This window comes from Pseudoalteromonas sp. MMG005 (assembly GCF_018101015.1).
GTDB lineage: Bacteria > Pseudomonadota > Gammaproteobacteria > Enterobacterales > Alteromonadaceae > Pseudoalteromonas > Pseudoalteromonas aurantia.
In genome coordinates this window covers 1-57,671 of sequence record NZ_JAGJEK010000006.1, presented here as the reverse complement: position 1 = coordinate 57,671, position 57,671 = coordinate 1, and the positions used below count along the sequence as shown (strand labels likewise).

Below are 57,671 nucleotides of genomic sequence, written 5' to 3'. Positions count from 1 at the left end.
CTAACGCAAATCCAACACCATGGAGCGTTTTTATAACAGGTTTATCAAATGGCCTATCTAGTACTTTGCGTAATTGATAAACATGCGATCGCAACGCATCTGAATCAGTACGTTCATCCCCCCAAATTTTATCGCATAACTCACTGCGACTCACTGCCCGAGGGTGTGCTTCTAACAAAATTGTCAAAATTTGTAGTGGTATCGGTTGCAACATAATAGCTTGCCCATCACGGACAACCTGTTGAGTTTGCTTATTTAAAGAAACTGGGCCAACTTGTAATGTATGTGTACAATTTAATAAATGACGTTGTGATAGTGCGTTACAACGCGCCCATAACTCTTCTAACGCAAAAGGTTTTGTTAAATAATCATCAGCGCCCATATTAAAGCCAATCAACTTATCTTCGAGCGTGTCTCTGGCCGTCAGCATAATGATCGGTATATGTCGTGTCGCGTTTGCCCTTATAGCAGAGCAGACCTCTAACCCATTACTTTTTGGCAGCATAATATCTAACACGATACAGTCATAATATTCACCAAGTGCCAGCTCAATTGCTTGTTCACCATTAATGGCAAAGTCAGTCACTGCACCATGCAACTGAAAATAATCGGCAATGTTATGACTAATATCGCTATGGTCTTCAACTATCAAGATTTTTAATGAATTGGCCAATGTAATGTGTCCTTGTACATTAATGCTAAGTGCTGGCGAAAAATGGTGGCATAGGCTTCGTGAAAATTATGTGAAACGCGCGCTATCGCTTCTCAGCGAGAATAGACTTTATTCTCCCTTACTTTCGTGGTGTAAACGATGAAGCGGTACCTGAGAAAGTAAGGGCGTCCGAGTTCATCTATACCATACGAGACATCACACCTCAGTTTCTTTTTAAGGTATAAATTAGGTATACTATCGCCATATGGATAAAAAATAACAATATCAACAAGGAATTACAATGAAGCTTAAAGCATTACTTCTATCTTTGATGACACTAACAACCTTTTCTGCCACAGCGACGAATGATTTAACTGGCACAGTCAGTGAAATGAGCATACGCTCTGATAAGTTAAATAATGATCACATTATTTATTTTCGTTTAAATGCCCATAGCACCCATTCAACTTTCGCAAAATGTGTGGTCAAGGGTGCCAGCATAGTTTGGGAATTAGATCTCAAGTCCCCTGTATTTCAACAACAGTATGACTTACTCATGAGGTCATATAGTGAACAATTACCAGTGCGGGTAATCGGACAAGATAACGTCTGTAACACACACGATACCTCATCAGATCAAGTATTTGAATTAAGCCCTATAAATTGGAATGACTTGCTGGCTAAACCAGAAAATAGCATAGAGAATGACATGACAAACTGAGTATAGTCATACACTCAGTTTGTAGAGTTAAAGCCACATCCACAGTGGCTTTAACGACCCTTATTGAAGTCATTAATGACTTAGCGCGTAGCCACCCTTTAAATGACCTACATGCTCAAAGCCCAACCTAGTCAATGCATTCGCCGCCACCTGTGAACGGCTGCCACTGCGGCAAACCAAAATAATTTCCTCGCCCTTTTTGTAACTTTGTTGTGCAATAAAATTCGCTAACCGCGTCAATGGCACGTTATTATTAAATGATTGGTCGTGACTTAATGCATACTCATGTGGTTCACGAATATCAATCAGTTTAATATGGTGGTGACTTTGCATTCTGACTGCAAGAGAATCACTATCGTACTCGCTCACCTTAACGCGAGAGCATGGCTCTATAAACGCTCCACACATAATTTCACTGCCCTGCTCATCATCAATGTGCTTATCTAACGCAGTCTTTGCACTAATAAACTCATCAGCTGAAATTTGCGCGTCAATCACACTTTGCAGCAGGGCATTGCGATTAAGCTCTGCATCAAAGGTGGTTACAAACTCATTGTGATAATCATGACTTGGACATAATAGCCCTTGCTTAGCCGTTAACTTAGCTAAAGACCTTAAACTGTCATACATCGCCGACGCGTTGCTAGATTCAAAATTCGTTCTACCAACACTCCCCATCAAGACTAAGTCACCACAAAATGTAAAGCGTGGGACCAAGTTTCCTTTAAGGAATTCGCTTTTATCACATAACAATAACGAGATACTATCACTTGTATGTCCTGGCGTAGCAACATGCACTAAACAGTGTGCGCCAAACTCAATATAGTTAAAAGACTGACCCTCAAATGTGTTACTCGCGCTGTTTAATGGCCACCCTAATTCATCACACTCTTGATCTGCTAAATGCGTTTGCGCCAAAGCAACGCGACCTGATACATGATCTGCGTGTCCATGGGTATCAATCGCCGCTATGAGCGACAACTTTTGACATTGTAAAATAGTCAGTAAACGGTTGCTTAATTCTGGGAGGGGATCAATAACCACTGCGCTATGAGTGCGTTTATCAGCATATAGCCATGTGCAACTTCCACCCACTTTTAATTGCAATAAGCCTTCTAACTCTTCACGTTCGTCAATAGCGCCGTCGGCACGCAATAAACAGCTGTGGCCTAGCGCTTGGGCACAATGTTGAATTCTTTCACAAGCCGCATCGATTTGGTGCTGTGTCATTGCAGGACCAAATGACATACGGATTGCCGATTCGCTTTGCCACTGTGCTAAACCCATAGCATCTAACACAAAACTACGAGTGACTTTCGAGCTACATGCGGAACCGGAACTTACACGTATATTTGCCGCATCAAACAAGTCCATGATCTCTTTAGAAGTGAACCCTGGGATAGAAAAATTCAGCGTAGTTGGCACGCTGTTATCAAAACTGTGATTAAATACCACTGTAGGGAAAGCATGTTTAAGCGATAGAGCCAACTGAGCACGAAACTGTTCGAGCACTGAGGTAGGGGAAAATTGCTTTTCACCAAGACCCAATATTTCGTCAAAAATAACACTTAATGCAGCTAAACCTGGCAGGTTTTCAGTGCCTGAACGCAATCCACTCTCTTGACCCCCCCCCGCTATAAAGGGGGTAAAAGGCGCACCTTCTCGTATATAAACAAACCCGATCCCCTTAGGCCCGTAAAGCTTATGACCACTAAATGGTGCATAATCAATGCTGATATTCGCCAGGTCCATTTTAGTTTTCCCCAATGCTTGAACACAATCAACCATCCAATAAACATTAGGGTTAGAGGTACGAATCGTTTTTTCAAGTAACAGCAAGTCTTGATATACACCAGTTTCGTTATTGACTGCCATAGTACAAATCATTAACGCATTAGGCACTTCTCGAGCAATAAATGCCATATCAAGCGTACCTCGCTCATCAACAGGTATCGCCACAATTTTAGCGTCAATCTCTAAAATTCGGTTCCAATGTTTTAATGACTCCGGTACAGCCTTGTGTTCGGTTGCGCCATATAAAATAGAATATTGCTCACCCACTTTCATTTGAGATTTTGCTGCATACAAAGCAGATAAAATACCCGTTTGAATACCTTCTGTCGCACCACTGGTAAAAATAACCTGACCAGCTCCAGCACCTAACACTTCAACTGCTTTGCGTCTTGACTGAACCATAATCTCTTTTGCCTGCAAACCACAAACATGGCTACTACTTGGGTTACCAAACATTGTTTCCATCGTCTTCATTGCCGCTGCCGCTGCACTTGGAAGCACCGGTGTAGTCGCATTTGCATCTAAGTAGATTTGTTTTAGTACTTCAGGGTTACGCATGAACTGACCTCAATATTGAGAACTAATTATATAGAATATAGCGGTTATAACTAAAAAGTATATGTAATTACTTTAAGTAATATTAAGGAAATTACGCATTATATTCAACCTTTAATTTGCTATTTATTGCGTCTGTACCACACATGAAAACCCAGTGATGCACCCACCGAATTCACTGTAAAACACCACAACTGTAAACAAAACAATACAAAAATCGCACACAAAGTTACATCTAAGTAAAAAAAATGTTTGTTTTATTTGTGAACAATGATAATAATTTGTGTGTTTTTTAACCACAACAACATGTAAAGGAAACACAATGCGTAAATTAAGTTCACTTACACTTGCTGTACTCACTGGTTTATCTAGCCAGTGTTTCGCTGCTGAAATGGTTGATGTAGACCCAAAGAAAGCAATTGAAGGCAAATATATCGTTGTATTCGATACACCAAAAATAATTAATAATCTCGATGAAAAAGCCATTGCGACCTACATAGATCAACAAGTGAATATGCTTAACAGCAAATACAATGTCACGGTTGAGAAAAAGTTTGGTACTGCGCTAAATGGCGTTTTGGTTGACGCATCAGTTAAGCAAATTCATACCTTACTTAATGATCCGAGCGTTAAATATGTTGAGCAAGATCAAATTGTATCCATCACACCTTTGGTCTCAGCTAAAGCGGATCAAGGCAACGCAATTTGGGGTTTAGACCGAGTTGACCAAACTGATCTACCGCTTAACTCTAATTATCATTACGACTATGATGGCTCAGGTGTCACTGCGTATGTAATTGACACTGGTGTCCTTATCAGTCATAACGAGTTTGGCAATAGAGCAAGTCATGGTTATGACTTTGTTGATAACGACTCAAATGCAACAGACTGTAACGGCCACGGTACGCATGTCGCGGGCACAGTGGGTGGCAGTAGCTACGGCGTTGCAAAAAATGTCAATGTTGTCGGTGTACGAGTTCTTGGATGTAATGGCTCAGGAACTAACTCTGGTGTTATCGCAGGTATCAACTGGGTTAAAAATAATGCATCAGGGCCTTCTGTTGCCAACATGAGTCTAGGAGGCGGCGCATCTCAAGCAACAGATGATGCAGTTAACAATGCCGTAGCAGCAGGTATCAGCTTTGTTGTTGCGGCCGGAAATGACAATAGCAGTGCTTGTAATTACTCCCCAGCTCGCGCAGCCAACGCAATCACGGTCGGTTCAACAACCAGCAGCGATAGCCGCTCTAGTTTTTCAAATTACGGTAACTGCCTCGATATTTACGCACCAGGTTCAAGCATTAAGTCTGCATGGTATAACTCTAACTCCGCAACGAATACAATCAGTGGCACCTCTATGGCATCACCCCATGTTGCTGGCGCTGTTGCATTATACTTAGACCAAAACCCGAGTTTAACGCCATCGCAAATTGACAGCCTACTGGGCCAAAGAAGCTCTAAAAATAAAGTATCTGATGCCAAGTCTGGCTCGCCAAATGAATTGCTGTATACATTAGCGGGTTCTACACCACCTCCTCCACCGCCAGTGGTCATTGAACTTAATAATGGACAATCTGTTTCTGCCAGTGGTGCCAATGGCTCCCAAACGCTCTATAAAATAGCAGTCCCTCAAGGAAGCAGCTCTTTATCTATTAATCTAGCGGGTGGCACAGGCGATGCTGATCTATACACACAAGTAGGCCAAGAGCCAACCCTAACAAGCTACAATTGTCGACCTTATAAGAACGGCAATAGCGAGAGCTGTAGCTTTACAGACCCTTCAGCTGGCGACTGGTATATTTTACTTAACGGATATAGCCAATACGCAAATGCTTCTTTAACTGCTTCATTTGATACACAAGGTGGATGTGGTAGTAACTGTCTTGACAATGGCACACCAATCAACAATATTTCTGGTAGTCAAAATCAAGAGATTTTTTACACCATCGACGTACCTGCAAACGTCACATTAAATGTCAGCACATCTGGCGGTTCAGGTGATGCCGACCTATATGTCCGTAAAGGCTCTAAACCGACCACAAGCAGTTACGATTGTCGCCCTTATGCAAACGGAAATACTGAAAATTGTAGCCTGAATTCAGGCCAAGGTGGTACTTACCACATTATGCTAAGGGGTTACTCTGCATTTTCGAACCTGACTTTACTCGGTCAATACTAACGAGTGACGCGGTAGAACTATATTAGGGCCAATGAGTTGGCCCTTTTTTGATCATATCAAGCATAACGACTCACCTAAACGTTCAGTCTGCCCCATTCTGAATTACCCCTCACAAATCCAATACTTGTAACTAAATCAAAGTACTAAGTATCTAGTCATACAAGTTGTTTGGTAAATGTAAAAACTCGTTATAAAAAAATACAATTTAATACAACTTCATTTTTTATAATACGACCCTAACCCATTACAATAACTTAACACTTCAACAAGTACCCGTTAACGGTATAAATACTCACTCTCAAAATTTAAAGGATATAAATACTATGAAAGCACTAAAGCTATACATACCCATCTTATCTAGTCTACTCGTTGCTTGCTCGTCAGAAGATATTGAAACGGCTAATTTCGGCTCTGATACCTACAAGAATGATTATAACTACGTTAATGCCACGCAATATGAAGTCGCGTTTCACATGGCCAATACAGAGCTAGATGGAGATGAGCGAGATGTGAGTAACGACAAGTATCATGTTGCGACACTCGCACGAGATTCAACACCGGCAAGAATACGTCATGAACACAACACAAACCGCCGTATAAGCTTCTACGCCAAGTCTGTAAATAAATTAGGCATGCTTAGGCAAGAAAAGCTTAAAGTTAACAATAAACAAAACTATCATGTTATTGCTTGGCAAGATGACGCCGAAAAAATTCAAATCAAGTTACTCGAAAAGCAAAAACAAAATAAAGCCGATTTCTTTGCCATTCGCATACTGTCTAATGAAACGCTGACTATCACCATCAATGATCAAGCTATAAATACCAATAAAGGTGAAGTAACAAGTTGGTATTATGTCGATGACTGTAATTCAGACATAATAATAAATGAGAAGCCATTAGACCTTTGTGCTATTTCTTTAGACCAATCTTATACATTAGTAATGAACAATAAAGATATTGAAGAAATAATATTAGAAGAATAGCCATAGTATAAAAACTCTAAAAATATATGATTAGAATATTAATTCTAATCATATATACCCACAAGGGGAGCAAATTATAAATATAAAAAACAAAAAAACGAATTCATTATACAACAAACGGGCATTCACAAAAATTATCATTAATTTAATTATTTCAATTTATTAAATTATTCATTCTCAGTATGACATCCAACGTTCAAGTCAAAAAATAAAACACATAAAAACCAACCACTTAAAAGCATTAAAATTAAAAACTTCATATATCCTACATACTCTAATCCCTCATTTTACAACGACTGTAAATTTAGTATTTTTTTGCCATTGACATAATTTAAACATGGACTTAACCTTGTTCCGCTTTCGAAACTTGGGGTTTATAAAACGTAGTATAGATTATCTAACCCCTTACTTAACGTTTCATTATTGGAAACCAATTAAATAAAAAGTATTAATATATTCATTAATAAATAATACAAAGCAGGTTTGATCTAGCTATAAAAAACACGATGCCATTCATTATATAAATGGACGTGTTTTGCTATTTCTCATTGCACACACTTGACACTTACAAGGACAATCATGGATCAGAGTCACATCATTAATGATGAAATCAAAGTTGAAGAGCAGTTAGGCAATATAGTGTTTATTTCACAACAAACTTTATCACTAGAAGCAGTTCAACAATACGCATCAAAGCCACTATCAATTATCAAATTAGATAGCGCTGAGCTGAAAGATAAAATACTGAGTAATAGACAATATTTAGATAACAAGCTAGAAAACAAAGAAGACATTTATGGTGTTACAACAGGATTTGGTAACTCTGCGAGTAATCGAATTTCCCCCAGTTTATCAGAAGACTTGCAACAAAACTTAATTGCATATCACGGCTGTGGTGTCGGTGAGTATTTGTCTGAAGAAGACTGTGCCGCAACATTACTTATTCGCATGAATTGTAATGCAAAAGGCTATTCTGGTGTAAGTTGGCAACTACTTGAACAAATGGAAACGTTTTTAAACCACCGCATTATTCCAGCAATACCTTCAATGGGCTCAGTTGGAGCAAGTGGCGACTTAACACCACTTTCATATATTGGCGCAGCACTTGGCGGTAAAAGAAATGTGTATTATAAAGGCCAAATTCGACCAACTGCTGAGGTATTAGCTGAACTTAACATTGCCCCATATAAATTAAAGCCTAAAGAAGGTTTAGCAATAATGAACGGTACATCGGTCATGTCTGGTGTTGCTGTTAATGCAATTAAAGAAATCAATCAAGCGGTTGATTTTAGCTGCAAGCTTATCGCCTTATTTGTTGAGCTGATTGAAGGTCGCACATCACCATTTCACAAACGCGTTCATGAATTAAAACCACATGAAGGGCAACAACGTGTCGCCGCTAAAATTTTAGAAAGGTTAAAAGATCCTGAACAACGTCTTGGTCGTCGTAACCGCACAGATGACAATATTGAGCATGGTAAGAAAGAATCTTTCAGACTACAAGATAGTTACTCTATTCGCTGCTCTCCACAAGTGCTAGGTCCACTTGTTGACGCAACAATTTGGGCTGAAAAAATCATGACAACCGAAATAAACTCGGTAAACGACAACCCATTATTTGACAATGAACAAGACCTTATTTTAAATGCAGGTCATTTCTACGGCGGGCATGTTGCGTCTGTTTGTGATGCTTTAAAGCCCTTGGTCGCAAATATGGGCGCGCTGCTTGAAAGAGAGCTGGGTATTTTAGTCGATGATCGACTCAATGGCGGCATCGCTAATAACTTAGTCGCGACGGAAGATCTTGGCGATAAAGCGTGGATCCACCATGGTTTCAAAGCGATGCAAATTTCTGCATCTGCACTGGTTGCCGAAGCATTAAAGCAAGCAAATCCTGCCTCTGTATTTTCTCGTACAACCGAAGCGCTTAATCAAGATATTGTCAGTATGGGAACTATCGCAGCACGTGATTTAAAACGCATTGTTGAACTTATCAAACCTGTTATTGCAATTCAGGCAATGGCCGTTAGACAAGCCTATTATGTTCATGGTGCAGATAAAAAAGCGCAGGATCTCAACCCTTTATCAAAAGAATTCTTTGACCTACTAAGCAGTAACTTTGAGCCAGTCATTGAAGACCGCCCAATGGACCGTGAAATTGTGAAAATGGTCGACGCATTATTTGGTAAATAACCACTCTAAACAGAAAAGGATGATAAAAATGAGTACTTTAGAATCAATTAGCACCTTCCTGAAACAAGATATTATTGTCGACAGCCTTGAGGTTGTCGACAGTGTTGAAGAAATCGATAGCAATGCGCAATTGGTAGGTGACGGATTAGACCTTGATAGCATCGAAGTTTTAGATTTAGTGGTCTCAGTAGAGAAAAAATACAATTTTAAGTTTAAGGATTTTCCTGAAACGGTTATCCAAGACAAGATGAAAAATATCAATTCATTAAGTCAATTTATCTACGAGCAAACACAAGGGCAATAATTGCCCTTACCCTATTATCTAGCTGGAAGGATCCCATGCAGTCAGTCGATACTATTATCACGCAGCTCAAAGTGATGCTTGTTTCTGATTTAGAAGTATTGCCAGAACAAGCAGCAAATTTGAGTATTTCTCAGAGTTTATTAGAAACCCCGGTATTTCTAGACTCTGTAGACCTAATGCAACTTTATGCACAGTGCAAAAAAACCTTTGCGCTATCAGTAATATCTGAACCAAGTTTTCCTTCTCTTGAACAGCTTGCGACTGCCATTATTGATTCAGCAAAACATCAAGCGTTACCAGTGCAAACAGGTTACTTTTACGATAACCAAAATACACCTCTGTCTGAAGGGAGTGTATTAGATTTAATCGCCTTGGCTGCATATTCCAATATAGATATTAAACCAAATAATGAGTCTGGACACGTGTACGTTAAAGACTCATCACCTTTGGATATTATAAAAACAGTCTGTGTACTGCTGTCTCTTGGTTATACACCTATATTGAGCGCCGCGAAACATGCGCCAAATAACGCCTTTTCATGGCAACAGTTACCCAAAAACCCCTCTAATATAAACCACAACAGGCATCAATTATTGCCATTTCTGCAAATGGAGTTAATCGACAATAACATTGGTTTCGAAACATCTGGCAGTACAGGAACACCACAGCAATGGTTTAAATCCATAAGAGCACTCTTGAATGAAGCGGATACTTTTACTCAGAGCTTTGATTTTTCTGATGTTGACTACATAACGGCTTGTGTCGACCTTCGCCATATGTATGGCTTTGTATGGGGCTTTGCGCTCCCATTAAAACTTAACATACCCGTTCATTATCAGCACAGTAATACACCACAATTGTGCCCTGTTAAGCAGCAAAATAATGCCTGTATTGTCACGCCTACATTATGGGACTTTGCTGCTGAACAACTATGCTCAAAAACCAAGTTGCTCGTCAGTTCAGGTGCCGCATTTGGTGCACAAAGAACGGCAAAACTTGAAGAAATACAAAAAGAAAAACAACTTATATGTCCCGCAATTGAAGTACTTGGAAGCACCGAGACAGGTGCGCTTGGATACCGAACGCTTAAAACGACCTCTCGCTATTTTACGCGTTTTAACGTCGTCAACTTCAAACTAGCAGATAATGGACAGTATCAAATAACGTCTCCCTTTCTCGCGTCTGGACTAACGACGTTTTCATTGCAAGATAAACTCAACTTCATTGATGAGAATACCTTCGAACACCTTGGTCGGTTAGACAAAATATTTAAATACGCTGGTAAACGCGTCTCAATCAAAGCGGTAGAAGATGTTCTAAGTCATGTGTTTAGTGATTTGAATAACAAAGTTTACTTTATCGAAGATACTCGCAACATCAAAGGTGGTGAACTCGTTGCATTCGTAGAAAGCCCCAAACTGTCATTAACCGATTTTGCTGATTTTCAACATCACTTTGTAGATCTCCCGATACCTAAAATTAATTTTATAAAAAGCTTTCCCATTAATGACATGGGCAAAACCACTCTTTCAGCGCTTAAGGAAATGATACATGATTGAGCAAGATAAATCGGCAGTAGTTACCGGGTACGGTGTACTGTGTTCAATTGGTGAAAGTACTTCATCTTTACATCAAGCTATGGTCGCAGGACTGTCCGGAGTTGGTGATATAGAACGATTTTCAACCGATGGATTGGTAAACCGCAAAGGGGCACTCGTTAAACAGGTAGAAAATATCAGTGGCAATCATTTTGAGCACCAAGACTTAGCTACGCACTTTGCCATACAGGCAATTGAAGAAGCCCTAGAACAAGCACACTTGACGTGTGAGCAGTTAATGAACGTCCGCGTCGCATTGTGTCTTGGTAATGCAAATTGTGGCCAATATTCATTTTTAAATGGTATTAGAAATCACCAACCTGAACGTTGTCAGTTTTTTCCGCCGCACCATATCACCGAATCAGTGAGATCTCACTTCAATATACTGGGCCCAACCATCACGTTTACGTCTGCATGTACCGCCAGTAGCAGCGCCATCGCGCATGGCAAACGGTTAATTGAATCTGACGAAGTGGACATTGTCATTGCAGGGGGAACAGACGCACTCGCAGAGCTAGTATATGGAGGGTTTCATTCTGTACAATCGCTAAGTAATGATGTGTGCTCTCCTTATGATGATAAGACGGGTCTGAGTTTGGGTGAGGGTGCCGGATTTATAGTATTAGAATCTGCGACACACGCACATAACCGACATGTTGACATTAAATATCGTATTTTGGCGACAGGCTCAAGCCTAGATGGGTTTCATGCAACTGCTCCGAACCCAGAAGGTGCTGGCGTTACCCGTTCTTTCAAGCAGGCATTAAAATACTCAGCTATAACGGCAGAGCAACTTGAGTACATCAATAGTCACGGTACTGGCACACCAGCAAATGATGGCTCTGAGCTAAACGGTATTACCAATGCAATTGGCCAAGAACTCGCTCAACGTGTTCCTATCTCAAGTTCAAAGTCTTATTTCGGGCATACTTTAGGCGCTGCAGGCGCGATTGAGTTTATTTCTTCAGCCGTCGCTATAGACAATGGTTTCCTACCAGCCACCTTAAATGGGGAGAATATCAGGCCCGATTGTCAAGGCTACAACCTTATTATAAATGATGTGAAGCAGCAAAATACCGCACACTTTGCTGTCACCAACTCTGCATTTGGTGGTCACAATACAACGCTCATTGTCAGTAAAAATAATGTCCAGTCACTGCCTGTGCCTACACATCGTGTGTTTATTCTTGGTAGTGCATATTTATCAGACACCACTGTCTTGCAGAGTCAAAGCTCCGAAATTACCTTACCAAACCCTTTTGTACTGAAAGATCACTTCCCTAAACTTTTTCAAAGACGCATGACCACTGTTTCACAGTTTGCATTGGGTGCAACAGCCTATGCGCTACAAGACTGTAATCGAACATTTACCGAGTCTGAGTTTGATAGTTTTGGGGCTTATTTCGCTTGTTCTTTAGGTTCTGCGGATGTGCTTGATAAAAATATAAATACCTTATTCACACAGGGCATTAGTGAACTAAAAAGCACCGTTTTCCCTAATACTGTCGTTAACGCTACTCTTGGTCAACTTGCTATTACATTTGGCTTTAAAGGCAGTGCGACCTGTATTAGTGATCTAGGTAATGACCACCTACAAGCCCTCAACCTTGCCTACGCTCATTTGCGAGAAGGAAGGCAAGCATACGGGGTTGTTTGTAGCGCTGAAGATATTAATACCATCAGCAAAACAGCATTTGAAACAGCACCAATTGAGCCATTAAATCAAGGGGCCTACAGTTGTAGCCTAGTACTTGCCAACGAAACACAATTAACACCGAACGATAACCCTATTGCAGAAGTCATAAAGTGCTTGAATATTACCGATAGCCAAAATGATGCTCATTGCCTCACTCAATTAAATACACTGCAAACACAAGGGGTTACGATTGAAGATATTTACTTAACCGTACTGGACGATAGCCACATACCTCCACTGCTTACTTATTTAGATAAAGCCTTCCCACAAGCGAGAATTACACAAAATAAACCCGCTTCTGTGACCTGTGCAATCGGCCCTTCAATTCACCAAGCGTTGCAAATGAATAAATCGCAATATGCCTTAGTAGTCAGCGTCAATCTTACTGGGGCACTGAGCGCCTGTATTTTAAAAAGTCTAAAAAATAAGGAAATCACATGACAAGCGTCATAGAAGTTAAATCTTTGCGAAAGGTGTATTCACGGACCAATAAAGTAGCAGTCGATGATGTCTCATTTTCGGTTCAAGAAGGCGAATGTTTTGGTTTACTAGGCCCAAATGGTGCCGGAAAAACAACCACTTTAGAAATTCTTCAAGGTTTGCGTAAGCCGACCTCTGGAGAAATCACTTTATTTGGCTACACATGGCAAAAACATGAAACACAATTGCGTGGCCTGATGGGAGGTGTCATGCAACACAACAACCTGTACGACAAACTCAAAGTTAAGGAGTGTGTTGAACTGTTTGCAAGCTTCTATCAAAACTATACGCCCATACTGGAATTACTCGAGCGTTTCAATTTGCTCGAGAAAAAAGATGCATGGTTAAGTGAGTTAAGTGGTGGTCAGAAACAACGCGTCTTTTTAGCCATGGCGGTTGTTGGACAACCTCGATTGGTTTTTCTCGATGAGCCGACCACTGGGCTTGATCCGACTAGCCGACAAGACTTCTGGCATATCATCAAAGATTTAAAAGAATCTGGTACCTGCATTTTGATGACAACGCACTATATGGATGAAGCGGAATTCCTATGTGACAACTTAGCCATTATTAATTCAGGGAAAATTATCGAGGCTGGTCGCCCTAACGACATTATCAATCGTACGTTCGAAGCGCCCATTATTAAAGAACCACGAAAAGCCACACTCAACGACGTATTTTTAAAGTTAACAGGATCTTCAATTTCAAGGGAAAGTTATGCATAACGCAACTCCAGCTAAACTCTATCCGTTTTGGCAGTTAATGCTAATCAATATAAGGCCGTTCTTTAGAGACAGAGCCGTGCTGCTTTGGACCTTTGGTTTGCCAATTTTAATTGCACTTTTACTGATCCAGGCATTTTCTGGTGGCTCGCATATGACACCAGTTAACGTTGTGGTCATGCATGAAGCAAAAGTTGATGCTGCTTGGTTAAAAGCTATGCGCCAAGATCCGCTGGTGTCTGTGACTTCGCTCAACCAACCTGAATCAGAAGCGCTAGAACAAACATTTATTGATGCAGATGTAGAGCAGCCTATTGAGCATCCAAGTGACTTGCTACGCACACTGCAAAGCCAGTTGCGTCCTCAAGTCTATCTCACGCCAAATTCCATGTTTTCGACACACAATTCTGACGAAACCTTAAAAGCCCGCAATTACCTTATGCACTTAAAGGCAGCTGCACAGGATCAAGAAGTTCACAGTTCAGTGATCAGCATTAAAGGCTACAGATACACGGATTGGTTGATCCCTGGAATCATCGTATTACAAATTCTTGGTCTCGCTTTAGTATCTGTTGCAAATAGCTTGGTATCAGATAGACAGAATGGTTTTTTCAAGCGTATGCGTCTGTCTCCATTTAAGCGCCGGGACTATATCATTGGTATTGTATTAGCTCGACTATTTCTTCTTGTTTTTCAGATGATAATCTTATTTGTAGCCTTTAATTTATTATTCAATTACTCGTTACAAGGCAGCATCATAAATATTGTGGCTGTAATGACACTTGGCTCATTCTGTATTTGTATGTTGGGCGTACTGGTTGGTGCCAGAAGTCAGCGAGTTGAGGTGTCTTCTGGAATATCAAACTTACTCTACTTCCCTTTAATGTTTCTATCGGGTATCTATTTTGATACTGCTAACTTCCCAGACCTCCTTCGCGAAATTGTGTCTTACTTACCAACTACAGCGTTTTTAGATGCGCTGCGATTGGTGGCAAACGAAGGAGCAGACTTAGCAAGTGTTGCGAAGCAGCTATATATTTTAGCCGCCACGAGCATCGTGTTCTTCATAATTGTTTACCTTTGCTTTGATTGGGGAGATGAAAAAGCATGATCACAGATAACTTACCACATAAGGCACCATTCAAATTTGCCGACAAAATTGTTGAATTGACGCCTTCAGTACAAATTGTTGGACTGAAGTTTGTCTCTCACAACGAGCCGGGTCTAGAAGGACACTTCCCTGATCAGCCTATTTTCCCTGGCGTTCTGATCATTGAAACAATGGCTCAGATCAGCGGGTTGTGCTGCGGTACGGGTAAATCTGGTGGCATGCTTTCTTGTATTGAAAAAGCAAAATTCTCTCGGCCAGTACACCCAGGAGACATCATTAAAGTAGTGTCAAATCTTACGACGGAATTTGGCAGTATGGCCAAATTCAAAGCACAGGCTTATGTTGATGATGAACTTGTCGCAAAAGCCGATTTAGTTATTAGTTACGTAAATTAGTAAGGAAACAGACGTGTTTAGTCAGCAAATTGTTTTAATAACCGGTGTATCACGCGGTATAGGTAAAGGTCTTGCGCATTCTTTTTTACAAGAAGGCGCTCAAGTTTACGGAATATGTCGCTCTACAGACCCGATTGATGGCCTGGAAAGTGACCGTTTCACGCAACTTTCAGGTTCAGTAACAGATCAAGCTTTTATTACCTCTGCTATTACCGAAATTATTGCCCGTCATCAAAAAATCGATGTCTTAATCAATAACGCAGGGGTAGCACAAGATGCCCTATTTCAAACAATGTCGTTTGCACAATTTGACCACGTCCTCTCTACTAATTTTTTGGGCACATTGCATTTAACACAAGCGGTTTTGCCGCATATGCAAAAAGCTCAAAAAGGCAAAATTATTAATATGGTATCTCAAAGTGGCGTGAGTGGCAGAGAAGGTCAAGCCAATTATGCGTGCTCCAAAGGCGCTATTATCGGGTTAACACGGACTGTTGCCCGCCAATATGGTAAAGATGGCATTTACTGTAATGCCCTCTCGCCCACTTTTATTAGCACCGATATGATTGACCATATACCTCAATCTATTATTGAACCCGTGCTATCGCATACTGCACTTGGCAGAGTAGGAAGTGTACAGGAAATATCCGATGCCACACTATACCTAGCATCTACTGCTTCAAACTATCAAACTGGTGCTGTTGTGCGTTTAGATGGAGGCCTTGCAGTATGACCTCTCGTACATATTTGTATTTTCATGCGAACAATGAATTTGATGCGCACGCAATTGAAACACTTATTGCGCAGCAACACCTAGTGGTACTGATCAACCCAGCAGATAATTTATCTGTCCAGTTCACCCAGTTACCACAATTTAAGTTTAACGACACCGTTCAAGTTGAGTTAAGTAATGCATTAAGTGACTTTATTGACCAACGTGCAGAGCAATCTCCTTTGCATGTTATTCATGCCGTAAATAATATTGATGAGCGCGCAGTCACAACAGATACAGCAGCTGGTTTTGCTATTACTCGGCACTTAAATCAAGGCTTTCAAGCTATGAAAGCCTTGGCTGACGGCTTTCGTGTCTACGGTGGAAACTTAGTGTTCCTCATGCAGTCAGACACTTTGAATTACCAACACAGTGCAACATCAAGTGTCTGCAATCATGCTCAAAACGCCTTCATGATGACGTTAGCACGCGAGTATCAGGGCACGGGGTTTACTGCAAACAGTTTCGTTCTACCTATGATGGCCGCAGATACTAAGCAGGCCAAAAAGCGCAAACGTGAATTAAAAGGCGGCGTGCTAGGTGCACGCCCATTAGTCAGCAGTTACCAAGAAATAACACGCTATATCACTGATTTTGTAACGACTAATTCGCTGCTAAATGGTCAATGTATCGCCTTCACACCTTGCTTGGAGATGAAGCTGTGAACAAGGTTGACTTATATTGTTTTCATCATGCTGGTGGTTCGTCTGTGTTATATCGGCAATGGCAAACATTGCTGCCTAATAACTGGACACTTCACGCAGTGGACTTACCGGGACGCGGAATAAAAGCAGGTACTGTACCATTGGATCAGTGGCCTGCTCTTTTGGAGTATCTCAATCACGAAGTCGTTCTAAATGAAAATAATAAGTCAGTGTTCTTTGGTCACAGCCTTGGTGCCATGATCGCGTATTACTTGACCTGCGATCAAATTAAAAAGCAGAAAGTACTGCCGTCAGCTTTGTTTCTTTCTGCATGTCGCGCCCCACAACAAAAGCCGCATACGCACTATAGTCAGCTCTGTGACACAGCACTTTATCACGCTTTAATTGAGCATGGTTTACTGCCTAATAGGAAGTTAACTGATGATGTCGCAAAACTCATTACAGACGTATTCAGAAGCGACTTTAAGTTAGCAGAATTCCCGCCTACTACGACAAAAGATGCGTTATTAACAATGCCCGTGCATATCTTACATGCCAATAAAGACACTGTAGTTCCACATAGGAGTATTGCTTCATGGCCTCAATTTTGTGTTAAACATTGTTTTCACCAGTTCAACGGTGACCATATGTATATTGAGAATCAAAGACATACCGTAATTGACCTACTTCATTCGTTTGAAAATCAACAAATAAACTCAACTCCACCAAATAATAATTACAACGATAAGTGGCCAATGCCGCTTTGCTAACCATTTTAAGAAAGGATTGATAAATGACTCAGCATATATCACAAGTTGAACTACAAACGCTAAGCCATCGGCAGCTACATGTGTGGCAAGCGCAGCAACTTGATGCTTTAAACCCTGTCTACAATGTCGCGTGTGCGCTGTCTTTTAGTGGCCAAATTGAGCGTGAACAGTTTAACCAAGCGTTAAGGTTACTGATTGATCGCCACCCTGTCATTCATAGCTCAATTTCGCAAGGGGATGATCATCCACAACTTGCAATTAAAAATGGTTTATTCTCGTTCTTAGATGTGCCCAAAGACTTACGTGAGCAACCTCCTACACATATCGCCAAGCAGTTAATTGAACAGACAATTGACATTGAAAAAGAAACCTTTCAATTTTATTTATTGAATGACGATAGCCAGCATATACTTGTGATCAAAGGCCACCATATCAATTGCGATCAATGGTCTTTGCAAGTACTCGTCAGTGACTTATTAGCATGCCTAGAATCGGTATTAGACAACTGTGCGCACGATTTATTGGACGTTCAATACAAATATTCATACCAAGATAAGACCAGTGATGTTGATTTAGACCTATTTCCGGTTGAATTTTTTACACCCGATACAATACCAACTGAACATCATTTCGATGGGGTGTCAACGCGAGTGGAAAGCTGCGAAGGGCTCGACTGGGTAAAAGAATCAGCGAAGCACTATGGTGTAACCGCGTTTAGTGTCGTGCTCGCAAGTACATTTGCCACCTTATATCACATGACAGGTCAAACCGATTTAACCATTGGTATTCCTATGGCAAGACGTACCAGAAAAACACGCTTGCTACTAGGTCATTACTCTGATGTCGAGCCACTTTCTATTTCTGACATAGATACACTCAGTTTGTCTGAACTTGTATTGAAAGTATCTAGTGGGCTCACACAGTTATTACTGAGTCACGAGCCCAACAGTAACGCGGCAAAATACATAAATGTAACCTGTAATTATCTTGCAAAACTCAAAACAAAAGGTATACGCGCAGACATTACGCCACTTATGATTGGTCGTAAAGGTTATCAAACTCAGCTTGGTCAACAGCATGTGATCGTCAAAGGTATTCCGGTCGAACCAAGTATTGCGCAATTTGATATTGAATTCACACACTTTGAAACTTCTGGTGGCTTAGGTCGAAAAATTGTCGCTAATAAAGCAATGTTTGCACCTGAAACCTTGTCGCGATTTGGGGATGTGCAATTTCGGTTTTTACAAGCGCTGCAAAGCCAACAACAAGGCTGTATCGCAAGCTTACCAATTCTGACTCAAGCAGAGAAGAATACGTTACTGAGTCATGGTAATAATGCAGCTGAAAACTACACCGAGATGACTTCTCTTAGCCACACATTCCAGCAACAAGTGAATACTCATCCTGACAATATCGCAATTTTTACTGAGCATACACAACTTAGCTACCGAGAGCTTGAACAACGTTCAAATCAAGTAGCCAACCTTATTAATGCCCGCTTTGAGCATCTCGGGCAGACGCCCGCTCAGGCACACATTGCGCTTTATATGGAGCCGAGCGTTGATATGCTAATTGCCATTTTAGCGATTGTTAAAGTGGGCGCTGTATACATCCCATTGTCTCCGGATCATGCCAGTACTCGTACTGATTTCATTCTACAAGATACTGCACCTGCCCTACTCATCATCGATAGTGAGTTGCACCAAGAAGTTCAGCAAAAAATTGAACTGCTTAATATAACAACGCAATTAATTGAAGTTGATGCAGCTATGGAATGCAGTCAGTGTTTCGCTGAATCTGGGCCACAAAGCCAAGATATTGCCTACATCATATACACCTCGGGAACCACAGGAAAACCAAAAGGCGTCATGCAAACACATCATAACGTCCTTAGGTTGTTCACCTCTACAGCACAGAACTTTCAATTTACTCATTCAGATCGGTGGGTACTTTACCACGCTTATACATTCGACTTTAGCGTCTGGGAGATGTGGGGCGCACTGCTCCATGGGGGGGCCTTATTCATTCCTAAAAAGTCACAGATCAGAGATTTTGCCGCATTTGCTAAAACATGCTCACAACAAAAAATATCGGTATTAAACCAAACACCGAGTGCTTTTTATGAATTTAGCAATCAAGCTATTGAGCAATCGTTAGACTTTAGTGCATTGCGGTTCGTTATTTTTGGCGGTGACAAACTCAACTCTGAAATGCTCCTTCCTTGGTGGCAACACTATGGCGACAATCACCCTTTGCTCATCAACATGTATGGTATTACAGAAACGACCGTGCACGTAACTTACAAAGAGCTCACAGTACACAGCAACACCAAAGCATCCTTTATTGGCCGTCCTATTAGTGATATGACTGCTTATGTACTCAACTCACACATGCAGCAAACCGAGGTCGGTGCTCTAGGTGAACTCTATGTTGGGGGAGCTGGGTTAGCACGTGGGTATTTAAATCGCGATGACCTCTCAACTGAGCGCTTTATCTCAAATCCATTTGCAACTGCTGATGAACAAAGTATTGGCTACAACCGTCTCTATAAAACAGGTGATGTTGTTAGGCAACTGCCACAGGGTGAACTTGAATACATCGGCCGAAATGATGGCCAAGTAAAGATACGCGGGTATCGAATAGAATTGGGAGAAATAGAAAGTATTTTAAGCCAGCATGCAAGTGTTGACCAGGCTGTCGTTATTGATAGACAAGAGCAAGCCTCTAAGTACTTAGCCGCGTATGTTAAAAAATCCGCAAATAAAGAGATATCAACCTCAGAGCTGCGCACATATTTAGTCGCAAACTTGCCTGATTATATGTGCCCAAAAACCATTACAGAGTTAGATGAAATTCCCTTAACTAGTAACGGTAAAATTGACCGTAAAGCACTGCCTTTGCCAACCTTCGAAAGTGATAGTCAATACTGTGAGCCTACATCAGAGCTTGAGCAAATCTTATGTAATGCGTTCGCATCGTTATTGGGTCGAGAGAAAGTCGGCGTCAAAGACGACTTTTTCAATATCGGTGGTGATTCAATTCTCACCATTCAACTTGTCGCGCAACTCAGAAAGCAGTCAATTGAGTTACAAGTGAAAGACATTTTTGAATGTACTTGCGCACAAACATTAGCACTGAGAATAATCGATTTAAAAGAAAACCAACGACATATAGTAACAGAAACAGGTGCGCTAACAGGATCCTTTTCACTCCTTCCGATCCAGTCGTGGTTCTTTAATTTAGCGTTAGAGAATCCAAATTACTGGAACCAATGCTTTAGTGTACTCGTCCCTAAGTCAGTGAGTTATGATGCACTATCACATGCCCTTGAACAGCTAAGTACGCAGCATGATATGCTGCGCTGTCGCTTTGATACTGAAAATCACCTACAGCAATATGTGCTAGAAACTGGTATGGCCGAACTGCTTAGCATTGATACGACTGCGCTCAGTGAAGATACGCTCATTGCACAATTAAATGACTACCAAGCCAACTTTAACTTAACCGACGGTCCCTTGTGGCAAGCCATATTATTAACTGATGACTCACAGACCTTCAATCGTGTTTTCTTTGCTGTACATCATTTACTTATTGACGCTGTCTCATGGCGCATCATTGCGCAAGACTTACAAAGTCTGTTACAAGAACAACCACTCATTGAGAAAAGAAGCAGCTATCGTCAATGGGTAAATGCGATGTCTAACTATGCTCAATTACATGCTGATGAACAGCAGTTTTGGTTGGATACGTTAAGCCATGCCCCACAATTACCAGACAAAGCCCATGAAAAGCAAACTCAATGGCTTGAATTTGATAACCAATTCACTGACCAACTTTTGACGTCAGCGAACAAAGGATTCAACACCAATATCGAAGAATTGTTACTCAGTGCTCTGGCCATAAGTCTTGGCACGTCATTACAACAATCTAGCCCAATTATTACGCTAGAAAGCCACGGCCGAGAGTTATGGTGTGATGACTTAGATATCAACAACACCGTTGGATGGTTTACAAGCTTGTATCCTTTAAAGCTCAATACTGCCACGACTATCAACCAGACCATTATTCAAGTTAAAGAGGCATTAAGAAAAGTGCCTAACAAAGGTGTGGGCTTTGGGGCCCATCATGCTCATAACCCTCAATGGCAGCTTCCCCCTTTGAGCTTTAATTATCTTGGTCAGCTATCAAACGCAACGCAATCTGAGTGGCAAATTGATGGTTCACTGCAAACAAGTACGGTGGATCACCGCAATACCAGTCATTTATTGCTAGACATTAATGCCCTTATTCAAGATAAGAAACTGCGGATCAAAATTGACGCTCAATTACCGCCTGAGACCGCGTTTAATTTTAAAAAGGCGCTTCAAGAAGCAATCAAACGTGTCGTTCAAGTCGCCTTTGAGACAGCGCAAAAAGGCACGGTGACCACTCCCAGTGACTTTGATGTCAAAGGTTTGAGTGTCGATCACCTTACCCAATTAAAGAATAAAGTGATATCAGCAGCACCTAAAGCAAAAACTCCTAAAACAACCAAAAACCAGCAGTTAGAGATCTAAATTATGTTGAACTTATGCCAATTACTAGCAAAGGATAATGTCGCAGTTTGGGCCAATGGCGACAAAGTACAAATAGCACACTCAGATGCTGGCGTGAGCCCGCAGTGGATTGAATGGTTAACAGAAAACAAAAGTACGTTACTACAGTTTTTAAATGATAAACGTATCTTTAATGAATCAGATTTTGAACAAGCTTTAGACAACGAACTTGCTTCTGATAGCGAAATAAAAGGAATTTACCCTGCTAATAGCATGCAAAAAGGGTTTATATATCATCACTTAGTACAACCTGATGATGATGCTTATCGAGTCCAATTAATCATAGATTACAACCAATCTCTCGATTTAGATTTATATAAAGAAGCATGGATCCTTGCCTCTATGCGTTATCCTGCATTGCGCGTGTCATTTGACTGGGAAAATGACATATTACAAGTAATTAAAGGGGGAGCAGGCTTCACTGACGGCCATTTCTCATTCCTTGATTGGTCCAATCAAACGGTTCAACAGCAACAACAACAGCTTGAAGACATTATAAAATCAGATAGGCATACCCCTTTTGATCTCAGTCAATCTGGCTTAATGCGTTTTAAGATAATAAAGCGCGGCGCGCAACACTTTACATTATTAAAAACAGAGCACCATAGTATTAGTGATGGTTGGAGTTTTCCTGTACTACTGCAAACTGTGCACAAGAATTACCAATTACTGTCTCAACAAAAACCTGCAGTTGTCATTGAGGAAACAGCATATGAAGCAACTCAGCGCCATTATGCACAGCAAACACTGACAGATAACACATATTGGAAAACTCAGAAACAGCAATTTGAACATGCAAATGACTTGAATCGCATGTTAAGTACCCATATCGATTTATCTAAGTCAGTGGCTTTGACCAATGCTGGAAGCTGCGAGCTCAAACTGCCTTCGGATTTACACAGTGCACTCAAAAAACTTGCGCAACAGCAAGGTCTCACTCTCAATGTGCTTATGCAATTTGCTTGGCATAAAATTATTCAATTATATTGTCAAGATACACAAACAATTGTGGGCACAACCGTGTCTGGGCGCGAGTTACCGATTGATGAGATCCACTCAAGCGTTGGATTGTATATCAATACATTACCGCTAGCACTGAACTGGTCTCAGTCAAAGTCTATTGGCGACTTACTGACTGAGCTAAAGCACGCTATTGCTCAAATGAACAGCCATAGTGGGGTAGCCTTGTCTGAATTACAAGACCCTGGTTCTCGGCTATTCCACAGCTTATTTGTCTTTGAGAATTACCCCACCCCAACAGGCACTGATGTTTTAGCTTGGTCATTTAATAAAATGATCGAAAAAGTGGACTACCCACTTACAATCAGCGTGGTAGAGCAGCAAGATGTGTTACTACTAAAACTGAGCTTTTGCCAAAGCTGGCTTACTCAAGTTAAAGCTAACCGTATTTTACAACAAATGGAAAAAGTACTGGTTGCGACAACACAAGATTTAAATCAATCACATAACGACATTGTATTTCTAGATGAAGCTGAATCACAACGCCTATTAATTGACCATAACAACACGCCATCAGTAAATTTAAAAACAACGGTTCACCATATGGTGTGGCAAAATGCGCAGCGCTATCCCGACGATATTGCACTGCAAGATGACTCTAATACGTTAACCTATGCACAGCTCGACCAACGTGCTGACACGCTCGCTTCACACATACAAGCTGAACAAGCACGCAGTGACAACCCGAGTCGGTTTATTGGTATTTTTGCAACACGCTCTATTGACATGGTTGTCAGTATGCTTGCTATATTAAAAGCAGGTTATGCCTATGCGCCACTCAACCCAGAGTATCCAGATCAGCGGATCAGCTATATATTGGATGATACACAGTGCACATTGGTATTGACCCAATCTGATTTACAACTGCGTTTTGAACGCCTTAATAAAGCCTTTAGCTGTAATACCGTTCCCATTGACAAAGTGCAGTTGTTTGAGCAATCAAGATGCCAAATTGCCACAACAAGCAGCGTTGATGACGCGTATATTATTTATACCTCTGGCACCACTGGAGAACCAAAAGGCGTGGTCGTACCGCATAGAGCAATTGTCTCACTTGTTGAATCGACTGACGTGATTAATGCGACTCGTGATGACGTATACTTGCATATGTCGAACCCAAATTTTGACGCTGCCACATTTGAAGTATGGGCGCCTCTCGTACAAGGGGCAAAGCTTGTTGTAGCACCTGCCCACTGTGGTGCTGAACCGGATCAAATTGCCACACTTTTACAGAAAAATGCCATCTCCATACTGTGGTTGACCCGAACATTATTCGATTCATTATATGTACAAAAAAATAACATCTATGATGGGTTGAAATGTGTAATTTCTGGCGGCGAAACCTTAACCCCACACATAGTAAAAGACATTATTGCCCGCGATAACCGCCCAACCCGATTAATTAACGCGTATGGGCCAACCGAAAGTACCACCTTTGCAACGTTCTACAATTGCGCTGATTTTACCGGTTCAGTACCCATTGGTCAGCCAATCAACCAACGAAAAGTATATCTATTAGATGATAACCTCACGCCAGTTCCAACAGGCGTTGCTGGTGAACTCTATATCAGTGGAGCTGGCTTAGCCAAGGGCTATCTCAATAAGCCTGAGCTCACTGCTGAGCGCTTCATAGATAACCCTTTTGCAAGTGCATCGGATATCGAAAATGGGTATGACAAGCTATACAAAACTGGTGATCTCGTTCGTTGGACCTTTAGAGGCGAACTTGAGTATATTGGCCGCAACGACCATCAAATTAAGTTGCGCGGTTTCCGCATTGAGTTACCTGAGATTGAAACGGTTCTCACAGATCAAACTGAAATAAAGCAAGGGGTTGTTACTGTTTTCGAACAAGCGGGTAACAAGCAACTACTGGCTTACTTTATTCGCAATGAAAAAGAAGCTTTTTGCGAAGTCCAATTACGTGAAAAACTCGCATTAGCGCTGCCTGACTATATGATACCGACCTATTTCATGGAAGTAGAACACTTACCCATGAATAACAACGGTAAAATTGATTTCAAATCTTTGCCACAGCCGAGTATTACCGCGAGCGATAATTACGTCGAGGCAACAAGTGAACTTGAACAACAGCTTTGTCAGATATGGCAACAAGTACTGGGGATCGAAAAAATCGGCGTTCGAGATGACTTTTTCCGCATCGGCGGAGATTCAATAGTTTCAATTCAATTAGTCAGTGCACTACGCCAAGCTGGGCATGTGCTTCAAGTAAAAGACATCATCGAAGCGCCCACCATTGCTGAGCAAGCTTATTTATTACAAACCCAGCAAAGCCATGAAGTTACTATCATGACAGAGCAAGGGCTACTTGAAGGTGAGTTTGAATTACTCCCGATTCAAAATTGGTTTTTTGACAATTTGCCCCCTAACCCAAACCACTGGAACCAAGCATTCACGCTCAATGTGTCCACGACGTATACGCATCAACACATCCAGCAAGCACTCGCGCAACTCAACCAGCAGCACGACATGCTGCGGTGTACTTTCGAGACAAACTCAAACAACACTGTGCAACGCTATCAAGCAGATCACATGGCACCCACACTCATACATATCAATGCCAGCGATCTCAGCACTGGCGGTGAGGGTATCCATGCGACATTAACCGAATTACAAAGCCAGTTTGATTTACACCAAGGACCTCTTTGGTGTGCCGCATTGATCACCCATGAATCCAGCAAGTATAACCGCTTATTCTTAGCCTTTCATCACAGCATCATCGACGTTGTCTCATGGCGTGTAATTAGTGAAGACTTACAAACATTACTTAAAAATGAAACCTTAGCTGATAAGGGCACAAGTTATCGTCAGTGGGTAAACGCAGTCCAAGATTATGCGACTCACAATCAAGCGCAACTAAAATATTGGCAGCAAGTACAAAGTGACTTCTCGCCTCTCGAAAGTTCGTCCGACGCGCAACAATACACCATCCAATTAGCGCAAAGTGATACCGATAAGTTACTACGTGAAGCAAATACTGGCTTAAATACTGAAATAAACGATTTGTTATTGTCATCATTGGCAATTGCACTCAAAGCCACATTTGGCGAAAGTACAAACCACATTCAACTTGAAGGGCATGGACGAGAGCTTATCGACCCTCAACTTGATGTCAGTAGAACTGTTGGCTGGTTTACAACCACATACCCGGTGCGGTTAGATGTTGCTGATAACACCATTGATACGATTGTGCATACCAAAGAAAACTTACGCCAAATACCTGATAAAGGCATTGGTTTTGGTAGCTTTTGCCTCACACAACAGATGCAAGCGATCACACCACAGGTATGCTTTAACTATCTTGGTCAATTAAACAATAACAGCACAGAAGGTGAGTGGCATTTAAGTGATCAAAACGTCGGTTACGTCATGACACAAGAAAATGCGCAGGCTAACAGCCCATTGCTATTAAACATCAATGGCGCCGTAAGGAATGGTCAATTGGACTTCTCGGTCGTGTCAAAGCTCGATCAGAATCATACCTTAGCGTTTTTAGAACATTTTAAGTCTGCGTTACATCAAGTTATTGATACTGCATGTAAACAAGCACAGATCTGCACCTTGAATACACCGGCTGATTATGGGGTAAAAGATCTCTCTTGGCAGCACTTGCAAAGCCTACAAGCTAAATACGATATTCAAACAATTTACCCTGCGAATAGTCTACAACAAGGCTTTATTTATCATAGTGTCAACTACCCTAACGATGATGCTTACCGTGTTCAGTTGGTTATGGACATAAAACAAACACTGAATGTCGAATTGTTTATTAAAGCTTGGCATTACACCTCACAGCAGTTCCCTATTTTAAGAACTGCTTTCGATTGGCAAGAGACGTTACTGCAAATTGTCACTAAGCAGCCAAGTATTGACCACAATAACTTTGAAGTCATTGATTTAAGTCATTTAGACCGTAACTGTATCGAACGAGAAATAACCCAGCTACAACAGCAGGATCGCCAAATTGGGTTCAATTTACAACAGCCAGGATTGATACGCTTTAAGCTCATTAAGCAACAAGCCAATCATTTCACATTAATCAAAACAGAACATCACAGTATCAACGATGGTTGGAGTGGGCCGATGTTGTTACAAGCGGTGTCGCAACATTACCGACAACTGCTAGATGGCAATATCCCTAACGTAACAGAGCAATTAACCTATTTGAATGCACAGGCATATTACCTAAAGCATGCGGATAGATCACAGTCATTCTGGCAGCAAGAAAAACAACGATTTGGCAATGCCAATGCCATTAACGCATTACTCGATAATACCATCGATTTTAATATTAATCGGACTCTGGAACAGGTTGAGTGCGTTGAACTGCAACTGCAAGGTGAACCGCTGCAGCAATTACAAAGCGTGTGTCAACAACAAGGGGTAACATTAAACGCGGCCTTACAATTTGCATGGCACAAACTCATTGCAATTTATAGTGCAGATGAGCAAACGATTGTTGGTACAACCGTCTCAGGTCGAGAAATTCCAGTACAAGGGATAGAGCAAGCTGTGGGGTTGTTCATCAACACCTTACCTTTGGCAATTGATTGGCCTGCCGATGCCAGCTGTAGAGACATACTCAAACAAATACAAAAGCGTGTTGCGTCACTTAATAGCCACAGCGACGTATCCTTATCTCGCTTACAAAATAATGGAGAACGCTTATTTCATTCTCTATTCGTATTTGAAAACTACCCGGCACCTGAGACAACTGGCGCTTGGCACTTTAGAGAGTCAATCGAAAAAGGGGATTACCCCTTATCCGTTGTTGCACAACAAGAAGGCGATTCACTGTCGTTCAAAATGCACTTCAATCCCAACTGGTTAACCACAGTTAGGGCCAATGACTTACTGAATGAATTAAGTCTGATCTTATCAAAGCTATGTGCAAACCCTGAACAGCCTCATTCTCAGCTTGCTACGCAAACACTCAAACAGCAATCATTACTACAAAGCTGGAATAACACTGAGCGAGCGTTTGATGCCACCTTCGACCTAGCAACATTATTTGAGCAGCATGCCCAAGCAACACCGAATGCCATTGCCATTGCAACCGCTGACGGCGAGACCTTGAGCTATCAAGCTCTCAATCACCGTGCAGATACCCTCGCAGCCTATATTATTGAATCACACCCTGATGCCGACACCTGCTTACCTGCTGATTGTCCCATCGCATTGTATTTTGAACGCAGCGTCAACATGCTCGTTGCCATATTGGCCACTCTTAAAGCCGGTGGCGCTTATGTGCCTGTATCTCCTCAATACCCACACTCTCGTGTTGAGTTTATTTTAGAAGATACACAAACAGCTTTAGTACTCAGTGATACGACACTCTGTGATACTTTGGCACCGATGCTTGACCAAGCTCAGTGTATTAATGTGGACCTGTGTACCGACCCATTGGTCGATATTACCCTGACTCGACCTAATAACCTCGAGCGTTTGGCCTATATCATTTACACCTCTGGGACCACTGGCACACCAAAAGGTGTCATGCTGAGTCAGCGTAATGCACTGTATTACCTTGATGCGTTAACACACGCTCTTGGCAAACAATACCAACGTATCGACTTCTCATCTAACTACTGTTTTGACTTATCTGTTACCACCACTTTATGCCCGCTGTTACACGGACAACAGATCTGCTTATATACCGGTGATATTCTCGATGTCGACGCTTACCGCGACCATATCCGTACGCTTAATGTACAGTTTGTTAAAACCACCCCGAGTTTGGCATTGTCTATTTTCCCTGACAGTGACACTCAAGTTGCAACGCTCATGCTTGGGGGCGAAGCCCTCACTGAGCAAAGTGTACAAACACTCGCCCCCTATTGCGATGCCATCTTTGATGAATACGGCCCAACCGAAGCCACCGTTGGCGCGATGCTCGCGCAAGCCTATCCGCGCCAACATCAGGGCATTGGTAAACCCTACAGTAATGTGCAGTTGCATGTATTATCTGATGCCTTATTACCTGTGCCTATTGGTGCGCCGGGTGAACTCTATATTTCGGGTTGTGGTGTCGCTAAAGGATATTTAAATCGTGACGAGCTCAATCAAGAACGCTTTATTGCTAATCCGTTCTCTCATCAACCTAACCATGCACGACTGTATAAAACCGGTGACTTAGCGCGTTGGTTGAATAACGGCGATATTCAATACTTAGGTCGTAACGATGAGCAGGTTAAAATCAGGGGCTATCGTGTTGAACTCGGTGAGATAAGTGCCGTATTAAGTGCACTTCCTGAACTTAAAAATGCGGTGGTGATTGATGTAGCACACAATGCAGGCCAAGCTTTAGCTGCCTATATCGTGCCGCACAATGCTGACGAAGTAGACATTGTACAATTACGCGTCAATTTATCGCAGCAGCTGCCTGAATATATGGTGCCTAGTAGCTTCACTATAATTGAAAACCTGCCATTAACTGGCAACGGGAAACTCAATAGAGCTGCGCTCCCTACTCCCACCTTCACTGATGAGAACAACTACGTTGCACCTCGTAATGAGCTAGAGCAACAACTATGTGACATCTGGCAGGAGGTTTTGGGAATTGAACAAGTCGGCATTGAAGATAACTTCTTCCGCCTTGGTGGCGACTCAATTACAGCAATCCGTTTAATGAACCAGTGTAACAAAACACTGTCATTATCAATTCCAATTACCGTTTTATTTGAACACAAAACTGTTGCTGCGATTGCTGATAATTGTCATACCCAAGCACAAGGGCCTGATATTGACGTACCCAATAATTCAGATATTGAAGAACAAACAAATAGCATAAGGATATAACTATGTTGTCGCTATTGAATGAGCTAAAGCAGAATAATCTATCAATCTGGTTACAAGATGGTGGTCTTGAGTTATCTTTTGGAAACACCACGCCTGATGCTGCATTGATTGGTAAATTAAAAGCACACAAGCCTCAGCTAATGCAGTTTTTAGAGCATCGGAAGGTGTTTTCTAAGCAGCTGTTTAACCAGCTAACAGAGCTCAATCGTGCACCACTTTCTTTTGCGCAAGAACGCTTATTGTTTATTGAACAACTCGAACAAGGGACCAGCGCCTATCATATTCCATATTTAGTCGCGCTAGATGACCATACTTCTATCGATATATTGCAGCAAGCTATCACGCATGTGGTAACACGTCATGATGCACTCAGAACCGTTTTTAAAAGCGATCAAAACGGCGACTATCAAACCCTAATTGATTACACCCTAGAATTGCAAAGTCGCTTAATAGATAACGAACATGATGCTTTAAACGCTGTAGTACAAGAAGCGATTCATACGCCTTTCGACTTAAATAATGAAGCAAGTATTAGAGTATTAGCTTGGCATACAGACACGAAACAATACTTGCTATTCATTTGGCATCACATTGCTTTTGATGGCTGGTCTACAGAGATATTTATGCGGGATCTACATCAAGCATATTATATGCGTGAAGCCGGTAAAGAAGTGCAACTCCCTGCAGTTGAGTTAACTTACCGCGATTATGCCAATTGGCAAAGAAATCACCTAGAAGGTGAAACGCTTGAGCAATTGCTCGATTACTGGGTATCACAATTTGATGGTGTTGAACAACTGACATTGCACAGCGACTTAAATCGACCTAAAGAGTTTTGTTACCAAGGTGCTGATCACCCAATACAGCTTGGTAAAACTCGTTCAGATAAACTAAAAGATCTCGCGCAGCGCCATGAAACAAGTTTATATGTCGTATTAATCAGCGCATGGGCACTCACTTTAAATAAAGTAAGTAATCAATCTGAAATCATTGTTGGGACTCCATCTGATAATCGCCATTACTCTAAAACTCAAAACTTAGTCGGCTTTCTTGTAAATAGTTTACCACTCAAGATATCTGCAAACCCAGCGTTAAATTGGGTAGAACTTATTAAGCAAACACACCAAACACTCATTGAGGCTAAAAACCATCAAGACTTACCGTTTGATAAGCTGATAGATGCACTCAAATTAACCAGAGATCCCGCACAACACCCTTTATTTCAAGTGATGTTTAGCCTAGAACAGTTCGCCAATAATAGCGAAGATAGTCAACAGTTGTTTGCGCCCGTTCCACAAGAACAAATAAAAGCGCTTCATAAAGTGGCAAAGTTTGATATCAGCTTACTGTTACAAAATGCCGATTCAGGTGTTTTCGGTGATTTAAATTATAGTACTGCGGTATATTCAAAGCCGTTTATCGAGGCCCTTAGTGAGCGGTTTGTGTGCATGCTCGATAAACTATTAGACGATGATACTCAGCCTATTTCTACCGTAGCAGGGCTATTAAATCATGAGCAATCATTACTACAAAGCTGGAATAACACTGAGCGAGCGTTCGATGCTACCTTCGACCTAGCAACATTATTTGAGCAGCATGCCCAAGCAACACCGAATGCCATTGCCATTGCAACCGCTGACGGCGAGACCTTGAGCTATCAAGCCCTCAATCACCGGGCAGATACCCTCGCAGCCTATATTGTTGAATCTCACCCTGATGCCGACACCTGCTTACCTGCTGATTGTCCCATCGCATTGTATTTTGAACGCAGCGTCAATATGCTCGTTGCCATATTGGCCACTCTTAAAGCCGGTGGCGCTTATGTGCCTGTATCTCCTCAATACCCACACTCTCGTGTTGAGTTTATTTTAGAAGATACACAAACAGCTTTAGTACTCAGTGATACGACACTCTGTGATACTTTGGCACCGATGCTTGACCAAGCTCAGTGTATTAATGTGGACCTGTGTACCGACCCATTGGTCGATATTACCCTGACTCGACCTAATAACCTCGAGCGTTTGGCCTATATCATTTACACCTCTGGGACCACTGGCACACCAAAAGGTGTCATGCTGAGTCAGCGTAATGCACTGTATTACCTTGATGCGTTAACACACGCTCTTGGCAAACAATACCAACGTATCGACTTCTCATCTAACTACTGTTTTGACTTATCTGTTACCACCACTTTATGCCCGCTGTTACACGGACAACAGATCTGCTTATATACCGGTGATATTCTCGATGTCGACGCTTACCGCGACCATATCCGTACGCTTAATGTACAGTTTGTTAAAACCACCCCGAGTTTGGCATTGTCTATTTTCCCTGACAGTGACACTCAAGTTGCAACGCTCATGCTTGGGGGCGAAGCCCTCACTGAGCAAAGTGTACAAACACTCGCCCCCTATTGCGATGCCATCTTTGATGAATACGGCCCAACCGAAGCCACCGTTGGCGCGATGCTCGCGCAAGCCTATCCGCGCCAACATCAGGGCATTGGTAAACCCTACAGTAATGTGCAGTTGCATGTATTATCTGATGCCTTATTACCTGTGCCTATTGGTGCGCCGGGTGAACTCTATATTTCGGGTTGTGGTGTCGCTAAAGGATATTTAAATCGTGACGAGCTCAATCAAGAACGCTTTATTGCGAATCCGTTCTCTCATCAACCTAACCATACACGACTGTATAAAACCGGTGACTTAGCGCGTTGGTTGAATAACGGCGATATTCAATACTTAGGTCGTAACGATGAACAGGTTAAAATCAGGGGCTATCGTGTTGAACTCGGTGAGATAAGTGCCGTATTAAGTGCACTTCCTGAACTTAAAAATGCGGTGGTGATTGATGTAGCACACAATGCAGGCCAAGCTTTAGCTGCCTATATCGTGCCGCACAATGCTGACGAAGTAGACATTGCACAATTACGCGTCAGTTTATCGCAGCAGCTGCCTGAATATATGGTGCCTAGTAGCTTCACTATAATTGAAGACCTGCCATTAACTGGCAACGGGAAACTCAATAGAGCTTCGCTCCCTACTCCCACCTTCACTGATGAGAACAACTACGTTGCACCTCGTAATGAGCTAGAGCAACAACTGTGTGACATCTGGCAGGAGGTTTTGGGAATTGAACAAGTCGGCATTGAAGATAACTTCTTCCAAATTGGGGGAGATTCCATTGTCAGTATCCAACTTGTGTCTCAGTTAAGAGAGCAAGATATACAACTGCAAGTAAAAGATATTTTCAATGCACCTACACCAGCACGTCTTGCGTACTTGCTAAAAACAAGTAATACAACCCAGCGTCATATTGATGCTGAACAAGGTATGCTCACTGGCACATTTGAATTGCTCCCCATTCAACACTGGTTTTTCAATAAAAAGTTAGCCAATGAGAATCACTGGAACCAAACTTTTATGTTAGCGCTGCCGCCTTTAGTCAGCTGTGAAACGCTGCATAACGCATTCATTAAACTCGCAGAGCAACATGATATTCTTCGGTGCCAATTTCAAGACTCTGATGAGGGCGTGGTACAACAATATCAAGCGCATTGCTCTGTACCGGATATTATCGAACGAGATATCTCAGAGTTAAACGACGATCAATATCACGCATTAGCCACACAGCTGCAGAGTGAATTCAATTTAAAAACGGGACCATTATGGCAGGTGGCCAAACTGTCTGACACCGCAAACAATACTGATTATCTATTGTGTGCTTTTCATCATCTCATTATCGACTTTGTATCTTGGCGGATCATTATTGAGGACCTCAACACGTTGTTAACGGGTAAAAACCTAGCTAATAACAAAACCAGTAGTTACCGCCAATGGCAAACAGGTCTCAATAACTACCTTACGGAGCATTCTAAGCAGCGCGTGTATTGGCAAAAAATATTAGATCATAATAGCGCACCATTGCAGCCAATTGCATCGCAACAGCAGGTGCAATTAACTTTAAGCCAAACCACATCTAACCTATTTGTTACGCAAGCTAACCATGGCTTTAACACGCAACCTAGAGATCTGATCCTAAGTGCACTTTCTAGCACATTGACCAAATTAACAGGCAATAAAGACAACTTAGTGATGCTGGAAGGACATGGACGTGAAGCCATTGATGACGCGCTAGATGTCTCTCGTACCGTTGGATGGTTTACATCGATTTACCCCGTACTGTTAACAACCCGTGACAGTGAAACACAAACGATTATTGACATAAAAGAGTCGCTAAGTGCAATTCCTGACAACGGCGTTGGTTTTGGTCCATGTTATTTCTCAGAACAACTTACTGGCTCATTACCCACCATTTGCTTTAACTATCTTGGTCAAGTAGGGAGTAACAGCAAACAGAAAAAACCTGACGGTGCATACTTAGTAGATAAGCACTCTGGCAGTGCAATTTCACCAATAAACACCTCTGAATTCGCTCTGGATATCAATGCCGCAGTGATAGCCGATAGTTTAACCATTAACGTCAATAGTCAGCTTAATAATAACCAAACGCAACAATTCCTTGCTGAGTTCGAACAGCAGTTACTGACAACGATTGAACTCTGTTGTGAGCAAGCCAAGCTAGGTAGTACAAACACCCCAAGTGACTATAAGTTAACCAACATATCAATGTCACACTTACAGTCTTTACAGCACCGCTATGCTATTGAAGCCCTCTATCCTGCCAATAATTTACAGCAGGGCTTTGTGCTGCATCAACTGAGCTATCCCGAAGATGTGGCGTATCGAGTTCAATCTCAAATGCAATATTTTGACGAAATTAATCTAGAAAAATATCGTCAAGCTTGGGTTTTGACTTCTATGCGGTACCCCGCATTGCGCACCGCTTATGATTATCAGCAAGCACTTGTGCAAATCATCAGTAAAGAGGCGGGTGTTAATACACACAATTATGACGTCGTTGATTTAACTCATCTCTCGCCAGAGCTACATAACCAAGAAATAGAGAAGTTAGAGTATGAGATGTTACATACCCCATTTGATTTCTCTCAACCTGGGCTATTAAAACTCAAACTAATCAAGCATACCGAGCAACACTACAGACTTTTAAAAACCGAGCATCATAGCATTTGTGATGGCTGGAGTGGTCCAATACTCATGCAATGCGTGCATCAGTATTACAGCGCATTACTGCGTGATGTTGTACCTTCGGTGATACCTGATGAAGCCTACCATTTAGCGCAAGCTCACCTGCGAGATACGCAAACCCAAACGCGTAAATTCTGGCAAAAGAAGACGAAAGAGTTCGTTGCAGCAAATGATTTAAACAGTATGTTTTCCATCACGGTCGACTTGGAGAAATCACGTGTAAATACTACGGCAAACGAGATTAGCACTCGTTTACCCAATCATCACTACGCCGCATTACAGAATATTTGTAGTAAACAAGCGGTGACGCTTAATAGTGCAATTCAATTGGCGTGGCACAAACTCGTGCAAATTTACACACGGGACGAACAAACAATTGTAGGCACTGTCGTTGCCGGCAGAGAAATGCCTGTACCAAATGTTGAGCAAAGTGTTGGTGCCTATATTAATACCCTACCATTGGCGATTAATTGGGATAACAAGCACAGTATTTCTGAACAGCTCACCACTATCCAAAATGCGATTTTAGAATTAAATAGCCACAGTAATATTGGTCTCGCTGAATTACAAAATAACGGCGAACGTTTATTTCATAGTCTGCTTGTATTTGAAAACTATCCCAGCATGGATGATCCGCAAGCGCAGCAACAAGCGAAAAAGTGGCAGTTTTCAGCCAGCGCAGAACGTGTAGAATTTCCGTTAACGCTTGTGGTAAAAGAGACCGAAAGTCTTGATATTACTTTGCAGTATAACCAACAGTGGCTTGCACAATCACAGGCGACAGTATTAATAGATCAATTGTTACTTATTCTTGCTCAGATAGGGCAAAAGCCTAACCTAGAGCATGCACACATTGACATATGCACAGCTGAGCAACAGACTCAGATTTTAGCTGATTGGAATAATACCTTCGCAGAGTTCCCACATGACACCACCGCGCATGAATTAATAACGCACCTTAGTAGACAGTCACAAATGCATGACGCAGTGGTTTGCAATAACGATCGAGTAAGCTATGAAGATTTAGAAATACGCTCTACCCGCTTAGCACACCGCTTAATTGAGGTTAAGCGCGCTCAAGCGATTTCTGATAATGACGACTTCCCAGTTATACTGTTTCATAATAAGCGAATAGACTCGATTGTCGCCATATTAGCGATATTAAAAGCCGGTGGCTGCTATGTGCCTATCTCACCTGATTTTCCCGCACAGCGTGTGCAGTACATCGCAAATGATTGTCAGGCAAAAGTTGCGATAACCCAACACGATACTCAAACTTCTTTACAAAGCTGCTTGGCGGGTGAAAGTCAGACAGTAATAAGCATATTATCTGATACTCACCATGAATCGGAATACACACAATTAACTCCTTTGAGTATACCTAGGGCCCCACACGACCTTGCTTATATAATCTATACATCAGGGACTACTGGTAATCCAAAAGGTGTCGAAATAAGTCATCAAAACCTCGTTTCCTTTGCCACCGATTCAAGCATTATAGACCGCAACCTACTACAAAATGTTGCGAGCTTGTCGAGCATAACCTTTGACGCTTTCATCTTTGACTGCTTTGTAACCCTCTGTAATCAGGGCACAATGCATCTGATTGACCATGGTAACGTTGTTGACCCTGACTTGTTAAGAATCAGATGTATTGAAAACGACATTGATACTTTGTTCATGACAACCGCCTTGTTAAACCGCTTTGCCAGTACCACCTTTTTTGTCGATACCCCATTAAAGCAAATCAATTTTGGTGGTGAACAAGTAGACTTAGATAAAGTGAAGTTAATTCAAGAAATTGCACCTAAGCTCACGATGTACCATGCTTACGGCCCAACAGAAACATCTGTTTACGCCACCATCTGCAAGCTCAGCAGTAATACGTCATCAGCGCCTATTGGTCGTGCGCTTAATAATAAACAAGCCTTGGTGTTATCGCCTGCTGGCAACCTACTACCGCCAGGTGTTGTTGGCGAGTTGTATATAGGCGGCGTTGGCATGGCACGTGGTTATGTAAACAGGCCTGATTTGACTGACTCTGTTTTCTTAATCAATCCATTTGCAACACCGGAACATCTGCAGCGCGGTATGAACCGCATGTATAAAAGTGGTGATTTAGTTAAATGGAGTCAAGATGGGCAGCTAGAATATATTGGCCGAAATGATTTTCAAGTAAAGATTCGCGGCTATCGTATTGAATTAGGCGAAATTGAAAACGCACTACAACAATGTGACAACATCCTCACAGCAACGGTGCAAGTCTTCTCTAATGAGGAGTTTAAACGTATTGTCGCTTATGTCGTGATAGACGACAATGCACCATTTGATGCTGCCGTCATCTCACAACAATTAACGCAAAGAATTCCGAGTTATATGATGCCCTCGGCCATTCAAGCGATTCCCTCATTACCAATGACTGTGAATGGAAAAATTGATAAACGTGCACTCCCTGAACCCAACTTCTCAACTGAAGCATTATTCATTGCACCACGCAATGAAGTAGAACAGACGCTTGCTAAAATTTGGTGCCATTTGCTGGGCCTGGATAAAGTCAGTATTGATGATAATTTTTTCCAAATCGGCGGCGACTCAATTATCAGTATTCAATTGATGTCAGCAATCAAACAAAGTGGCTACCAGCTCACTACAAGAGATATATTTGAGCAGCCAACTATTCGCCAATTAACGCAGCAGATCAATTCGAAAGACCCATGTATTGAAATAGAACGTGAAAAAGGGGTGTTAGAAGGAGAAGCAGGCTTACTGCCAGTTCAAAAGTGGTTCTTTGAACAACAATTCGCAAAGCCAGCGCATTTCAATCAATCTTGTTTGATACAGCTACCCGAACAGACAGACATAACGCGCGTTAATGACGCCATATCATGGTTACATTCTCACCATGATATGTTGCGCGCACAGTATACGTTTGACAACGAAGGGGTCATCCAAAACTACCAAAATTTAGAATGTTGCCCGTCTCCAAGCTTAGAAATTGTGGATGTTACTCACCTTGATGACAACGATGTTCAAACCAAGTTAACCACGATGCAAAGCCAATTTGACTTGCAAAAGGGGCCATTGTGGCGCTGTGCTGTGCTCAATAACCATGTCGATAACACATCTAAACTGTATCTGGCTTTTCACCATTTAATTATTGATGGTATTTCGTGGCGGATCTTAATTGAAGATCTCAGTAAGTTTCTGTTAAATGCGCCTATCTCGGAAAAAACCAGCAGCTATAGACAATGGGCAACGACGTTAGAGCAATACTCTTTTGAGCAACAACAGCCTTATTGGAACGACGTGTGTACAAACATATCTACAGCACCAATTGCACAAGAAGTGGTACGCACACATTTTAGCTTTGATACTCACCTGACGCATAAGCTCCTTAGAGAAGCCCCTAAAGGCTTTAGCACCGAAATTAATGACTTACTGTTAGCAGCCTTATCTTTGGCACTCAATAAAACGTTTGACCAAACATCAAGTCATATTACCTTGGAAGGTCACGGTAGAGAGCAATTAGCAGAAAATATCGATATCTCTCGCACCGTTGGCTGGTTTACCAGCATGTACCCTGTGCGGCTCTCGTCACAACATACAATCGCCGATACCATTATTAATACCAAAGAGATGCTGAGAAATATTCCAGATAAGGGCATTGGGTTTGGTGTGTTAAATTCTAAACAGCTTTTAAATACCAGTGCGCTACCAAACATTAGTTTTAACTATTTAGGCCAATTAGATACGAAGAAATCATCAAAAAGTGAGGGGCTATCCCTGCTGTCCGAGTCCGCCGGTTTGGCCAGTGATCCGCGTAATGTCGATTTAATGGCCTTAATTATCAATGCAGAAGTTCGAGTTGGTCAATTGCAAGTTAGTATTGCCAGTCGACTCAGTGATGCGCAAAGTGACACATTTAAAAACCAATTTAAAACCGCGTTAGAGCAAGTTATCAAGGAAGCATGTGACGCAGCTGCTCAAGGCGGCTTAACCACCTTATCAGATATTGACTCAGTGCTAAGCTATAACCTCGATCAACCCTCTACTCCCTGGTTCTTGCTGCCTCCTGGAGGGGGTGGTGCAGAAAGCTATATCAACTCGCTTGTACCAAAACTACAAGGCCCTTGCCATTGTTTTAACAATATTTATGCCGCACAGACTCAGCAAGGTGGTGAGTTTGCCGTTCAATTTTATGACTTTTCAAGGCTAGCAAGCCAATATGTACAGCACATCAAGCAACTCCAGCCACAAGGTCCATATCGATTATTTGGTTGGAGCTTTGGTGCAACGCTCGCTGTGGAAATCGCGAAACAATTAGAATATGCAGGTGATAAGGTCAGTCATTTGGTGTTTGCAGACCCGTGTTTCAATTACCACATGGTAAATAATGAGATATTCAACACTCACCCGCATTTAGCCGATGTGATACCAGACAAAATTAACTACGAATATACCCCCGCTAACAAGTTAATAACCAACGCTCATACGGTTGTGCTTAAGGCGACCAGCAAAGTGATACCAAACGAAAACGCTGAAGATCGGGATAAGCAGTTATTAGTGGAGCATTTACTTAATTACTACTTAACAGTCCCTGATAGCTTTTTGAATGAAGTCGTCGACACTTCACAGCCGAGTATTTTGACTTTGAAATCCAATCATAATGATTGGATAAAAAATCCAGAGGACATCATACAAGTTACAACACTTTTAAACACACTCGCCTCTTAACAGGGCAACAGGACATTAATACAACAAACATGGTGGGATGGCTAGCATTTCAAGTTTTAAGAAGGTTAGTTATTCCACACCACAGTATTTAATTTGTTGTATTTATTTTTAATAATATTCAAGCGATTAAGGAATACTTAATGATCAAGGAATTCGTAGACGTACTCATTATTGGTGCTGGACCAGCAGGAACTATGACAGCGGCTAAATTAGCCAAATCAGGCTTAACAGTCAAAATAGTTGAACGCAGTCACTTTCCCCGCTATGTGATCGGTGAAAGCTTATTACCACAAAGTATGGCACACCTTGAAGATGCCGGCTTTATGCCTGCGTTACTTGAACGCGGTTATCAAAAAAAGATAGGCGCCAACTTTAAGCAGGGCCCATTTCAAGAGTTTTTTGATTTTTCGAATAACTATACCGAGGGATGGACATGGACTTGGCAAGTACCACGTGATGACTTTGATAACGTACTCGCACTAGAAGTTCAAAAAATGGGGGTTAATATCGAATTTGGTACCACTGTGACCAATGTTAACTTCGAACCAGAGCACCCTATCGTTCAAGTGGTTGATGAAGCTGGTACTCATAAAGAAGTCCAAAGTAAATTTGTTGTAGATTCGAGTGGCTATGGTCGAGTCTTAGCGAATCACTTAGACCTCAATGAACCGTCATCATCGCCTGTCAGAGGGACTATCTTTGCCCAGTTCAAGCCTGAAAATGGGGTTGTTGAAGGTGAAGAAAATGGCAAAGTGACCATTTTAGTGCATGCAGAAGATGTGTGGATTTGGTTTATTCCATTCTCTGATGGCCGTGTATCAGTCGGCTTTGTTGGAAACCCTGAGGTATTAAAAAGTCCAGACGGTGATGATGAAACGCATTTCCTCACGCTACTGTCGCAAAATGAAAATGCCTCACAAATGATCGAAGGGCTTACTCTATGTATGGCGCCAAAAGCCATCCATGGTTACTCAAAAGGCATCAAACAGCTATACGGTAAAAACTACGTGTTAACCGGTAATGCCAGTGAGTTTATCGATCCCGTGTTTTCTGCAGGTGTTATGTTTGCCATCGAATCTGGTGCGGTCGCAGCAGATTTAGTCACAAAAGAGCTTAATGGCGAGCAAGTTGACTGGGAGCAAGACTACCAGCAACACATGCTGTCAGGCATCGATGTAATGCGTACTTATATCGACAGCTGGTACGACGGCAGGCTTAAATCGTTATTTTTTAGCGTCGATAAACCAGAAAAAATCAAACGCCAAATCACTTCTGTGTTAGCAGGTTATGTATGGGATAGAAGTAACCCATTCGTAAGTCGTAGCGAGCGCACCATTGATTTATTTGTTGAATTAACCTCTGGGGAAACTGAAACGAGTTCAGCATAACGGCGGTGTAAGACTTAAATAGCAAGCTCTGCTCGCTTGCTATTTAACACAACTAATTACAGCAAATAAATAACATATGTAATTAGTGAATTCCCCTCCCACTGCATTTAGTTGCTGAGAATACCGATAGTGTGACCACTATTGGCGACTCGCTGTGCTCTAAAAGCAAAAGGATATTGAAAAATAAACTAAAAATACTATACGGAGATTTAAAAATGAGTTTACTGAAAAAACCTTTAACGCTGATATTTGGCTCAATTGCCTTGCTAAGCTGCGCTACTCAAACGGCTTATGCCGGTCAATACAAAACCATTCTCATTCATGGTTTTCAAGCAGACCAATTAGCAAATGCAAGCAATACTGACGTTGCGTTAGACGGAGAGCAATACTGGTCATCATTTTGGTTAAATCACGCTGATGAGCGTATTGACTGGCCATCATATGAACGTCTTGAAGGCAAAATAGCCACTGATTATATTTGGCCAAAACTACAGCAATTATCACGTGACAATGTCTGTAACCCAGGGTGTGTATTTGTAACCCATTCAACCGGTGACCTTGTCGCACGCTATATTTTAGATAATCAAGCAAACTGGCTAGAAAATGCATCTATGCAGCCACTTAATATCGTGGCTACATTTGACTTGGCAGGCGCAGGCGGTGGCAGTGAGCTTGCCGATATCGCAGTCAACGCAGCAACAGATCCGTCTGCTGTTGGCAGTTTAGTGAGACAGGCCATTGAGTTGTGGTTAGGGGAAATCCCACAAAGTGGTTTAGGCGTATTACATGATTTGAAAGTTAATAATGCACGTCAAACAGCACAACTACCAAGCGATAATGCACCTCGTTTACGCTTCGTCGCTGATGACAGCGACTTCCTAAATCTCACCTCTCCTTTCATCGCTGGTAATGATGACGGTGTAGTTGCGACACACTCATCATGTGGTGCAAGCCGTGCAGATAGCTTTGGTAGCTGCTCAAGTAATATTGATTTAGACGGCCACCTTAAATCACAAAGTGACGCAGTGTCAGGGTTCATGCCATATCACTACCCACTGCTAATGAGTGATGAATATAGTCACGGCAACATTACCGACTCTGCATACCAAGGTACGGTTGCGCCAGCAACAACTCAAATCAACTTACCGGGTTACAAAAACATTTCATACAACACATATGAAAAAACCACGGGAAGCTGGTTTTGGAAAAAAACTTACCGTTTGGTAAGTGAATCTAAGCAACAAAGCTATTCAACTCTTATTTTGAACTCGCTTTAATCTATTTGGACCGTGTGGCAATCATGATGATTGCCACTTTTTACGAAGTATCAAACTATGAAGAAATACGTATTAGTTTTTTCTCTGCTATTCATAATGGCACTTGTTGGCTATGTGTGGTTGGACCAAAATACGGGTGTCACTACACCTAACGTATCAACCGTTGACACGCCAAATTCAGATATAACGTTGGTACCTGACGTTGCGCAACCTGCATTAAAAACAGCTGAAATAATAAATAAGCAAGCACTCCCTCTTGCACAAGCAGCCCAAAATATCGTGCCTATGTATGCGCATACACTAACATTTCCGCCATACTCACAACCATTGTCACACAATGACTTTACGTTACTAAACCCGAATCACTTTTATCCGATAAAAATGCCCACCAACGATACCGGCAGTGAAATCTCTTTGGCGCTGAGTAAATATAGATATCACCCGCCTGAAACGATTGAATACTTACTAACTGGTGATATTACCACGGCACAAATTATCATTTCAGATCAAACGAGCAGCACTGTTCTAAGTCAGGTTCAAGTAACACCTGTAAACGGGGTTTACAGTGGTAAAATTGCAGGTAAATCGAGCTGGCCAGCATCCTTGTCTTTTACCGTAAAGGCACAAACGCCGGAAAACCAAGTTAACTTAGTTGCCAACTTTCAATATCAAGCACCCTCAGCAACATTAGTTAAGGTCCACCCTCCCTATACCAAACACGCTGATATGGTGTTTGACCTAACACTCGATGTTCACCAAAAAGGCATATACCGAGTAAGAGCAAACTTACTAGACCAAGATAATAACCCTATTTCTCATTTAGTCTCAAAAGCGCGTTTAAAAGATGGCTTACAAACAATCAAATTGGCGGCCCATCAATCGGTGTTCTTTCAGCAAAGCTCTGCAAGTACTGCTACACAGTTCATTTTGACTCAGTTTGTAATTGAAAAAATGAGTTCATTACCCGGCGAAAAAGCACAATTTGGAGATTCAAAAGTTAAACAGTATGACATAAACGATTTTTACATAGACGGATTGGACCGGCAGGATTATCAACCATCCGCCCATGAAAAACAGAAGCTCGCATTTTTAAAATCGCTAGCAGAATAATTAATCATTAAACTCAACATAAAGGACTAACATGAAATTGTTATCAAAAATACTGACGTTACTCGCGTGCACATCCTGCACCACCTTAGCCGTTACCGCAGATGATGTACTAGAAGCGCGCAGTAATGACTACGCCAGCGCCTCCAGTACCTGCGATCAATTAGGATCCATTCTAGGCCCTGGTAGAAAAGTCGTTATCGTAATGCAAAACAATAACTGCTACGTACCTGGCTTTACTGCAGGACCAGAAGTTGCAGAGCTTTATAACAGCGTGCGTGATGTGGTTAAACCACAAATCAACCTGATTGAGCATAACTTCAAAGAGACCATCACCCAATACGTTTACAATGCCTCAGCGCAAGCCGATGCAAGTGTCAAAAGTATTACCGCGCGTGTTGAAGGGAGTATCCATATGAAGATTGATGGGGTGGTAAGCAGCAATGGTACCGTGCCTGTGACACTGAATAATTTCGATATCCACGGTATCGGAAAAATGAAAAAGTACCAGCTGGGTATGGGTATTTCAATCTATTTGCACGTTAAGTATGAGAATGTCTCTTTAAAAGGTCACTACAATGTAAATACCCATACAATCACCATTCAAAACAACTTATCGCACTTTCGTCCACGTGTTTATACCGATGTTAAATTACCTTTTTTCCTACGTATTCTTGATAAGTTAACGCCACCTATCATTGAAAAAATTAACCGTGAGTTTAATAGAATCGTCATCGATACATTCGAGTTTTTAGGGGTCGATATGAGCCGTAAAGTACCGCAAGCAATTCAACATGTGGCCCAAACAATCCCGCAGTCTATTGTGCCTATAAAGTCGCTAAATAACCGTCGTGTTGGTGAGCGAGTGAAGTACACCATGATCATGGATCATGAAAATTTTGAAATTCGCGATGAACGCAATTGGATCAAACTGGGATTGATCAGTATCCGTTTCTAAGCAATCAACATAAAACATTTACAATCAAAAAAAACAGGAAATTACGATGAAATTAGTTATACCCGCATTGGCACTTTTTGGGTCTCTTTTCGCTCAAACGATCCATGCAAGCAATCTAAAGTATTCAACTGGTGATGTAAAGCCCACATCAACTCAGTCTGTAAGCACATCAAGTATTACATGGGATTCTCCTTCTTGTCGGCGTGCAACCGCCAATATCGGCACTGGCAGCCATAACATCATTCCTATGGTGTTAATGAACTCCAATGGCGAATGCTTGATTTCTCCCAATGGTGCACCAAGAGAAGCATACGAGCAGTTTGCTAATCAAATAAATCCACAAATTGATAAATTAGAGCATAACTTCAAAGAGATGATCACTCAATTTGTCAATAACGCCGCAGCACAAGCTGATGCCAATGTAAAAAACATTTCAGCTGAGCTTGATGGCCCAATGAAAATGAGCATTAATGGCGTGGTCGACGCTGATGGATTTGTGCCTGTCACTTTTAGTAACTTTAATATTCATGGTGTAGGAAAGTTACGCAAGTATCAGTTAGGCCTGCGGATCCATATATACATTCACATCAAATACAAAAACATGGTCGTTAAAGGAAAGTATAATGTGTTCACAAATGAGTTAATTCCTGAGCACAATATCTCAAGCTTCCAGCCTGAGGTATATAGCGATGTTGATTTACCTTGGTTGTTTGCAATTATTGATGCAATTACACCTGCTATTTTTGAAAAGTTAAATATTGAGTTTAATCGTGTCGTCACTGATATTTTTGAATTTTTTGGTGTTGATATGTCTCAAGATATACCAAAAGCAGTACAACATGTTGCTGATATCATCCCGAGTACCATTATTCCAATTAAAGCGTTAGAAGACAGCAGAGTCGGCGAACGCGTCTCCTATACGATTAGCGTCGACAGAACATTTGCAGCACTCAGTGATGGTCAAAACACCACCACGATGCAGTTAGTCCCTGTTTTTTTCTAATCTAATGTTACCAAGTACTTCCATATAACAGTGTGCGCTTTGTTATCAAAGCGCACACTTTCAAGCACAGCTATCCAATCAAGGAAGATAGCAACTTTAAAGTCCACTATATATTAAAGCACGAAAGGAATATTCAATGAAATTCACCCTACCCGCGATGCTCTTGTGTGCAGCATTTAATAGCCAAGCCAATGACTTGGCAACGCTAGACTACCAATCAATTAGTCACCCAGATAATCACTTAGAATCGCTAAATATTAGTGCTAAAAATTTTGAGGACGTCGCAGCGCTTACACGCGCCACCACAAGTGGAGTTTCGTGGGATTCAGCATCTTGTCGAGATCTCACATCTAATATTGGTGGTGATGACATGCCTTATTATCCGGTCATTTTAGTCAACTCAAATAACGAGTGTGCCATAGGTCTCCACGGTAGCGGCAGCCCCGTCATTGATATGTATACATCCGTGATGGCAGAAATAAACCCGCAAATTGATTTAGTTGAGCATAACTTCAAAGAAATGATCACCCAATTTGTCAACAATGCCGCAGCTCAAGCTGATGCCAATGTCAAAAACGTTTCAGCTGATCTCACTGGAATCATGAAAATGCGCATTGATGGCATAGTGGACTCTCAAGGTTATGTACCTGTCACGTTCAGTAACTTTGGGATCCATGGAATAGGAAAGCTGCGCAAATATCAGCTTGGCATGAAAATAGACATTTATATTAATATTAAATATAACAATTTGACTATGAAAGGAAAATACAATGTACACACAGGTCAATTAATTGCGAACCCAGATATATCCAGCTACCAGCCAGAAGTATCCACCAAAGTAAAACTGCCTTTTTTCCTAAGAATTCTTGACGCTATCACACCTGAAATATTCTACAAACTTCAAACGGAGTTTGGTCGTGTTGTCACTGATATCTTTGAGTTTTTAGGAGTTGATATGTCGCGAGATATACCTCAAGCGGTTCAACATGTTGCCAATTTAATCCCTGACACTGTGGTCGAAATTAAGCCCTTAAATCAATATAAAGTAGGCGACCATGCTTTTTATGAGATCAATATAAATCGTAGATATGCTTCACTTTCAGATGGGCATAACACGACGGTCATGCAAATCGTACTTTTCCGCCTAGGCTATTAATAAAATAGAGAGGGCTCATCCTATGACCCCTCTCTTAAAAACATAATAAAAAAACAAGCCACCATATAAACCATAACTTTAAAGGAATATAAAATGAAAACCCTTTTTTCATCGATACTACTGTTTATAGCCATCCATAGTCATGCATCAGGCCTTGAATCACAAATAAGCCAACCAACATCTCTCGCACTGCAAAGCCATCAAAATACCGCTTCTCCCCCCCATATATACACATGTAAAGGCATCTGGAAATTAATGGATAAAGGCGGCCCGGGCAACGACCCTATGATGTTAGCCTATTCAGATGATGGGTGTGTTGTTGAACGAAACGGTCCTATACAGAGCACATACAACGCAATTATGGGCCAAGTGCTCCCGCAATTTAGACGAGTCGAAAGTAACTACAAAGAACTTATCACACAATTTATCTATAACGCTGCTGCGCAAGCAGATGCCAATGTAAAAAATATATCAGCCAATCTGACAGGCCTGATGAAAATGCGCATTGATGGTGTCGTTGACTCACAAGGTTATGTCCCTGTTACTTTTAGTAATTTTGGTATGCACGGCGTCGGTAAGCTCAGAAAATATCAGCTTGGCATGAAAATACATATTTATATCAACATTAAATACAACAACTTGGTCGTAAAGGGAAAGTATAACGTGCATACTGGTCAGCTCATTGCGACCCCAAGCATTTCAAGCTACCAACCCGAAGTTTACACTAAAGTGAAATTGCCTTTCTTTTTGAAAATCTTAGATGACTTAATCCCTGAAATTTTCAATAAACTCCAAACTGAGTTCGGTAGAATCGTGACTGATGTTTTTGAGTTTTTTGGGGTCGATATGTCACAAAGTATTCCACAAGCTATTCAGCATATCGTTAACATTGAACCGGAAACGTTTGTACAAATAAAGCCACTTAATGGTTACAACGTCGGTGAGCATGTATTGTATGAACTGAATGTTAGGCGTGGGTTTGTTTCTATGAAAGACGGTGACAACACCATCTCAATCGAATATATGCATACCCCAAGGAGATAACAAAATAGGCATGGGTATAAAATACCCATGCCTATTAAAAAACTGAGCAATTTAAAATAATTAACTGCAAATACAAATTAAATAACTCACTAAGAAAATCCACTTAATAATCTAGCCAAATAAACCTCCACCAACTCAAACCCATCATGACAAAAGCTCTGCTGTAAGGCGTCTATTGCAAATACATAACTAACCTCAGGTTTGGATAAGGGTTTTGGAATAGGAAATATTTTGTAAACAAACTTACGTACAATCCAATGATGATATTTTGTTCAATATCAAGGCGCTTTTATGCAGTAATAACGGGCTATTACAAATGAAAGCAACGCCGAGAGTGAGAAAAATAGCTTTATTGGGCAAATTCGCTTATCCAGAGCTGAGGTTAACTACATGCCGACTACTTTTTTCAAATGTGTGGCTAAACGTAAGTCAATTTGAGATGTCGGAGCACCAATCTCAACCAATGCATCTTCAAAGTCCCCTTTACTAAAATTATCATAAACATCATTCGATAACGCATACGGTTCGCTTGGCATTCCTGTAAATGGGAAAAGCATGCGATCTAGTCCTCCATCAGCATCTTCATCATGGATCACGTTGATGGCGTATTGTCCGGCAGGCACATTCTCAAATGTAATCAGGGTATTTGGCATAGTTGGGGTAACTATCTTTTTTAAGTAAAACTTAGCTTCAGGATCATTAATGTTTAGGTCTGCATGATAGTCTCCACTATTATCATGGATCATCACTATTAATTGGCCATCCGTATTTTGTACATTACTAATATTAACAATCAGTCGTGTCGGTTCCCCATTCCCATCATTGACACTTTTGTAACTTGTTGACTGGCAACCCGATAACATCAGTAACCCACACAGTGCCATTAAAGGTAGTTTAAACATTGAGTATTCCTTACATTAATTAAGTTTACAGCTAACAATAACACGTTAAATTTGTAAACTTTATGTTTTCAACCCGCTTATTTTGTAAGAAACTGTAGACCCTTATAAAGTCGCTTACACACTCATTAAAAAGTCTCTCAGAGTGTTAATGTAAACAACACTCTGAACTGTAGCAACAGCTTCACACACGCAGAGCGCCTTTATAGCCCGCGTACTTTTTCAAGACCTTGGAAAGTTGATGTGTTTTTCGTCTTTTTTTATAAATAAATCGTTTTTCATAGAAAAATTCAGGCAAATTTTCGAGCAAGTTCAATTTGTAAACCGGGTTAATAGCTGCGCCTAATACCATACCAATTTCGCCTTCTTGCCACTCATGACGATAAATTGGTGTGATATCCTGTTCCACGTACCGTTGCCAAGTTTCTTCTATTACATTCGCCCAAATAACATACCCCATTAATATCTTGGTCGCTTTATCTCTCATAAGGTGACAAGTACCTTGATTAATCGAATAGTCTATCAAGCGAAATGTTTCCACATCTGTAGACAGGTTTAATGCAGCTCTAAAGCGCATAACTGCAGCAAGGGTTACATCATGCTGTTCATTGTTCATTAGATAACTTCCTTAGTAGCTTATCTATATTGTCAAAATACTCACCAAATATGAGAGAGTTCGCTCTAAAGAAATCACATGGTAGATCCGCTATGTTCCCAACCAAAGCAGTAAAGTGTGTGTTTTTATTGCGCGTCGTACTAACAATCATTTTATCTGCGTCAAAAACAAGACTGCATGCCTTATCGGTACTTTGATATAATATTTCACTATCCAAGAAAGTATCATCGAAAACCCAAAGTGAACTGGCTTTATAAGACTCAACAAAGAATTTGATCTGAGAAGGTATCGCCTTCTCTGACAGCTTTTGCAAACACGATTCGACTTTGGTTCGATAATATAGCTTAGCGAGTAAATCTCGCTTTAACGCTTTTATTAAACAAACAGCTACGAACCCTCGAAAATTAATTGTATCTTTATGCTTATAATGGAGATAACAATACCGATATAGGTGCTCTTCTGCAGACTCCTTAGTATATAAAACTGTATCGGCCACATTGATAATATCACCACAAAGATTAACTGAATGCTCATCGTCCAAGTGATGGGTGAAGTAGACTTTACTTTCCTGTTTCAACAAAGATTTTAGTCGATGATACAGAGGCGCTACTTTACTATCATTATCAATAGAAGTTGCAATCTCCCTGTCTAAGCCCAAAACGTATGGCAAGTGATAATCAATGCTCAATGCCAATGATGATTTAAAATAATCATGTAATATAGAGGTATCAAATGAGATACCAGTGAATTTACTATATGTGTCACAAAGCTCTTGAGACGCTTCTATTGCAATGCTCGATTCATGATAGAAAGTCAAGTTTGCCACTCGGTAATTTCTTCCCCTATCAATAAAGCTTGGTGTTACCAAGTCAATCCAACGGCCATCCATCAAAATATTAGACGGTGTCATTGCACCATGGGTAATACCCGCAATATGGGCAAAGCCAAACTGTTCTGCACAACCTTGCAGAAATTCACCCACATATTCGATGAACTGGTCATGTGAATCAAAACTATCCGCGAGTGCGTGAATTACATTGCGGATCCGGTTTACATCCGAAATGACTTCAGCTTGATATTTTTCTTGAATTTTGAAATTGTTTGTACGCATAAAATGAGCAGGCCTAATGGCTTTTTCCCGCACAATTAATGCCCCATGAGTTGCTACTAGTGACTCTTTTCGGTCTTCATTAAACTCAAATGCGGTATTCTGCCCCGTATAAATAACGCCATAAAAGTCAGCGACACCAACAGGTAGCACGTTTGCTAATACTTCGGAGTATATGGCTTCTAATAACGCTTCTTCTAATGGCACTGTTCCATGGTTATAGTTGACGCCTTCAATCACACCAGCCAACGGGGTTAAGCCAACTCCTTTTACTTGATAGTGCCCATAATTAGCGGCCCTAGCACCTCCCCCATGTGAGTTTAACCCTCGTCCGCCGTATCGCTCAAATTCAGGGTTCGAAAAGTCCAAGTCCAATAGTGATTTACTTTGATATAGAATAAAGCTGTTTGGTCGATTAACATTCTCCAGTTCTACCGACTCTATTTTTATATAATTACTCACTTTAATTTCCCTTCAAGTAACATGTTACTTATTTTCTCTTTGTCTTTTAAACCCCAATACTCACCTACTGAGATAGCATGCTTCGCGGTTCTCCCCAATGCGTAATACTGATATACAGCAATGAGCGCACCAATTCGATTCCCCGTTGCACAGTGTAAAAATACCTGTTCATGAGCATGTGCATTTAATATAGATTGTAGCTTCAGTGCATTCAAAAGATGGATGCCATTATCGCGCTCTATCGACAATCTCTCGAAGTTTAAGTCTTGCTGCGTTACATACGTAAATACGTCCCAGCTTTGCTCTCGTACAGGCAAACAATTAATAAAAAAAACGGTTCCTTGACGTTTTAGTATTTGTACATCCTTTTGGCTGGGCTCTCCTCCGACGACTAAATACTCACTAATTACTCGATAACGGCACGATAAATTAGATAAGCTTTCTATATCAAATACATTGCTAATCAAATCCAGTTCACTCCTTGTAAATTGCGGTATACGAGTCGTTAAGTGCAAAACTTATCGAAAAGACCATCCAGTTCTAACCGTACCTCAGCGCTAACCATTGGATACATGCGACGAAACATATTCAATATATCCTCGTGATAATATTCCTGTTCTTTGTTTCTCGCCACATCAAGGTCATTGGCGATTGTTAACTCACAAAAATCATTTAATAACTCTGGCGGGAACTGCATAACGGCACCGCTAAACCTATCCCGAAAGTTAACACGACTCTCTGAACCAATCTGTGGTAATACGTAAGGCTTGTCACACGAACAAAACAAATAGACCAATGCCTCAGCTCGTTGCCCTATCATTTCTGCAATTTCCACTCGCTGATCTGTACCTAGCAATTCAGCCCTTGTTGGGTCAGATCCATAAACAGCATGAAACAAACCAGCCAAACAAAGTGCTTCTTCCCTACCCCACCTTTCAAGGATCTTGTAAGTTCCAACTAAGTGCTGTGTCAGTGACCCATTAATATGAGCGAATTCTTCCGACCCAAAACTCTGCAACTGCTTTATTCTTTCATCCAGGTTTTTTTTTCTAATTTCCATTGTTCTAACTCATCTTTGAAGTAGTAGCGGCAGGGTTGATGCTTTTCAGCTTGCTCTAATAAACTAATCGCCGTATCAATATCAAACCGATGATATCGATAATACAACGCCGCCTCCCTGATGTTTTGGATATGAAAGCGTTGTTCAACACTTCCTCTCACCTCAGAATCCGCCTCGAACTTCTTTCCATCTAACTTAATGTTGTGTCTAGAAAAAAAGTTATTTAAATCCGATATTGTGTGTACCGAATAGTCATAATTAAAAAATGTACTCATGCCTGAAAGCATACCGAGTACTTTGCTTTTATGGTCATCATATGCTTTCCTCCACACAGCCAATACTTGCGCTTCCTCCAAATTTAGACTTGTCATTACTTTTGGGAGATAACCATAACTCGCTTTGCGTTTTTCTAACCACTTTTCAACGGGTAAACTATTAAAAATAAATAGTGCGTTTGGATTTTCTGTATATAGCTGCGCCCATAACTCTTCACTCGAATATATAAATTGACCGTCTGCTGTTTCATGTTGTATTTGAGAAAAAAACTGACAATCTTCATAGCCATTGAGAATTTCAATTCCTTGTTTAAAATTATTTATTGCAGTGCTAGAAAAACCATCTTCATCTTCGAAAGTAGATTGAAATTTATTTGCAATAAAATACCTATGTAGTGCTAATCCACCACATAAATCAAAGCCAATCAGAAATACCTTTTTCATATAAACAACGACCAATTTCTATTTAAAGATGCCATTTTCTTCTAGTTTTTTATCTAAAAACTTCGCATTTTCACTTTCATGCCTCAACTTTGTCTTAGCAATACCTTTTTGGTGTGCAATTGCGGCCACTCTACCTTGCTTATTAAAACTAAATTCAGGTGTATACACATTTAAAATTTCATCTTTATATGCTTCAATTGGAGATATTACTTTCCATCCCTGACTACGTATATGGCTAACTAAATCACCAATAAACAATGCAGCCAATTCGTTTTCATGCAATAAAAGAATATGCTTAACAGGTTTCCCAACATGGGATTTGGCGAGTTGATCGTAAAAGTGGATTGACTGCCAAATTGTCTCAACATAGAGCTGACGAAGTTTATTAAAATCAATGATTCTCTTGTTATGATGCGCTGATAATAGACGGCCATTTATATACCAATCAAAATTATCTACAGTGACATAACCAAACTTATAACCCATACCACTTAAATGTTTTTCAAGTTTTTTTCTAACATCAGTCGTACTCCCGTAATGAAGATAAGGAAACCGATGCAACTTCAATACGTTTTTATAATCTTGAAGTACCAGGTGTGATTTATTAAAATCAGCCAAGTATTTTTTTACATCTACTTTGTTGGCAGATAAATGGTTATGGCTATGATTGGCTAAGTGAAATCCAGCTTGAGTATAAGCTTCAATTCTCTCTTTTCCTTTATCATCAACAATATTACCTGTTGTAACAAAGAAAACAGCATCTTTGACATTGTTCGACTTCAAACCCTCTATTATACCTCGAGTTTTATCCATGCCACTCATAAAAGAATTACCTTGAGTAGGGGCGTCATCAAATGACAATGCTATTTCACCAGCGACAGCATGAAATAATGAAAGTATCACACTCACAATTAACATTAAAATAATCTTCACTTTGTTATAATCCTTTAATAAAAACAAACTCCAGTTTAATTCAATAAAAACAAATCAAACTTCAATTGCAAGTTCACTTACTAGCTTTTTAAATGGTTTTCTATGTGCAGGTGTAAAATCGACTTCTTTTAGTTTAACAATATCTAAAAAATCTTCTCTAGGGTGTAATGAAATGCTATTAACCCAATCACTTTCATGCGGTAAAAGAGGAACAGAGCGATAAATTAGTTTTGAAAAATGCTCCGTTGGGCAAGTATTTTGGCTATGTATTTTATAAATGTACAAATAAGGATAAAAAATCAGCATAACGTTATCCCCTAAAGCTTCAATAAGCGGCGTATCTTCACCACGGTTCAAACTCGGATATGCTATCGCATTTTCTATCAGAAAGCGTTTTTCGCAAAATAGTGTTGCTTCCCAGCCTCGATACGGAGAAATATATGATTTTTCATTTCCGACATCATGCATGATGATATTGCTCAATACGACTGCGGGTACAGCAAACTTTTCGACTTCAAATAGACAAAGTGTCAATCTATCTGGGTGATGAGTATCATCATCGTCCCAAATACAAATATACTCACCTTGGGCTGCATCAATAGAACGGTTCCTCAACTCTCCCAATGTGATGCTGCAATCAGACTCAACAACAATTAATGTGACACTCTCATCACTCGCTTCGAGTGCATATAAATACGCTACAGTAGTGCTATCGTGACTGCGGCATACCACAACAAACTCCCGATTGTGGTAAGTTTGGTTTTTATAATATTGGTAAGCATTTTTTAAATGCTCCAGCCGATTTTCAGTTATGCATAAGCAAGAGATTAAAGGGTTGGTTTTATTCATAATACAATGATTCACTACCTATGGTTTGAAACAACGCTCACACTTAACACACACGTCATAATCCGCTATTTCATTATTTATATGCGCGTCAATAAAGCGCTTGTATTGTTGTGATTCAAAAATATCTTGGAGACTTTGGCTTTTTAAATTCCCAAATTTAACTGTTGAATTAGAATCAAAGCAACATGGGATCACATCTAGGTCCCAAGTGATTTGTAAGATCCGTTTTCTAAATCCCCACACGACCGAACAAACGCCTTTGGTCTCAGGTTTATTATAAGCACGACCTCCACCGTAGTTATGAATAACATTTTGTCTAAATACTTTGACCCCTTGATCATGTAACCACTGTGCGAGTCGTTCTTTTTTATCTTGTACATAGCCTGGCTGAGTCACATCATCATGTATTGGGAACTCTCTAATTACCAACTCTAATTCCGAACCTAACTCACTAACTCTGTGCATGATCCTTTGAATATTTTTTTTTACACGATCAAATTTATTAACGCCATGCGCTGCTTTGTAGGAATGCGCGTCGACCCCGTAAAAGCTAACTTCTATAGTCCCTAAACCACTTTGTACTAAAGCATCAATAAAGCTATCCGTTAAAGGCACACCAAGTGTCGAGATTATCCTTGACGAAGACAATGGCCACCTTTTTTTTATCACCCTCGCTTTATCAGCAAGATCTTTATCTAGTAGTGGCTCACCAAACCCATGTAAATCAACTTTTCCGTCATACACGTCCATTTTTTCTAGAATTAACTCAAGATCTTGTGTACTCATATACCCCTTATCTCTGGTTAGTTCTTCTCTGGGACAAAAAAAACACTTATATCCGCATTGATTCGTGTTCTCTATTCTAATCTCTTCGAATTTATCTAACACTACGCTTCCTCTCGAGAAATACATGATATGTCATGACGCAGTGACCCATATATTTGCTTTTTTTCATGTTTAATTTTATACAGCGCGCGATTTTTTAGTCGCATCTCTTGAACTGATTTAGAGTGGTAATTTCTGGTTCTAGCATCATCTGAATGACTTAAATGTATTGCATGTGAAATAAGTTTTTTCTCCACCCCCACATACTCAAGCCTTTGCAAAAAATCAACATCTTCCATTCCCCACCCTGTAAAGTCTGCTGAGTAACCCTCTATAGCCTTAAAGTGTTCATACTTTAAAAAGCAAATACCAGGCCCTTTTCTCATCTGTCCATTATCTGATTCCACAACATATTGCGGAGAAAAAACAGCGGGCTTTGCATCTAACGCTTGCCAATAGCATTTAGAAATTGTAAAAAAACTCTTATCAAGTAAAACATCTGCATCACACAACAATATATATTCGCTACTCACAAAATCAAATCCTACATTGATAGCGATAGACTTATTAAAATATTCCAACCCATTAACAAATATATATTTAATATCTACAAGCTTTCTAAGCATCTCTATTTTATGTTCTGGCAATGAAGGGGTTTCTTTATCAAAATCAACAACAATAACATTTCCAATACGTTCACCGAGGGAGGTTAAGTGTAAAAGCGTTTTCTCCAACTCTGGTTTATTCGTTGCAGGAATTATAATATCCATCACAAAGTCACACCATTAATAAAGTCAACAAACATATCATTAGAGTTATTTGAGTTATATAATAAATCATTTATTTTATTATCTAATAAAATTGGGCCTGACTCGCTTATCGCGTCACACAATAGCTCTGGATATTTCACAATCGGTATGCCTATATTTTCATATATATCAGCTCTAAAGGGGTGCTTACAATATGGCTGATAACATATTGCTTTTCTGCCCATCCTCTTTGCTACAATTAAAGAAGTAGAATAGGTGCTTACTACGACATCACACTTTTCGATAAAATCTATTATGGAGGCCATATCATGGCTAGAAACAACACATTGCTCTGATTGAAGAAAATCATATTTTTTCGAATGAAGTTCTTTAGGGTGTTTTCTGATTAATAAATTCATGCCTAATTGGACACCAACTTCAATGAGGTCCTCTGCAATTTCAACTTCATTAAAGCCATAATCATGCCCCCAATTAATAAAATCATTTCTATTAGGAACTGAAAGGTAACCAATACATAAGCTTTTTTTATTTTCGTTCACAAGAGTGCAACTCTTAAATAAATTATCTAAGTAGAGGCTACCGATTGATATGATAATATTGGTAGGAACACCTATTTCTTGTAAATTATTGTAAGTAATTTTATCTGAAACACATATATAATTAGGGAGATACAATCTATCGTTATAAAAAAATTTCTGAGCATCGCCAGCAATATCCGGCAATATTACGATAGATAAAGCGCCGACCTGCTGCGCTTCATTAAAAATTTTTCGTTCTGTATTACCTGGCCACATCATGCCTGTAATCACTAAGTCACCGCGGGATAGCCCCATCTTTTGATTGTCAAAATCATGTGTTAACAAGGTGGATAAGATATGTTCATCTGATACGGTTGGTAACAGTCCGTCTGTCATCAAATAAACATCTAAATCTGCTCGCTCTTTTCTTAAAGTATCAGATGCAAGCATCAGTGTTTCAGCAGCTAGGTTACCAGTAATATAAAAGTAGATTTTCATTTTAAATCCATGTAAAAAACCTAATAAAACTCTCAGTCAAAAAACAAATGAAGCACACTCCACTTCAATTTTTAAAAATCATCCACTTAAAAAACCACAAAACGCCAATGGCTTAATTGGTTATAAATTTACAATTGCGGGGATTCGTAATAGGAATATTACAGTTTAAAAATAGGCTCAAGCCAGAGCTTAAACCTACCATGTTCTATATCAACTTAGTAAAAAGCGTTATATTCACTGGCTTCTACGGCTACAGCACGATATTGCGCATTTTTTGCATCGCCACCAACAACACTTTTAAGTTCTTTTAAGTTTAGTTTCTTTACTTTTAACGAGATATTTTTTTTCATTTCAGTTTCCTTCTTAACAAAATAGAAACTAAACCCTATCAATAAAAACTTACTCAGTCAAACGTATAGCTTCATAAATAACCGGTAATTTAATCGACTTGGTCCAATGATATATAAGCACATAAATAGTTCATAAATACGAAACTCTCGCACCTACAAAAAATAGCACACATCAATAAATTAAAACGCCAATGATTACACAAAATAAGAGATTAACACTCATATTAGTTGCGCTTGGGAGGTTAGAAAGGTAATTAAATAAACTTACTTTCTCTACTTTAAA

The 57,671-nt window shown here is 40.7% G+C and carries 37 protein-coding genes (1 of these 37 running past the window's edge); 23 read left to right on the top strand and 14 right to left on the bottom strand.

Annotated elements, in window-relative coordinates:
- On the bottom strand, positions 1 to 679 hold the 5' portion of the coding sequence (locus J8M01_RS06165; RefSeq protein ID WP_211057472.1) for a response regulator transcription factor. The gene continues 11 nt to the left of window position 1, outside the view; the window shows 679 of its 690 coding nt (coding positions 1-679); its start codon is at positions 677 to 679; its stop codon lies off the left edge, out of view.
- Between the two features lie 274 nt (positions 680 to 953).
- On the opposite strand from J8M01_RS06165, the gene J8M01_RS06160 reads away from it, so the two are divergent.
- The gene (locus J8M01_RS06160) at positions 954 to 1,373 is read left to right on the top strand and encodes a hypothetical protein (RefSeq protein ID WP_211057378.1); all 420 of its coding nucleotides are present in this window, start codon (positions 954 to 956) and stop codon (positions 1,371 to 1,373) included.
- 72 nt (positions 1,374 to 1,445) lie between these two features.
- On the opposite strand, the gene J8M01_RS06155 is transcribed toward J8M01_RS06160, so the two are convergent.
- Positions 1,446 to 3,725, bottom strand: coding sequence for an aminotransferase class V-fold PLP-dependent enzyme (locus J8M01_RS06155; RefSeq protein ID WP_211057377.1), 2,280 nt, complete (start codon positions 3,723 to 3,725; stop codon positions 1,446 to 1,448).
- 319 nt (positions 3,726 to 4,044) lie between these two features.
- On the opposite strand from J8M01_RS06155, the gene J8M01_RS06150 reads away from it, so the two are divergent.
- The 22 genes from J8M01_RS06150 (at position 4,045) to J8M01_RS06045 (ending at position 47,781) form a co-directional block, all read left to right on the top strand.
- Positions 4,045 to 5,901 carry a S8 family peptidase gene (locus J8M01_RS06150; RefSeq protein WP_210997806.1) on the top strand — a complete coding sequence of 619 codons (1,857 nt, stop codon included), beginning with the start codon at positions 4,045 to 4,047 and terminating at the stop codon, positions 5,899 to 5,901.
- A 323-nt stretch (positions 5,902 to 6,224) separates the two neighbouring features.
- Complete coding sequence (locus J8M01_RS06145) at positions 6,225 to 6,884, top strand: hypothetical protein (RefSeq protein WP_192509588.1); 660 nt, start codon at positions 6,225 to 6,227, stop codon at positions 6,882 to 6,884.
- 579 nt (positions 6,885 to 7,463) lie between these two features.
- Positions 7,464 to 9,077, top strand: coding sequence for an aromatic amino acid ammonia-lyase (locus tag J8M01_RS06140; RefSeq protein WP_192509587.1), 1,614 nt, complete (start codon positions 7,464 to 7,466; stop codon positions 9,075 to 9,077).
- Positions 9,078 to 9,105: 28 nt separating this feature from the next.
- Positions 9,106 to 9,381 (top strand): phosphopantetheine-binding protein, encoded by a 276-nt coding sequence (locus J8M01_RS06135; RefSeq protein ID WP_192509586.1) that lies wholly within the window; start codon positions 9,106 to 9,108, stop codon positions 9,379 to 9,381.
- 35 nt (positions 9,382 to 9,416) lie between these two features.
- Positions 9,417 to 10,940 (top strand): AMP-binding protein, encoded by a 1,524-nt coding sequence (locus J8M01_RS06130; RefSeq protein WP_192509585.1) that lies wholly within the window; start codon positions 9,417 to 9,419, stop codon positions 10,938 to 10,940.
- Complete coding sequence (locus J8M01_RS06125; RefSeq protein WP_211057376.1) at positions 10,933 to 13,116, top strand: beta-ketoacyl-[acyl-carrier-protein] synthase family protein; 2,184 nt, start codon at positions 10,933 to 10,935, stop codon at positions 13,114 to 13,116. The genes J8M01_RS06130 and J8M01_RS06125 overlap by 8 nt, the downstream gene beginning before the upstream one ends.
- Positions 13,113 to 13,880: an ABC transporter ATP-binding protein gene (locus tag J8M01_RS06120; protein WP_192509583.1), complete on the top strand. Its 768-nt coding sequence runs from the start codon at positions 13,113 to 13,115 to the stop codon at positions 13,878 to 13,880. The genes J8M01_RS06125 and J8M01_RS06120 overlap by 4 nt, the downstream gene beginning before the upstream one ends.
- Positions 13,873 to 14,988 (top strand): ABC transporter permease, encoded by a 1,116-nt coding sequence (locus J8M01_RS06115; RefSeq protein WP_192509582.1) that lies wholly within the window; start codon positions 13,873 to 13,875, stop codon positions 14,986 to 14,988. The genes J8M01_RS06120 and J8M01_RS06115 overlap by 8 nt, the downstream gene beginning before the upstream one ends.
- A complete protein-coding gene (gene fabZ, locus J8M01_RS06110) occupies positions 14,985 to 15,383 on the top strand; it encodes a 3-hydroxyacyl-ACP dehydratase FabZ (RefSeq protein ID WP_192509581.1) in 399 nt (132 codons plus the stop codon). The genes J8M01_RS06115 and fabZ overlap by 4 nt, the downstream gene beginning before the upstream one ends.
- Before the next feature lie 13 nt (positions 15,384 to 15,396).
- Positions 15,397 to 16,116 carry an SDR family oxidoreductase gene (locus J8M01_RS06105; protein ID WP_211057375.1) on the top strand — a complete coding sequence of 240 codons (720 nt, stop codon included), beginning with the start codon at positions 15,397 to 15,399 and terminating at the stop codon, positions 16,114 to 16,116.
- Positions 16,113 to 16,820 carry a hypothetical protein gene (locus J8M01_RS06100; RefSeq protein ID WP_192509579.1) on the top strand — a complete coding sequence of 236 codons (708 nt, stop codon included), beginning with the start codon at positions 16,113 to 16,115 and terminating at the stop codon, positions 16,818 to 16,820. Before J8M01_RS06105 ends, J8M01_RS06100 begins: the two co-directional genes overlap by 4 nt.
- Positions 16,817 to 17,569: an alpha/beta fold hydrolase gene (locus J8M01_RS06095; protein ID WP_211057374.1), complete on the top strand. Its 753-nt coding sequence runs from the start codon at positions 16,817 to 16,819 to the stop codon at positions 17,567 to 17,569. Before J8M01_RS06100 ends, J8M01_RS06095 begins: the two co-directional genes overlap by 4 nt.
- Before the next feature lie 23 nt (positions 17,570 to 17,592).
- Complete coding sequence (locus tag J8M01_RS06090; protein ID WP_211057373.1) at positions 17,593 to 22,125, top strand: non-ribosomal peptide synthetase; 4,533 nt, start codon at positions 17,593 to 17,595, stop codon at positions 22,123 to 22,125.
- 3 nt (positions 22,126 to 22,128) lie between these two features.
- Positions 22,129 to 30,003 (top strand): non-ribosomal peptide synthetase, encoded by a 7,875-nt coding sequence (locus J8M01_RS06085; protein ID WP_211057372.1) that lies wholly within the window; start codon positions 22,129 to 22,131, stop codon positions 30,001 to 30,003.
- A gap of 2 nt (positions 30,004 to 30,005) precedes the next feature.
- Positions 30,006 to 39,848 carry a non-ribosomal peptide synthetase gene (locus tag J8M01_RS06080; protein WP_211057371.1) on the top strand — a complete coding sequence of 3,281 codons (9,843 nt, stop codon included), beginning with the start codon at positions 30,006 to 30,008 and terminating at the stop codon, positions 39,846 to 39,848.
- A 140-nt stretch (positions 39,849 to 39,988) separates the two neighbouring features.
- Positions 39,989 to 41,236, top strand: coding sequence for an NAD(P)/FAD-dependent oxidoreductase (locus J8M01_RS06075; RefSeq protein ID WP_192509574.1), 1,248 nt, complete (start codon positions 39,989 to 39,991; stop codon positions 41,234 to 41,236).
- Between the two features lie 215 nt (positions 41,237 to 41,451).
- Positions 41,452 to 42,513 carry a hypothetical protein gene (locus J8M01_RS06070; RefSeq protein ID WP_192509573.1) on the top strand — a complete coding sequence of 354 codons (1,062 nt, stop codon included), beginning with the start codon at positions 41,452 to 41,454 and terminating at the stop codon, positions 42,511 to 42,513.
- Between the two features lie 57 nt (positions 42,514 to 42,570).
- Positions 42,571 to 43,623 carry a hypothetical protein gene (locus tag J8M01_RS06065; protein WP_211057370.1) on the top strand — a complete coding sequence of 351 codons (1,053 nt, stop codon included), beginning with the start codon at positions 42,571 to 42,573 and terminating at the stop codon, positions 43,621 to 43,623.
- A gap of 31 nt (positions 43,624 to 43,654) precedes the next feature.
- Entirely contained in the window at positions 43,655 to 44,578 is a 924-nt protein-coding gene (locus J8M01_RS06060) for a hypothetical protein (protein ID WP_192509571.1), read from the top strand.
- A 46-nt stretch (positions 44,579 to 44,624) separates the two neighbouring features.
- Positions 44,625 to 45,581: a hypothetical protein gene (locus tag J8M01_RS06055; RefSeq protein WP_211057369.1), complete on the top strand. Its 957-nt coding sequence runs from the start codon at positions 44,625 to 44,627 to the stop codon at positions 45,579 to 45,581.
- A 136-nt stretch (positions 45,582 to 45,717) separates the two neighbouring features.
- Positions 45,718 to 46,737 carry a hypothetical protein gene (locus J8M01_RS06050; RefSeq protein WP_211057368.1) on the top strand — a complete coding sequence of 340 codons (1,020 nt, stop codon included), beginning with the start codon at positions 45,718 to 45,720 and terminating at the stop codon, positions 46,735 to 46,737.
- Positions 46,738 to 46,830: 93 nt separating this feature from the next.
- Positions 46,831 to 47,781, top strand: coding sequence for a hypothetical protein (locus J8M01_RS06045; protein WP_192509568.1), 951 nt, complete (start codon positions 46,831 to 46,833; stop codon positions 47,779 to 47,781).
- Between the two features lie 386 nt (positions 47,782 to 48,167).
- On the opposite strand, the gene J8M01_RS06040 is transcribed toward J8M01_RS06045, so the two are convergent.
- From J8M01_RS06040 to J8M01_RS05985, 12 genes are all read right to left on the bottom strand, one after another.
- Positions 48,168 to 48,683 (bottom strand): DUF2141 domain-containing protein, encoded by a 516-nt coding sequence (locus J8M01_RS06040; RefSeq protein WP_192509567.1) that lies wholly within the window; start codon positions 48,681 to 48,683, stop codon positions 48,168 to 48,170.
- Positions 48,684 to 48,864: 181 nt separating this feature from the next.
- Complete coding sequence (locus J8M01_RS06035) at positions 48,865 to 49,296, bottom strand: hypothetical protein (protein WP_211057367.1); 432 nt, start codon at positions 49,294 to 49,296, stop codon at positions 48,865 to 48,867.
- Positions 49,286 to 50,866: a hypothetical protein gene (locus tag J8M01_RS06030; protein ID WP_211057366.1), complete on the bottom strand. Its 1,581-nt coding sequence runs from the start codon at positions 50,864 to 50,866 to the stop codon at positions 49,286 to 49,288. The genes J8M01_RS06035 and J8M01_RS06030 overlap by 11 nt, the downstream gene beginning before the upstream one ends.
- Positions 50,863 to 51,333: a hypothetical protein gene (locus tag J8M01_RS06025; RefSeq protein WP_211057365.1), complete on the bottom strand. Its 471-nt coding sequence runs from the start codon at positions 51,331 to 51,333 to the stop codon at positions 50,863 to 50,865. The genes J8M01_RS06030 and J8M01_RS06025 overlap by 4 nt, the downstream gene beginning before the upstream one ends.
- 38 nt (positions 51,334 to 51,371) lie before the next feature.
- Positions 51,372 to 51,926 (bottom strand): DUF6817 domain-containing protein, encoded by a 555-nt coding sequence (locus tag J8M01_RS06020; RefSeq protein WP_211057364.1) that lies wholly within the window; start codon positions 51,924 to 51,926, stop codon positions 51,372 to 51,374.
- Entirely contained in the window at positions 51,890 to 52,645 is a 756-nt protein-coding gene (locus J8M01_RS06015) for a hypothetical protein (protein WP_211057363.1), read from the bottom strand. The genes J8M01_RS06020 and J8M01_RS06015 overlap by 37 nt, the downstream gene beginning before the upstream one ends.
- An 18-nt stretch (positions 52,646 to 52,663) precedes the next feature.
- Positions 52,664 to 53,578 (bottom strand): polysaccharide deacetylase family protein, encoded by a 915-nt coding sequence (locus J8M01_RS06010; RefSeq protein ID WP_211057362.1) that lies wholly within the window; start codon positions 53,576 to 53,578, stop codon positions 52,664 to 52,666.
- Positions 53,579 to 53,632: 54 nt separating this feature from the next.
- On the bottom strand, positions 53,633 to 54,427 hold the full coding sequence (locus J8M01_RS06005; protein WP_211057361.1) for a glycosyltransferase family A protein: 795 nt from the start codon (positions 54,425 to 54,427) through the stop codon (positions 53,633 to 53,635).
- An 18-nt stretch (positions 54,428 to 54,445) separates the two neighbouring features.
- Positions 54,446 to 55,339: a radical SAM/SPASM domain-containing protein gene (locus tag J8M01_RS06000; protein WP_247671021.1), complete on the bottom strand. Its 894-nt coding sequence runs from the start codon at positions 55,337 to 55,339 to the stop codon at positions 54,446 to 54,448.
- Positions 55,315 to 56,022 carry a glycosyltransferase family A protein gene (locus J8M01_RS05995; protein WP_247671032.1) on the bottom strand — a complete coding sequence of 236 codons (708 nt, stop codon included), beginning with the start codon at positions 56,020 to 56,022 and terminating at the stop codon, positions 55,315 to 55,317. Before J8M01_RS05995 ends, J8M01_RS06000 begins: the two co-directional genes overlap by 25 nt.
- On the bottom strand, positions 56,022 to 57,038 hold the full coding sequence (locus tag J8M01_RS05990; RefSeq protein WP_211057358.1) for a hypothetical protein: 1,017 nt from the start codon (positions 57,036 to 57,038) through the stop codon (positions 56,022 to 56,024). The genes J8M01_RS05995 and J8M01_RS05990 overlap by 1 nt, the downstream gene beginning before the upstream one ends.
- A gap of 215 nt (positions 57,039 to 57,253) precedes the next feature.
- Positions 57,254 to 57,388 carry a bacteriocin gene (locus tag J8M01_RS05985; RefSeq protein ID WP_192509556.1) on the bottom strand — a complete coding sequence of 45 codons (135 nt, stop codon included), beginning with the start codon at positions 57,386 to 57,388 and terminating at the stop codon, positions 57,254 to 57,256.
- Positions 57,389 to 57,671 lie beyond the last annotated feature (283 nt).

Excerpts from the sequence above, each read along its gene's own strand:
- J8M01_RS06160 (WP_211057378.1), top strand. The coding sequence starts at position 954 with ATGAAGCTTAAAGCATTACTTCTATCTTTGATGACACTAACAACCTTT.
- J8M01_RS06155 (WP_211057377.1), bottom strand. The coding sequence starts at position 3,725 with ATGCGTAACCCTGAAGTACTAAAACAAATCTACTTAGATGCAAATGCG.
- J8M01_RS06150 (WP_210997806.1), top strand. The coding sequence starts at position 4,045 with ATGCGTAAATTAAGTTCACTTACACTTGCTGTACTCACTGGTTTATCT.
- J8M01_RS06145 (WP_192509588.1), top strand. The coding sequence starts at position 6,225 with ATGAAAGCACTAAAGCTATACATACCCATCTTATCTAGTCTACTCGTT.
- J8M01_RS06140 (WP_192509587.1), top strand. The coding sequence starts at position 7,464 with ATGGATCAGAGTCACATCATTAATGATGAAATCAAAGTTGAAGAGCAG.
- J8M01_RS06135 (WP_192509586.1), top strand. The coding sequence starts at position 9,106 with ATGAGTACTTTAGAATCAATTAGCACCTTCCTGAAACAAGATATTATT.
- J8M01_RS06130 (WP_192509585.1), top strand. The coding sequence starts at position 9,417 with ATGCAGTCAGTCGATACTATTATCACGCAGCTCAAAGTGATGCTTGTT.
- J8M01_RS06125 (WP_211057376.1), top strand. The coding sequence starts at position 10,933 with ATGATTGAGCAAGATAAATCGGCAGTAGTTACCGGGTACGGTGTACTG.
- J8M01_RS06120 (WP_192509583.1), top strand. The coding sequence starts at position 13,113 with ATGACAAGCGTCATAGAAGTTAAATCTTTGCGAAAGGTGTATTCACGG.
- J8M01_RS06115 (WP_192509582.1), top strand. The coding sequence starts at position 13,873 with ATGCATAACGCAACTCCAGCTAAACTCTATCCGTTTTGGCAGTTAATG.
- fabZ (WP_192509581.1), top strand. The coding sequence starts at position 14,985 with ATGATCACAGATAACTTACCACATAAGGCACCATTCAAATTTGCCGAC.
- J8M01_RS06100 (WP_192509579.1), top strand. The coding sequence starts at position 16,113 with ATGACCTCTCGTACATATTTGTATTTTCATGCGAACAATGAATTTGAT.
- J8M01_RS06090 (WP_211057373.1), top strand. The coding sequence starts at position 17,593 with ATGACTCAGCATATATCACAAGTTGAACTACAAACGCTAAGCCATCGG.
- J8M01_RS06085 (WP_211057372.1), top strand. The coding sequence starts at position 22,129 with ATGTTGAACTTATGCCAATTACTAGCAAAGGATAATGTCGCAGTTTGG.
- J8M01_RS06080 (WP_211057371.1), top strand. The coding sequence starts at position 30,006 with ATGTTGTCGCTATTGAATGAGCTAAAGCAGAATAATCTATCAATCTGG.
- J8M01_RS06075 (WP_192509574.1), top strand. The coding sequence starts at position 39,989 with ATGATCAAGGAATTCGTAGACGTACTCATTATTGGTGCTGGACCAGCA.
- J8M01_RS06070 (WP_192509573.1), top strand. The coding sequence starts at position 41,452 with ATGAGTTTACTGAAAAAACCTTTAACGCTGATATTTGGCTCAATTGCC.
- J8M01_RS06065 (WP_211057370.1), top strand. The coding sequence starts at position 42,571 with ATGAAGAAATACGTATTAGTTTTTTCTCTGCTATTCATAATGGCACTT.
- J8M01_RS06060 (WP_192509571.1), top strand. The coding sequence starts at position 43,655 with ATGAAATTGTTATCAAAAATACTGACGTTACTCGCGTGCACATCCTGC.
- J8M01_RS06055 (WP_211057369.1), top strand. The coding sequence starts at position 44,625 with ATGAAATTAGTTATACCCGCATTGGCACTTTTTGGGTCTCTTTTCGCT.
- J8M01_RS06050 (WP_211057368.1), top strand. The coding sequence starts at position 45,718 with ATGAAATTCACCCTACCCGCGATGCTCTTGTGTGCAGCATTTAATAGC.
- J8M01_RS06045 (WP_192509568.1), top strand. The coding sequence starts at position 46,831 with ATGAAAACCCTTTTTTCATCGATACTACTGTTTATAGCCATCCATAGT.
- J8M01_RS06040 (WP_192509567.1), bottom strand. The coding sequence starts at position 48,683 with ATGTTTAAACTACCTTTAATGGCACTGTGTGGGTTACTGATGTTATCG.
- J8M01_RS06035 (WP_211057367.1), bottom strand. The coding sequence starts at position 49,296 with ATGAACAATGAACAGCATGATGTAACCCTTGCTGCAGTTATGCGCTTT.
- J8M01_RS06020 (WP_211057364.1), bottom strand. The coding sequence starts at position 51,926 with ATGGAAATTAGAAAAAAAAACCTGGATGAAAGAATAAAGCAGTTGCAG.
- J8M01_RS06015 (WP_211057363.1), bottom strand. The coding sequence starts at position 52,645 with ATGAAAAAGGTATTTCTGATTGGCTTTGATTTATGTGGTGGATTAGCA.
- J8M01_RS06005 (WP_211057361.1), bottom strand. The coding sequence starts at position 54,427 with ATGAATAAAACCAACCCTTTAATCTCTTGCTTATGCATAACTGAAAAT.
- J8M01_RS06000 (WP_247671021.1), bottom strand. The coding sequence starts at position 55,339 with ATGTATTTCTCGAGAGGAAGCGTAGTGTTAGATAAATTCGAAGAGATT.
- J8M01_RS05995 (WP_247671032.1), bottom strand. The coding sequence starts at position 56,022 with ATGGATATTATAATTCCTGCAACGAATAAACCAGAGTTGGAGAAAACG.
- J8M01_RS05990 (WP_211057358.1), bottom strand. The coding sequence starts at position 57,038 with ATGAAAATCTACTTTTATATTACTGGTAACCTAGCTGCTGAAACACTG.
- J8M01_RS05985 (WP_192509556.1), bottom strand. The coding sequence starts at position 57,388 with ATGAAAAAAAATATCTCGTTAAAAGTAAAGAAACTAAACTTAAAAGAA.